At 72.2% G+C, this 57499-nt stretch carries 47 protein-coding genes (1 of these 47 cut by a window edge); 19 read left to right on the top strand and 28 right to left on the bottom strand.

The window, feature by feature from the left end; translation table 11 throughout:
- The 6 genes from ACFP1K_RS21545 to ACFP1K_RS21570 form a co-directional block, all read right to left on the bottom strand.
- The coding region (locus ACFP1K_RS21545; protein ID WP_380756094.1) for a cellulose binding domain-containing protein at positions 1-598 on the bottom strand (598 nt) is incomplete at its 3' end.
- A 638-nt stretch (positions 599-1236) separates the two neighbouring features.
- Positions 1237-2463 carry an RNA polymerase sigma factor gene (locus ACFP1K_RS21550; RefSeq protein ID WP_380756095.1) on the bottom strand — a complete coding sequence of 409 codons (1227 nt, stop codon included), beginning with the start codon at positions 2461-2463 and terminating at the stop codon, positions 1237-1239.
- A 4-nt stretch (positions 2464-2467) separates the two neighbouring features.
- The gene (locus tag ACFP1K_RS21555) at positions 2468-2803 is read right to left on the bottom strand and encodes a YciI family protein (RefSeq protein ID WP_380756097.1); all 336 of its coding nucleotides are present in this window, start codon (positions 2801-2803) and stop codon (positions 2468-2470) included.
- A gap of 88 nt (positions 2804-2891) precedes the next feature.
- On the bottom strand, positions 2892-3518 hold the full coding sequence (locus ACFP1K_RS21560) for a DUF2975 domain-containing protein (protein WP_380756100.1): 627 nt from the start codon (positions 3516-3518) through the stop codon (positions 2892-2894).
- Positions 3519-3603: 85 nt separating this feature from the next.
- Complete coding sequence (locus ACFP1K_RS21565) at positions 3604-5007, bottom strand: FG-GAP and VCBS repeat-containing protein (protein ID WP_380756101.1); 1404 nt, start codon at positions 5005-5007, stop codon at positions 3604-3606.
- A gap of 111 nt (positions 5008-5118) precedes the next feature.
- Positions 5119-6639 carry a M28 family metallopeptidase gene (locus tag ACFP1K_RS21570; RefSeq protein ID WP_380756103.1) on the bottom strand — a complete coding sequence of 507 codons (1521 nt, stop codon included), beginning with the start codon at positions 6637-6639 and terminating at the stop codon, positions 5119-5121.
- 508 nt (positions 6640-7147) lie between these two features.
- Here ACFP1K_RS21570 and ACFP1K_RS21575 point away from each other — a divergent pair.
- The 5 genes from ACFP1K_RS21575 (at position 7148) to ACFP1K_RS21595 (ending at position 15172) form a co-directional block, all read left to right on the top strand.
- On the top strand, positions 7148-8998 hold the full coding sequence (locus ACFP1K_RS21575) for a ricin-type beta-trefoil lectin domain protein (protein ID WP_380756105.1): 1851 nt from the start codon (positions 7148-7150) through the stop codon (positions 8996-8998).
- Positions 8999-9196: 198 nt separating this feature from the next.
- On the top strand, positions 9197-10588 hold the full coding sequence (locus ACFP1K_RS21580) for a ricin-type beta-trefoil lectin domain protein (RefSeq protein WP_380756107.1): 1392 nt from the start codon (positions 9197-9199) through the stop codon (positions 10586-10588).
- 21 nt (positions 10589-10609) lie between these two features.
- Positions 10610-12811: an RICIN domain-containing protein gene (locus ACFP1K_RS21585; RefSeq protein ID WP_380756109.1), complete on the top strand. Its 2202-nt coding sequence runs from the start codon at positions 10610-10612 to the stop codon at positions 12809-12811.
- A gap of 122 nt (positions 12812-12933) precedes the next feature.
- Positions 12934-14106 carry an ROK family protein gene (locus ACFP1K_RS21590; protein WP_380756111.1) on the top strand — a complete coding sequence of 391 codons (1173 nt, stop codon included), beginning with the start codon at positions 12934-12936 and terminating at the stop codon, positions 14104-14106.
- Positions 14107-14116: 10 nt separating this feature from the next.
- Entirely contained in the window at positions 14117-15172 is a 1056-nt protein-coding gene (locus ACFP1K_RS21595; protein WP_380756113.1) for a lytic transglycosylase domain-containing protein, read from the top strand.
- A 129-nt stretch (positions 15173-15301) separates the two neighbouring features.
- Here ACFP1K_RS21595 and ACFP1K_RS21600 read toward each other — a convergent pair whose 3' ends face one another.
- Positions 15302-15847, bottom strand: coding sequence for an SRPBCC family protein (locus ACFP1K_RS21600; RefSeq protein WP_380756115.1), 546 nt, complete (start codon positions 15845-15847; stop codon positions 15302-15304).
- Positions 15848-16171, bottom strand: a complete 324-nt coding sequence (locus ACFP1K_RS21605) for an ArsR/SmtB family transcription factor (protein ID WP_380756117.1) — start codon at positions 16169-16171, stop codon at positions 15848-15850.
- A 97-nt stretch (positions 16172-16268) separates the two neighbouring features.
- Here ACFP1K_RS21605 and ACFP1K_RS21610 point away from each other — a divergent pair, with 97 nt between their 5' ends.
- A complete protein-coding gene (locus tag ACFP1K_RS21610) occupies positions 16269-16721 on the top strand; it encodes a protein-tyrosine phosphatase family protein (protein ID WP_380756119.1) in 453 nt (150 codons plus the stop codon).
- A gap of 34 nt (positions 16722-16755) precedes the next feature.
- Here ACFP1K_RS21610 and ACFP1K_RS21615 read toward each other — a convergent pair whose 3' ends face one another.
- From ACFP1K_RS21615 to ACFP1K_RS21625, 3 genes are read right to left on the bottom strand one after another with little or no spacing between them, the layout of a single operon-like run.
- Positions 16756-18717 (bottom strand): hypothetical protein, encoded by a 1962-nt coding sequence (locus tag ACFP1K_RS21615; protein WP_380756121.1) that lies wholly within the window; start codon positions 18715-18717, stop codon positions 16756-16758.
- Positions 18714-19871 (bottom strand): acyl-CoA dehydrogenase family protein, encoded by a 1158-nt coding sequence (locus ACFP1K_RS21620; RefSeq protein ID WP_380756123.1) that lies wholly within the window; start codon positions 19869-19871, stop codon positions 18714-18716. The genes ACFP1K_RS21615 and ACFP1K_RS21620 overlap by 4 nt, the downstream gene beginning before the upstream one ends.
- 15 nt (positions 19872-19886) lie before the next feature.
- Positions 19887-21002: a M24 family metallopeptidase gene (locus ACFP1K_RS21625; protein WP_449329156.1), complete on the bottom strand. Its 1116-nt coding sequence runs from the start codon at positions 21000-21002 to the stop codon at positions 19887-19889.
- Positions 21003-21098: 96 nt separating this feature from the next.
- Here ACFP1K_RS21625 and ACFP1K_RS21630 point away from each other — a divergent pair, with 96 nt between their 5' ends.
- Positions 21099-22004, top strand: coding sequence for a 5'-3' exonuclease (locus ACFP1K_RS21630; RefSeq protein ID WP_380756125.1), 906 nt, complete (start codon positions 21099-21101; stop codon positions 22002-22004).
- Positions 22005-22024: 20 nt separating this feature from the next.
- Here the strand turns inward: ACFP1K_RS21630 and ACFP1K_RS21635 are convergent, their stop codons facing one another.
- Entirely contained in the window at positions 22025-22603 is a 579-nt protein-coding gene (locus ACFP1K_RS21635; protein ID WP_380756127.1) for a dihydrofolate reductase family protein, read from the bottom strand.
- A gap of 128 nt (positions 22604-22731) precedes the next feature.
- On the opposite strand from ACFP1K_RS21635, the gene ACFP1K_RS21640 reads away from it, so the two are divergent.
- Positions 22732-24177 carry an amidase gene (locus ACFP1K_RS21640; RefSeq protein ID WP_380756129.1) on the top strand — a complete coding sequence of 482 codons (1446 nt, stop codon included), beginning with the start codon at positions 22732-22734 and terminating at the stop codon, positions 24175-24177.
- A 12-nt stretch (positions 24178-24189) separates the two neighbouring features.
- Here ACFP1K_RS21640 and ACFP1K_RS21645 read toward each other — a convergent pair whose 3' ends face one another.
- The 7 genes from ACFP1K_RS21645 to ACFP1K_RS21675 form a co-directional block, all read right to left on the bottom strand.
- Entirely contained in the window at positions 24190-26934 is a 2745-nt protein-coding gene (locus ACFP1K_RS21645) for a DEAD/DEAH box helicase (RefSeq protein ID WP_380756131.1), read from the bottom strand.
- A 50-nt stretch (positions 26935-26984) separates the two neighbouring features.
- On the bottom strand, positions 26985-27872 hold the full coding sequence (locus tag ACFP1K_RS21650) for a diacylglycerol kinase (RefSeq protein ID WP_380756134.1): 888 nt from the start codon (positions 27870-27872) through the stop codon (positions 26985-26987).
- Between the two features lie 49 nt (positions 27873-27921).
- On the bottom strand, positions 27922-28785 hold the full coding sequence (gene tatC / locus ACFP1K_RS21655) for a twin-arginine translocase subunit TatC (protein WP_380756137.1): 864 nt from the start codon (positions 28783-28785) through the stop codon (positions 27922-27924).
- Between the two features lie 42 nt (positions 28786-28827).
- The gene (gene tatA, locus ACFP1K_RS21660) at positions 28828-29142 is read right to left on the bottom strand and encodes a Sec-independent protein translocase subunit TatA (protein WP_380756139.1); all 315 of its coding nucleotides are present in this window, start codon (positions 29140-29142) and stop codon (positions 28828-28830) included.
- A 64-nt stretch (positions 29143-29206) separates the two neighbouring features.
- The gene (locus ACFP1K_RS21665; RefSeq protein ID WP_380756141.1) at positions 29207-29395 is read right to left on the bottom strand and encodes a hypothetical protein; all 189 of its coding nucleotides are present in this window, start codon (positions 29393-29395) and stop codon (positions 29207-29209) included.
- A 33-nt stretch (positions 29396-29428) separates the two neighbouring features.
- Positions 29429-30385 (bottom strand): helix-turn-helix transcriptional regulator, encoded by a 957-nt coding sequence (locus tag ACFP1K_RS21670; RefSeq protein WP_380756143.1) that lies wholly within the window; start codon positions 30383-30385, stop codon positions 29429-29431.
- Between the two features lie 28 nt (positions 30386-30413).
- On the bottom strand, positions 30414-31358 hold the full coding sequence (locus tag ACFP1K_RS21675; protein WP_380756145.1) for a helix-turn-helix transcriptional regulator: 945 nt from the start codon (positions 31356-31358) through the stop codon (positions 30414-30416).
- A 39-nt stretch (positions 31359-31397) separates the two neighbouring features.
- Between ACFP1K_RS21675 and ACFP1K_RS21680 the strand changes: the two genes are divergently transcribed.
- Entirely contained in the window at positions 31398-32465 is a 1068-nt protein-coding gene (locus ACFP1K_RS21680) for a DUF3866 family protein (protein WP_380756147.1), read from the top strand.
- A gap of 1278 nt (positions 32466-33743) precedes the next feature.
- On the opposite strand, the gene ACFP1K_RS21685 is transcribed toward ACFP1K_RS21680, so the two are convergent.
- The 4 genes from ACFP1K_RS21685 to prcB all read right to left on the bottom strand — a co-directional run bounded on the left by ACFP1K_RS21685 (position 33744) and on the right by prcB (position 37987).
- Positions 33744-34688, bottom strand: a complete 945-nt coding sequence (locus tag ACFP1K_RS21685) for an FKBP-type peptidyl-prolyl cis-trans isomerase (RefSeq protein WP_380756149.1) — start codon at positions 34686-34688, stop codon at positions 33744-33746.
- A gap of 232 nt (positions 34689-34920) precedes the next feature.
- Entirely contained in the window at positions 34921-36279 is a 1359-nt protein-coding gene (gene pafA, locus ACFP1K_RS21690; protein ID WP_380756151.1) for a Pup--protein ligase, read from the bottom strand.
- Positions 36280-36340: 61 nt separating this feature from the next.
- Positions 36341-37141 carry a proteasome subunit alpha gene (prcA, locus tag ACFP1K_RS21695; RefSeq protein ID WP_380756245.1) on the bottom strand — a complete coding sequence of 267 codons (801 nt, stop codon included), beginning with the start codon at positions 37139-37141 and terminating at the stop codon, positions 36341-36343.
- Between the two features lie 39 nt (positions 37142-37180).
- Positions 37181-37987, bottom strand: a complete 807-nt coding sequence (gene prcB / locus ACFP1K_RS21700) for a proteasome subunit beta (protein WP_380756247.1) — start codon at positions 37985-37987, stop codon at positions 37181-37183.
- A gap of 254 nt (positions 37988-38241) precedes the next feature.
- Here prcB and ACFP1K_RS21705 point away from each other — a divergent pair, with 254 nt between their 5' ends.
- The 6 genes from ACFP1K_RS21705 to ACFP1K_RS21730 are packed head-to-tail and all read left to right on the top strand — an operon-like array spanning position 38242 to position 46623.
- Positions 38242-39615 (top strand): extracellular solute-binding protein, encoded by a 1374-nt coding sequence (locus ACFP1K_RS21705; RefSeq protein WP_380756153.1) that lies wholly within the window; start codon positions 38242-38244, stop codon positions 39613-39615.
- Complete coding sequence (locus tag ACFP1K_RS21710) at positions 39612-40514, top strand: carbohydrate ABC transporter permease (RefSeq protein WP_380756155.1); 903 nt, start codon at positions 39612-39614, stop codon at positions 40512-40514. Before ACFP1K_RS21705 ends, ACFP1K_RS21710 begins: the two co-directional genes overlap by 4 nt.
- Positions 40511-41368 carry a carbohydrate ABC transporter permease gene (locus ACFP1K_RS21715; protein WP_380756157.1) on the top strand — a complete coding sequence of 286 codons (858 nt, stop codon included), beginning with the start codon at positions 40511-40513 and terminating at the stop codon, positions 41366-41368. The genes ACFP1K_RS21710 and ACFP1K_RS21715 overlap by 4 nt, the downstream gene beginning before the upstream one ends.
- Positions 41365-42417 (top strand): ABC transporter ATP-binding protein, encoded by a 1053-nt coding sequence (locus ACFP1K_RS21720; protein ID WP_380756159.1) that lies wholly within the window; start codon positions 41365-41367, stop codon positions 42415-42417. Before ACFP1K_RS21715 ends, ACFP1K_RS21720 begins: the two co-directional genes overlap by 4 nt.
- Positions 42414-43649, top strand: coding sequence for a CehA/McbA family metallohydrolase (locus tag ACFP1K_RS21725; RefSeq protein ID WP_380756163.1), 1236 nt, complete (start codon positions 42414-42416; stop codon positions 43647-43649). The genes ACFP1K_RS21720 and ACFP1K_RS21725 overlap by 4 nt, the downstream gene beginning before the upstream one ends.
- Before the next feature lie 37 nt (positions 43650-43686).
- The gene (locus tag ACFP1K_RS21730; protein WP_380756166.1) at positions 43687-46623 is read left to right on the top strand and encodes a glycoside hydrolase family 38 N-terminal domain-containing protein; all 2937 of its coding nucleotides are present in this window, start codon (positions 43687-43689) and stop codon (positions 46621-46623) included.
- A 204-nt stretch (positions 46624-46827) separates the two neighbouring features.
- Here the strand turns inward: ACFP1K_RS21730 and ACFP1K_RS21735 are convergent, their stop codons facing one another.
- Positions 46828-47037: a ubiquitin-like protein Pup gene (locus tag ACFP1K_RS21735; RefSeq protein ID WP_380756168.1), complete on the bottom strand. Its 210-nt coding sequence runs from the start codon at positions 47035-47037 to the stop codon at positions 46828-46830.
- A gap of 255 nt (positions 47038-47292) precedes the next feature.
- Here ACFP1K_RS21735 and ACFP1K_RS21740 point away from each other — a divergent pair, with 255 nt between their 5' ends.
- A complete protein-coding gene (locus ACFP1K_RS21740) occupies positions 47293-47706 on the top strand; it encodes a hypothetical protein (protein ID WP_380756170.1) in 414 nt (137 codons plus the stop codon).
- A 124-nt stretch (positions 47707-47830) separates the two neighbouring features.
- A complete protein-coding gene (locus ACFP1K_RS21745; RefSeq protein ID WP_380756172.1) occupies positions 47831-48718 on the top strand; it encodes a serine/threonine-protein kinase in 888 nt (295 codons plus the stop codon).
- A gap of 59 nt (positions 48719-48777) precedes the next feature.
- Here ACFP1K_RS21745 and dop read toward each other — a convergent pair whose 3' ends face one another.
- The 3 genes from dop to ACFP1K_RS21760 all read right to left on the bottom strand — a co-directional run bounded on the left by dop (position 48778) and on the right by ACFP1K_RS21760 (position 53330).
- Positions 48778-50295: a depupylase/deamidase Dop gene (gene dop, locus ACFP1K_RS21750; protein WP_380756174.1), complete on the bottom strand. Its 1518-nt coding sequence runs from the start codon at positions 50293-50295 to the stop codon at positions 48778-48780.
- A 188-nt stretch (positions 50296-50483) separates the two neighbouring features.
- Entirely contained in the window at positions 50484-52247 is a 1764-nt protein-coding gene (gene arc / locus ACFP1K_RS21755; protein WP_380756177.1) for a proteasome ATPase, read from the bottom strand.
- A gap of 222 nt (positions 52248-52469) precedes the next feature.
- A complete protein-coding gene (locus ACFP1K_RS21760) occupies positions 52470-53330 on the bottom strand; it encodes a tRNA (adenine-N1)-methyltransferase (RefSeq protein ID WP_380756179.1) in 861 nt (286 codons plus the stop codon).
- A gap of 215 nt (positions 53331-53545) precedes the next feature.
- On the opposite strand from ACFP1K_RS21760, the gene ACFP1K_RS21765 reads away from it, so the two are divergent.
- On the top strand, positions 53546-54646 hold the full coding sequence (locus ACFP1K_RS21765; protein WP_380756182.1) for a GNAT family N-acetyltransferase: 1101 nt from the start codon (positions 53546-53548) through the stop codon (positions 54644-54646).
- A gap of 46 nt (positions 54647-54692) precedes the next feature.
- On the opposite strand, the gene ACFP1K_RS21770 is transcribed toward ACFP1K_RS21765, so the two are convergent.
- A complete protein-coding gene (locus tag ACFP1K_RS21770; RefSeq protein ID WP_380756184.1) occupies positions 54693-55673 on the bottom strand; it encodes a YbaK/EbsC family protein in 981 nt (326 codons plus the stop codon).
- A 194-nt stretch (positions 55674-55867) separates the two neighbouring features.
- Here ACFP1K_RS21770 and ACFP1K_RS21775 point away from each other — a divergent pair, with 194 nt between their 5' ends.
- A protein-coding gene (locus ACFP1K_RS21775) for a helix-turn-helix transcriptional regulator (RefSeq protein ID WP_380756186.1) crosses the window boundary here: on the top strand, positions 55868-57499 show its 5' portion. Its footprint extends 1038 nt past the window's final position; 1632 of the gene's 2670 nt are visible here — the first part of the coding sequence; its start codon is at positions 55868-55870; its stop codon lies beyond the right edge, outside the window.

Here is a 57499-nt window from a genome sequence, read left to right on the forward strand (position 1 = left end):
TCACCGTGGTCGCCGAGGCGTTACCACCACCGGTGGTCCCACCACCCTGCGTGGCCCACCCCACCAGCCCACCCGGAGGCGGACCCGTGGTCGGCGTCACCGTGGGGGTGACCGTCGGCGTGACGGTCGGCGTGACGGTCGGCGTGACCGTCGGCGTGCGGCTCGGCGAGGTGCTGGGCGAACCGGTGACCGATCCGGTGCAGGTCACCCCGTTGAGGGTGAAGGACGAGGGAACGGGGTTGGAACCGGTCCAGCTGCCGTTGAAGCCGATCGTCGTGCCGGCGTTGGTCGCCAGGTTGCCGTTGTAGGAGGCGTTGGCGGCGGTGACCGTGCTCCCGCTCTGCGAGTAGGTGGCGTTCCAGCCCTGGGTCACGGTCTGCCCGGCGCCGAAAGACCATCTGAGCTGCCAGGAGGTCAGCGGGTCACCCAGGTTGGTGATGTCGATGCTGGCGCCGAACCCGCCGCCCCACTGCGACGCCACGGTGTAGGTGACGCGGCAGCCGGCCGCGGCCGAGGCCTGCATCGTGATGAGCCCGGTCGTCATGCAGAGGGCTGCGGTGGCACCGCCGAGCAGCGCCAGGGACCTTCGTAAACGCATCGTCTGTTTCCTTGTCGGTGTCGGGCCGGAGGGTGCCGGGATCATGGACTGGCGCAGCTCACACCGCTTGGCGCCGTACGCCGTCGCCGTCGGCGGTGAACCCGAACCTCGTGGTGCCGCTCGCCGCGAGGGTGCCGTTGCGGGTCCTGCGGCATCGCGGACCAAGTGTGAGAAGCACCATTAAAGGTGTCAAGGATGTGAACCGTTTGTTTCGGCGGCCGGAGAGCCATTCCTCGTCACCGAGGTGACGGCCTGTCTTTCGGCGCCCGCGAGAAAATCCGAATGCGCTGTTCGGCGACGTCATTACGATTGTTCGCGCTCTCAGAGAGAGATCGATCCGGATACTCGATCCGCTTGAGGACGTTGAACGTTTCAGTGCTCTGACCGGATCATGGGCAGTACACACTCATCACCGATGGTCGGGAGCCGCGAGGTAGAGAATCCTCGTGTTAGCGGTCACATATCGCCTTGAAGGTCGCTTCAGTGCAATTGATCATCTGGCAATCCCGAGCGTCCGCGCTCCAGCGCGGAAAGGGATGGCTATCCGGCGGCGGTCCGCCTGCTCGAAATGTGCGATCGTGCGGCGGGAAAACCGCCGGCACCGCCTGACGCGGTGAGCTTCGCGGTTCTCCGATCGGCTACGCGAGCGGGTCGGCGGCGCGGTCGAGCAGGGCGCGGCGTACGGGGCCCGGGTCGGTGGCGGCGGCGGCCTGGCGGAACAGGTGGGCGGCGTGGGCGGGGTCGCCGCGGCGGGCGGTGAGGTCGGCCTCCACCGCGATGGCGAGGGGGTAGTCGTCCAGGGCGCCGCCGGAGCGGGCGAGGGCGAGCAGGGACAGGCCGGCGTCGGGGCCGTGCGCGTAGCCGTGGGCCACGGCGCGGTTCAGCTCGATCACCGGGGAGGGCTGGACGCGGGCCAGCCGGTCGTACCACCCGGCGATCGCCGGCCAGTCGGTGGCGCCGGCGGTGGGCGCGGTGGCGTGGCAGGCGGCGATCCGCGCCTGGAGCGCGTACGGGCCGTCGTCCCGCGCCTCGGCGAGGACGCGCAGGCCCTCGCCGATCGCGGCGTGGTCCCAGCGGCGCCGGTCCTGCTTGTCCAGGGCGACCAGGGCGCCGTGCGCGTCGCGCCGGGTGTCGCGGCGGGAGTGCTGGAACAGGAACAGCGCCAGCAGCGCGGACACCTCGCTCTGGCCCGGCATGAGCCGCCGCAGCAGCCGGGCCAGGCGGATCGCCTCGTCGGCGAACGCGGGTTCGCCGTCGGCGTTGTAGCCCTGGGTGAACAGCAGGTACAGCACCGCCAGGACACCGGGGAGCCGCTCGGTGAGCGCCGGGCCGGTCGGCACCCGGTAAGGGATGCCGGCCCCCGCGATCTTCGTCTTGGCCCGGGTCAGCCGCCGCGTCATGGCCGATTCGCCGACCAGGAAGGCCCGCGCGATGTCGGCGGTGGGCACCCTGCAGATCGTGCGCAGCGTCAGCGCCACCCGCGCGTCCAGGGGGAGCGCGGGGTGGCAGCAGGTGAAGATGAGCCGCAGCCGGTCGTCCACGACGTCTCCCTCCGCCGGGGCCGAGCCCGGATCGGCGATCGCGAGCGCCGCCAGCTCGCCCAGTTTGCGGCGTTCGACCGACGCGCGGCGCAGCACGTCGATCGCACGGTTGCGCGCCACCGTCATCAGCCAGCCGCCGGGGTTGCCCGGCACGCCCTCCTGCGGCCACCGCTGCAGGGCGGCCGTCAGCGCCTCCTGGGCGCAGTCCTCCGCGAGCGTCCAGTCGCCGGTGACACGGATCAGCGCGGCGACGATCCGCGGGTACGCGTCCACGCTCGCCGCCGCGACGGCGTCGGCCGTCGCGGCGGCGCGTGGATCGGTCACGCCGTCAGCCGGGCAGGTCGACCAGAGGGCGCAGTTCCAGGCGTCCCTCCCGTGACATCGGGTGGGCGCGGGCCACCTCGATGGCCTCGTCCAGATCGGCGCACTCCAGCAGGTCGTAGCCCAGGATCACTTCCTTGCTCTCCGTGAACGGCCCGTCCGACACCAGCAGCCGCCCGTTGCGCACCCGCACCGTCGTCGACACGGACGTGGGTGCCAGCACGCTGCCGTCGAGCCGGCGGCCGTTGGCGTTGTTCTCCGACACCCACCGCTCGATGTCGGGCTTGTCAGAGGTGTCGGTGTCGGGCTCGGTGTCGCTGCACACGAACATCATGTATTTCATCTTCGCTCCCGGTCTCGTGAACTCACCCAGATGACGAACGGGCTCCGCCGTTCCGGACACGAGTGCACCAGAAATCCGGAAGAGGCGCTCAGACGGTCCCCGCGGCGTCCCCGGCGAGCCGGCCGCCCTGGCGGAACGCCTCGGCCAGCACGAGCAGCAGCAGCGCCACCCCGACAGGGACGAACGGGATGGGCATCCCCACCAGGTGGGAGGGATCGAGACGCAGCCTGCCCAGCACCATCGACGCGGCGACGTGCGGCAGCGCCTCCCCCACGAGCCCCGCGAACGCCACCAGGGCCGCCAGCCCCGCGACCCGCCGCGGATTCCCGGCCTCGAACGGCTCTCCCCGCAGCACCGACGTCAGCAGCCCGTGCAGCAGCAGCGCCCCGAACCCGAGGCACAGCCCCGTGACCGCCGTGTCCCCACGGGACAACAACTGCTCGGGAATCGTCGAGTCCCACGCCTGGAGCTCCGCCGCGCCGGACCCGGGCCGCAGCAGGACGCCGTCCGGCAGCCTCACCGGCGGATCCGCGAGCTCGGGGCCGACGAACCCGCTCAGCGCGACCGGGACCGTCACGTACGCGGGCGCCTGTGTGGCGCCGTTGATCGCGTACGCGACCCCCCAACCCGCACCGACGATCCCGATCCACAACGTCACGGCGGCCAGCGGCCGGATGAGTCCCGGCCCGGCGTAACGGTGCCGTTCGGTTCGCATCACGCACTCCGGACCTGTCGATTTCGGCTCACGCCGAACCGTAACAACGAACACGAGCGCCGCACATGCGGCGACCGGACATACCTCAGAAACCTGTGGTGTCGAAGCGGACGCCGGGGCCGTCGGCCCGCCACATCCACCAGCGCTGCGGGTCGGGGCCGAAGATGTAGGACCAGCAGTTGAGCAGTACCTCGGCGCGGCCGTCGCGGTCGTAGTCGCCCGCGCGCACGGCCACCGGGAACTGGGGGAGTTTGCCGGGCGGGCAGGGGAGTTCGCCGAGGGTGCGGGTGGTGGACAGGCCGTGGGTGCGGACCTCGACGCGGTCGCCGGACTGGAGGACCAGGTCGTCGCGGCCGTCGCCGTCGACGTCTCCGGCGGTCAGTTTGCCGCGGATCCGGGGGACGCGCATCACCACGGGGGTCTCGGGTGCCCGGCCGTAGTGGACGGTGACGGCCCCCGTCTCGCCGAGCGTCTCGTAGCCGGGCTCGTCGTTGCGGCCGCCGTCGTCGCCGACCGCGACGTCCACGGTGCCGTCGCCGTCGAAGTCGCCGGTGGCGATGGCGTTCCCGGGGCCGAGCCGGTAGGTCCGCGCCGCCGGCGGGACCCGCGGCAGGATCACCGCGCCGGTCTGCTCACCGTCGTCGCCGTCGTGCACGACCAGCATGTTCCTGCGGCCCGGCGCCATCCGGTCCGCGACGACCCACCAGGTGCGCGGGCTCTGCCCGACGTACGTGTCGCGTGGCGCGCCTTCACGGCCGAACGGCCCGTGGAGCAGGACGTAGCCGCCGCCGTCCGAACCGGAAGCGCTCAGATCCGGGATGCCGAGAGCCAGGTCCGCGTGTCCGTCGCCGTCGAAGTCCCCGGCGGCGGGCCAGTCCGAGGTGACGCGCTCGGCGTCCGGCACCGGCACCACCGGTGACAGGCCGTCCTCGGCGGGCCCGAGCGGGCCGCCCCACAGGATGCGCAGCGCGGGCCAGTCGCCCTCGGTCCTGAGCAGGACCGGGATGTCGGCGAACCCGTCACCGTCCAGATCGGCGGTGTCGGGCCGCCGGGCGCGCCAGCTGCCGCCGGACGTCCACAGCACCCCGTCCCCGGCCTCGACGACGGTCCGCCGCTCGGGGTCCAGGCCACCCGCCGAACCGTAGAGCACGGTGAGGAACCTGTTCCTCTCGCGCCGCTCCGAGACGATCACCGCGTCGGCGTAGCCGTCCCCGTTGACGTCGTCGGTGAGCGTGCTCCCCGTGCCTCGCGGCACCTCCCGCGCCGGCACCGAGACCGACACCGGCGGCGACGGGGACGCGGGTGTGCCGGACGGCCCGGCAGGGGACGGCGAGGGGACGGCGGTGGACGGCCCGGCAGGGGACGGCGAGAGGGCGGCGGTGGACGGGCCCGCCTGTGGCGAGGGGGCCGGTGCGGGGCCGGGGCCGCACGCGCAAAGGGCGAGCACACCGGTCAGGGCCAATCCGGCGCGCAGGCGAGACGATCTCATGCGCCATGAGACGCGCGTACGGGAGCTTTTGTTCGCCCCCCCTCCCGCTGGGACGCCACGGCGGTCACGGCCGTAGACGGGTCGTGACCGCCGTGGGCGGATCTCAGGGGGTCAGCGGCGCGGCGAGACGTGGCCGTCCGTCGCGGGCTGGGCCCGCAGGGTGGAGAGGGCCGGGCGGGTGTCCGGGCCGGGGAGGTTGCCGCTGTAGGCGTAGACGACGGCGGCGGTGGCGATGGCGCCGGTGTTCAGGGCCAGGGCCTTGTCGTTGATGTTGGCGATGGTGTCGCAGGCCTGGTGGTAGCAGCCGTCGTACGGCTGGCCGGCGGTGCCGCCGAACTTGGCCGCCTCCGCGGCGGTCTTGATGCCCTCGGCGCCGGTGAACAGGCCGCCGGCGGGGACACCCACCGCGATGAAGGGACCGTAGTCGGAGCGGCCGCTGAAGTCGGTGCCGATGTGGGGCTGGCGCAGGACGTCGAAGTACTTCTCGAAGAGCTTCTCGATCTCGGCGGAGCCGTCGGGGCCCGCCGGTGCGCCGGTGACGTCGGAGTCGTCGCCGTCGTAGATCATCAGGGCGTAGTTGGGCGAGGCGATCATGTCGAAGTTGAGGTACAGCTTGATCTTGGCCAGGTCGGCCGGGGTCAGCGTGGCGACGTAGTGCTCCGAGCCGAGCAGGTTGAGCTCTTCGGCGCCCCAGAAGGAGAACCGCAGCTTGTTGCGGGTCGGCAGCGCGCCGAGCTTGAGCGCGACCTCCAGGATGCCCGCCGAGCCCGAGCCGTTGTCGTTGATGCCGGGGCCGGGCAGCACGCTGTCCAGGTGGGCGCCGAGCTGCACGACCTTGTTCGCGTCGCCCCAGCGGGAGTCGGCGATGACGTTGGACGTCTGGCGGATCTCGCTGATGGTGTCGGTCTTCAGGTGGATCACCGAGCCGGGCACCCCGGCCATCTCCTCGCCGACGGCGAAGCTGGTGCCGACCACCGGGATGGTGATGGTGGGCTCGCCGAGGGTGCCCTGCAGGGTGGCGGTGCGGCCGGGCTGGCCCTCGTTGAAGATGACCGCCCCGGCGGCACCCGCCTCCTGGGCGTTGCGCGCCTTGACCAGGAAGTCGCAGGTGCCGCGCTGCATCAGCGCGATTCCGCCGGCCGGGAACCCGGCGAAGTCGCTCGCGTCACACCCCGAGGTCGAGCTCGGCGTGGGACTGGGCGGCAGCACCAGGTCGATGTTGTACAGGGTGCCGGTGACGTCGCCCGATCCCGAGTACGTCATCGCGTCGAACTCGCCGATCGGGGTGCCCGACAGCGGGGTGGGGACGAAGACCCTCGGGCTCGGCGACACACGGTTCATCGCCGCGACGGACAGCTCCTCGAAATAGGCGAAGTCGAACGGCTGCACCGTCACCTTGTAACCGGCCTTGCGCAGCTTGCCCGCCACGTAGTCGGCCGAGGCGTCGAAGCCGGGGGTGCCCGAGGCGCGGGTGCCGCCGTTGGCATCGGCGATCTGCTGCAACTTGCGCAGGTGCTGCTTCACCCCTGGCGCGGAGATCGACTTGGCCAGCGCGGCCGGGTCGGGATCCGCACCGGCCGGGGCGGCCGGGCCTATCAGGGGAAGAACTAGGGCGACCGTCGCGGTGGCCATCACTGACCACCTGCGCGTGGTACGGCGCATCGGCTCTCCTTCGAAGTAGTCACTGACCGGTGAAGCTAGCCGCACTCTCCGCTCCCGTGAAGGGCCGAACCGCCGAATCACGCCCCTGACCTTACTCGAAAAGCAGAGCGCGGACGGGGAGTCAGGATTTGCGGGCGACCCCGCCGAGCGCGTCCACCTCGACCGGCGGGCCGAACGGGCTGGGCTCGGTTCTGCGGGTTGATGCCGGCGCTGTCGTTGAACGTGTGTCGATCTTGGCGGGGGTCGACGCGTCGATCACGGGGAGGCATGTCCAGCTTTGCGGCTTTGGTCCGTCAGCACAGTGGACCATGACCCACAACGAATGCCTTATTACACGCCGCGATTCAAGTAGTGAAGATAGGCCTCGGAAGGCGTTGCGCGTCGATTGCGCGCGTGTTACCACTGCCTCACGCCCATTGTGCGCGGCCGGGCAGGGCCGTACGGCAGGTTCCTCACTCATCCCCCGAGGGAGACCCGCATGTCCTTCCCGAGATTCCGGCTCGCCCTGCCCGCCGCCCTGCTGCTGGCGGGCTCCATGCTGGCCGTCGCCCAGGCCCCGGCCGCGCAGGCGGCTGGCGAACCCGTCAGCGTCTGGCTGACCACGACGTCCGACTCCGGCGGGCGCAACGTCACCCGCGGTCTGCAGCCGCAGGCACAGGTGGCGTTCGCGGCCACCAGCCCGGCGGCGAATCAGACGATCACCGTCAACGAGAACACCTCCTACCAGCAGTTCGAAGGCGGCGGCGCGTCGTTCACCGACACCGCCGCGTGGCTGATGAACAGCAGCGGCGCGCTGACCGCGAGCGCCCGCGAGACCGTCATGCGCAACCTGTTCGACCCGGTGAACGGCATCGGGCTGAGCTTCACGCGCAACCCGATGGGCTCCTCCGACCTGGCGCGCTTCAGCTACTCCTACGACGACACCTGCTGCGACCTGAACGGCTTCTCCATCGCGCACGACATGGCCGACGTGCTGCCGCTCACCAAGCGCGCCAAGCAGCTCAACCCGGCGCTGAAGGTCATGGCCTCGCCGTGGAGCGCGCCGTCCTGGATGAAGGACAACGACGCCTGGAGCCAGGGCTGGCTGGAGTCGCAGTACTACGGCATGTACGGCGAGTACTTCGCCCGGTACGTCCAGGCCTACCAGGCCCAGGGCGTGCCCATCGACTACGTCACCCCGCAGAACGAGCCGACCTGCTGCGCGGGGTACCCGTCGATGAACTGGAACACCGCGGGCCTGCAGTACTTCATCAAGAGCGCGCTGTGGCCGGCCTTCCGCGCGGCGGGCATCACCGGCACCAAGACCCTGGTGCTGGACTGGAACTGGGACGCCTACGACACCTGGGCCGCGCCGCTGCTCGCCGACACCGCCATCCGCAACGACCCGTTGTTCGGCGGCATCGCCTGGCACGGGTACGGCGGCAACGTCGCCACCCAGACCACCGTGCACAACCAGTACCCGAACGTCAACGCGTACATGACCGAGCACTCCGGCGGCACCTGGATCCCCGACCAGCACGCCGAGGACATGAACAACCTGATCGACTACACCCGCAACTGGGACCGCAGCTGGATCAAGTGGAGCCTCGCCGTCGACCAGAACCGCGGCCCGCACAACGGCGGCTGCGACGTCTGCTCGGGCCTGATCACCGTGCACAACGGCGACGCGCGCCACGGCCAGGTCGACTACACCATCGAGTACTACACCATGGGCCACCTGACCAAGTTCGTGAGGCCCGGCGCGTTCCGCATCGAGTCGAGCGCCAACTCCGCGGTCAAGAACGTGGCGTGGCGCAACCCCGACGGGTCCAAGGCGCTCATCGCGCACAACACGACCGGCGGCACCCAGACGCTCAAGGTCAACTGGGGCGCGCAGTCGTTCACGTACTCGCTGCCCGCGCGCACCTCGGCCACCTTCACCTGGTCGGGCAGCCAGTCGGGCGGCGGCGGTGGCGGCAAGGCCATCACCGGGTACGGCGGCAAGTGCGTGGACGTCGCGGGCGGTTCCAGCGCCAACGGCACGCAGGTGCAGCTGTGGACCTGCAACGGCAGCGCCGCGCAGCAGTGGACCGCGGGCACCGACGGCACCCTCCGCGCGCTCGGCAAATGCCTTGACGTCAACGCCGCCGGCAGCACGAACGGCACCAGGGTGCAGATCTACGACTGCAACGGCAGCGCCGCGCAGAGCTGGTCCCGTCCCGCCGACGGCACGTTCCGCGCGCTCGGCAAGTGCCTGGACGCCACCGGGCCGAGTTCGGCCGACGGCACGCCCCTGCAGATCTGGGACTGCTTCGCGAGCGCCAACCAGCGCTGGGCCCTCCAGCCCTGAATCGGCGCGACCGATCTCTTGACCACCGGTGGTCGGGCCGAGTTAAATTCAGGGCACCTAATAAAAAGGAAACTTTCCTATGAGTCGTGAGCCGGGGCTGCCCACCCGGCTCACGGCGGACGGAGGTGCCCTCCCCCCTTTTTCCTCCCCTTGGATGAAGTACCGAAGCTCCGACCTCGCAAGAAAGCGACACCCCCCATGAACGCTTCGCGTCACCCCGTCCTCCTCCGCGCCCGGCGCCCGCTGGCCAGGCTGATCCTCGGCGGCCTCGCCGGCGCCCTGGTCCTGGCCGCCACCGGCCTCACCCCCGCCTACGCCGCCACAGGCCAGATCACCGGCTACGGCGGCAAGTGCGTCGACGTCGCCGCCGCCAGCAGCGCCAACGGCACCCAGATCCAGCTGTACACCTGCAACGGCACCACCGCGCAGTCCTGGACCACCGGCACCGACGGCACCGTCCGCGCCCTCGGCAAGTGCCTGGACGTGGCCGCCGCCAGCAGCGCCAACGGCACCAAGGTCCAGCTCTACGACTGCAACGGCAGCGCCGCCCAGGTCTGGACCGCCCAGAGCGACGGCACCCTGCGCGCCCTCGGCAAGTGCCTGGACGCCACCGGCCCGAGCTCCGCCGACGGCACGCCCCTGCAGATCTGGGACTGCTTCGCGAGCGCCAACCAGCGCTGGACGCTGCCCACCGGCACCACCCCGCCGCCGACCGGCGGCAAGATGGCCGGCGCGCCGTACCTGTACATGGGCTGGGGCAGCCCGCCCAGCGCCACCTCGGTGATGAGCTCCACCGGCGTGCGGTCCTTCACCATGGCGTTCATCCTGTCCGGCGGCGGCTGCAACCCCATGTGGGACGGCGCGCGCCCGCTGTCCGGCGGCGTGGACGCGCAGACCATCTCGTCCATCAAGTCCGCGGGCGGCAGCGTCCAGGTCTCCTTCGGCGGCTGGTCCGGCAACAAGCTCGGCCCCAACTGCTCCACACCCCAGGCGTACGCCAACGCGGTGCAGCAGGTCATCAACGCGGTCGGCCCCGCCGTCGTCGACTTCGACATCGAGAACTCCGACGAGTTCACCAACTACACCGTGCAGGACCGCATCCTGAACGGCCTGAAGATCGTCAAGCAGAACAACCCGAACGTCAAGATCGCGGTCACCTTCGGCACCACCGCCGCCGGCCCCGACGGCGCCGGCACGCGGCTCATCAACCAGTCGCGGGCCCTGAACGTCCCGATCGACAACTACACGATCATGCCGTTCAACTTCGGCGGCGGCGCCAACATGTACCAGTCCACCGTCAACGCCTCCGAGGGCCTGAAGAACGCCCTGAAGAGCGCGTTCGGCTGGACCGACGCCCAGGCGTACGCCCGGATGGGCATCTCCGGCATGAACGGCCTGTCCGACCAGCGAGAGACCACCACCACCGGCACCTGGACGCAGATCCGCGACTGGGCCAAGGCCCGCGGCCTGACCCGCTTCGCCTTCTGGTCGGTCAACCGCGACCGCCCGTGCCCCGGCGGCCTCACGGAGACCTGCAGCGGCGTCGCGCAGAACAACTGGGACTTCACCCGCATCACGGCCGGCTTCTAAGCGGATCACGGGAGGACCCCGATGACCTCGCTGCGAAGACACCCGTTGCTCGCGGCCCTCACCGCGCTGTGCGCCGTCGCCCTGTGCCTGGTGGCCGCGCCCGGCGGGGCCAGGGCCGCAGCCCCGCCCACCGGCTGGACCACGGTGGTCAACGTCAACAGCGGCAAGTGCGTGGACGCGCGGGCCGCCGCGTCGGCCAACGGCACCGCCGTGCAGCAGTACGCCTGCAACGGCAGCACCGCGCAGCTGTGGCAGTTCCAGGCGACCAGCGGCGGCTACCACCGGGTCAACAGCAACCTCAACGCCGCGCAGACCTGGGACGTGAAGGACGTCTCCACCGCCGACGGCGGGCTCATCCAGCTGTGGGCCTACGGCGGCGGCAACAACCAGCAGTGGCAGGCGGTGGACGAGGGCGGCGGCAGCTACCACTTCGTCAACCGGGGCAGCGGCAAGTGCCTGGACGTGCCGGCGCGCTCCACCGCCGACAGCGTCCAGCTCCAGCAATACACCTGCAACGGCACGGCGGCGCAATTCTTCACCATGGGCACCACACCGAATCCCTCCCCCACCCCCACCGTGTCCCCCGGCACGCCGGACCTCGGGCCGAACGTCAGCGTGTTCGACCCGTCCATGCCGGCCTCCACCATCCAGAGCAGGCTGAACACCGTGTTCGGCCGGCAGCAGACCAACCAGTTCGGCGCCGACAGGTACGCCCTGGTGTTCAAGCCGGGCACCTACAACGTCGACGTCAACGTCGGCTTCTACACCCAGGTGCTGGGCCTCGGCCTGTCACCGGACAACGTCACCATCAGCGGCGCCGTGCACGCCGAGGCCGACTGGTTCCAGGGCAACGCCACCCAGAACTTCTGGCGCGGCGCGGAGAACCTGTCGGTCACCCCCGCCGGGGGCACCGACCGGTGGGCCGTGTCGCAGGCCGCGCCGTACCGCCGCATGCACGTGCGGGGCAACCTGCAGCTGGACGACGGCGGCTGGTCCAGCGGCGGCCTCATCGCCGACTCCAAGATCGACGGGCAGGTGCGGTCGGGCTCGCAGCAGCAGTGGCTCACCCGTAATTCCACGCTCGGCGGCTGGACCGGCTCCAACTGGAACATGGTGTTCGTCGGGACCGGCGGCGCGCCCGGCAACACCTTCCCGAGCCCGCCGTACACCAACGTCGCCACCGCGCCGGTGACCCGGGAGAAGCCGTTCCTGTACGTCGACCAGGCGGGCGCCTACCAGGTGTTCGTCCCGGCGCTGCGCACCAACTCCTCGGGCACCACCTGGGCGGGCGGCGCGCCGGCGGGGACGTCCGTCCCGATCGGCCAGTTCTTCATCGTCAAGCCCGGGAACACGGCCGCCGACGTCAACGCGGCGCTCGCCCAGGGCAGGCACCTGCTGTTCACCCCGGGCATCTACCACCTGAACGACACCATCAGGGTGGAGCGGGCCGGGACCGTGGTGCTGGGCCTCGGCCTCGCCACCCTGATCCCCGACAACGGCGTCATGGCCATGTCGGTCGCCGACGTCGACGGGGTGAAGATCGCCGGGCTGCTCATCGACGCCGGCACGGTCAACTCGCCGGTCCTGATGCGGGTCGGCCCGGCCGGCTCCACCCAGAGCCACGCGGCCGACCCGACCTCGCTGCACGACATGTACTTCCGGATCGGCGGGCCCGGGGTCGGCAAGGCCTCCCAGAGCCTGGTGGTCAACAGCGCCAACGTCATCGGCGACCACATGTGGCTGTGGCGGGCCGACCACGGCAGCGGGGTGGGCTGGAACAGCAACACCGCCGCCAACGGCCTGATCGTCAACGGCGCCGGCGTCAGCATGTACGGGCTGTTCGTCGAGCACTACCAGCAGTACCAGACCATCTGGAACGGCAACGGCGGGCGCACGTACTTCTACCAGAACGAGATGCCGTACGACCCGCCCAACCAGGCGGCGTGGACGAACGGCTCCACCCAGGGTTACGCCGCCTACAAGGTGGCGGACTCGGTGACCACGCACGAGGCGTACGGCCTCGGCAGCTACTGCTACTTCAACGTCAACCCCGGCGTGGTCGCGGCACGGGCGTACGAGGTGCCGAACACCTCCGGCGTGCGGTTCCGCAACATGGTCACGGTGTCGCTCGGCGGCACCGGCACCATCAGCCGCGTCATCAACAACACGGGAGGACCGTCCAACTCGGCGACCAACGTCGCCAACCTGGTGAACTACCCCTGATGAGACCGGGTGCGGCGCGCGGCCGGGCGGGCCGGGCGCCGCACCCCCGGTCCCCGGCGACCGCGCGTGATGACTTGTCTCACGCTCTGACCTAACATGGCCGCAGGCCGGGGAGGGCGATCATGGGCGGGCCGGAACGCAGAACGGTGCGCGACCTGCGGCGGGAGAACCGCGCGGTGCTGCTGCGCACCCTGTACTTCTCCGGGCCGACCAGCCGCCAGGAACTCAGCGCCCGCACCGGGCTGAGCGCGGCCTCGGTCAGCAACGTCACCGCCGACCTGATGGCGGAGAACGTCATCGTCGAGGCGGGGCAGGTCGACTCCGACGGCGGCCGCCCCCGGGTGCTGCTGCGGGTCGACCCCGGCTTCGGCCACGCCATCGGCGTGGACGTCGGCGAGACCCACGTGCGGGTGGAGCTGTTCGACCTGGCGATGACCGTGCTGGCCAAGGCCGAGTACACCCTGCGGCCCGACCGGCACCACGTGGACCTGGTGGTCCGGCACATCCTCGCGGGCATCGACGCGGTGCTGGCGTCCGGCGGCACCGCCCCCGGGCAGGTGCTGGGCGTCGGCATCGGCGTGCCCGGCATCGTGGAGAGCGGGCCGGAGGCGCTGGTGCACGCCCAGGCGTTCGGCTGGGACGCCGTGCCGCTCGCCGGCCGGCTGCGCGCGGGGACCTCCCTTCCGCTGCACGTCGACAACGGCGCCAAGACCATGGGGCAGGCCGAGCTGTGGTTCGGCTCCGGCCGGGGCGCGCGGCACGCCATCGTGGTGCTCGTCGGCTCCGGCGCGGGCGCCGCGGTCATCACCGACGGCCTCACCTACCGGGGCGCCAACAGCAGCGCCGGGGAGTGGGGCCACACCAAGATCGAGCTCGGCGGCCGGCTGTGCCGCTGCGGCGCGCGCGGCTGCCTGGAGGCGTACATCGGGGCCGAGGGCATCCTGGAGCGCGCCGGGCTCCCCGCCGAGCCGGAGGGCGAGCAGGCGGTGCTGGCCGAGCTGGTCAGGACCGGCGCCCCCGTCATCGAGGAGACCATCGGCTACCTGGGCGCGGGCCTCGCCAACCTGATCAACCTGTTCAACCCCGAGCGCATCGTCATCGGCGGCTGGGCCGGCCTGCTGCTCGCCCGCCACGAACTCGACCGCATCAAGAAGGCCGTCGAGGAGAACTCCCTCTCCCAGCCCTTCCAGACCGCCTCCATCGTCCTCGGCCGGCTGGGCCCCGACGCGGTGGCCCTCGGCGCCGCCACTCTGGTCGTCAAGGAGTTCCTGCTCGGCGGCGCCCGCCCCTTGTAGGTTGGCCTGCATGCAGGCACCCACCAAGCTCACCACCCGGCCCGCCCGACGCCCCACCGCGCCCCGCCGGAGCGGGGCCCCCGCGCGCGCCGGGATCCTGGTGCGGTTCGCCGTGACCGGTGGGCGGCGGCGGGGGCCGCTGGCGGCGGTGCTCGCGGCGGCCGTGATCGGGGCCTGCGGGTGCGCGGAGCCCGCCGCGCGGACGGGACCGCCCTCGCCCGCCGCGTCCTCCGCGCGGACCTCGGTGAGCGCGGCACCGCGGGCGAGCGCGGCGCCGGAGCGTGCCGACGGGCTGCCGGGCCCGGACCAGCGGGTGCCGCGCGATCCGGTGCGGCTGGCCGAGGCGCTCAACTCGACGACGCGGGCACTGAACGAGGCCGTGGACGCGTGGACCCGCGACGGTGACCCCGGTAGCGGACGGCCGCCGGAGGCGGTGGAGCTGCTGGCGCTGTACCAGCAGCGCATGTACCGCCTCGCCGCCCGCAACCGGCGCCTCGCCGACCAGGCCTTCGCCAAGCTCCCCAAGGCGCTCGCCGCGCAGGCCCGGGACAACACCCGGGCCATCCGCGAGCTGCTGGCCCTCGCCGTCCCCCTCAAGGGCAAGGCGACCTTCGTGGTACGCCCGCCGCTGCCCGCCGACGTCCTGCTCGGCCACTTCAAGCGGGCCGAGCGCCGGTTCGGCGTGGAGTGGGAGCTGCTGGCCGCCGTGATGTTCGTGGAGACCAAGTTCGGCCGCGTGAAGTCCAACAGCCACGCGGGCGCCCAGGGCCCCATGCAGTTCATGCCGGCCACCTGGCGGGCCTACGGCCTCGGCGGCGACGTCCGCGACGTCCGCGACGCCGTGATGGGCGCCGCCAACTACCTGCACGCCTCCGGCGCCCCCCGCGACCGCCGCCGCGCCCTGCACGCTTACAACCCGTCCAACGCGTACGTGGACGCCGTCTCCCTGCACGCCCGCCAGATCGAACGCGACCCGCGCAACTTCTACGCCTACTACAACTGGCAGGTCTACGTCATCACCACAACCGGCGAACGCCGCCTCTCCGGCCCAGGAGCAACCGGCTGACGCCCCCGGGCTGACGGCCCGGCTGACGACCCGGCTCAGCCCGGCTGACGACCCGGCTAACAGGCCGGCTGATGGCCAGCTAAAGACGGCCCAGCCGGCAAACCGCTACTCGTCCGGCTACTCGCCCGGCTACTCGCCGTGCTCGCCCTGTTCGCCGTGCTCGTCCTCTTCGCCGGGAATCGGTGCCCCCGAAGGCATCCCCGACGCGACGTATTCCTCGTAGACAGGCCGCCACGGCGTCGCCGACTCCGAGTGCGGCCCCGCCACCGGCTCCCCCGCCAGGTGCCCGCCCAGCTCGGCGAGGCAGACGGTCCACCCCGCGGCGTTGCGCGCCGCCGTGTCCCGGGCCTCCAGCACGTTGATCAGCGTGAACCGGCACCCGCCGTCCACCGCCTCGAGCTCGAAGCGCAACTCGTCGCCCGACCAGCTGAAGGCGAGCCTCCGAGGCGGCTCGAACTCCAGGACCTCCCCCGTCGTCCCCTCCATGTTCGGATCGCCGGAAAAGGTGATCTTCCCCCCCACGTAAGGCTCCAGCGCCACCGCCGAGGGAAACCAGTGCGCCAGCCCCTCCGGAGTCGCCACCGCCTCCCACACCCTCTCCACCGGATGCCCGTACGTACGCTCGAACCGCACCGCCGGCCGCCCGTGGTACTCGATATAGGTCCCGCGATCCATTCAGTCCTCCTCGGAAGTCCCGCTCATGTCGAGATGCCGCCCCAGCGCGTCCAGCCGCTCGTTCCACAACCGCCGATAAGGCGCCAGCCAAGCGTCCAGCTCCACCAACGGCCCCGGATCGAGCACATAGATCCTCCGCTGCGCCTCCCGCGTAACCCGCACAAACCCAGCGTCCCGCAACACCCGCAAATGCTTGGAGGTAGCAGGCTGACTCATCCCAAGCTCCCCCCCCAACTCCCCCACCCCCCGCGGCCCCTGCCGCAACAGCTCCAGCATCGCCCGCCGCTTACCGTCGACCAGCACAGCCCAGATCACATCGGACACCCTCACAGTATGCCTCACCAAGCATATACCTGACAAGGCATGTACACGAGAGACGCCATCGTCTGCAAAGATCCACCGCCCCCGGGAGAATGACCGCATGACAAGACTGACCGGCGCGCTGCGACTCCCCGACGGCACGTGGATACGCGGCCGCGGCCTGCGCGATCCCCTCCCCGCCGGCCCCACCCCCGCCTACGGCCTCTACCTGGGCTCCACCCGCCTCCGCCGCCGCCACCAGGCCACCCTCCAGTGGCCCTGCGACTGGATCCCCTGGCCCGACTTCCTGCTCCCCGCGGACCGCCACACCGCCGCCCGCGCCATCACCTCCCTGCACGACCGCGCCCGAGCGGGCACCTCCGCAGAGGTGGCCTGCGGCGGCGGCGTGGGCCGCACCGGCACCGTCCTGGCCTGCATGGTGACCCTCACGGGCCTGTCCCCGGACGAGGCCCTCGCCTGGGTGCGCGAACACCATCACCCGCGGGCGGTCGAGACCCCCTGGCAGCGGCGATGGATCGCGTGGTTCGCCGCGAACCCCACCGCCGAGCGGTGACCCTCACCCGTACGCCCGCACCGGCCGCCGGCCGTCACGCGCCGCCTCCGGACGGCGCGGTGGCGAAGCGGCCGTGTTCCAGGGCGTGGACGCGGTGGGAGGCGGCTTCGTAGCGGGTGGCCAGGGTGCCGATGTGGGCGTGGAGGCGGGTGGGGTCGGTCAGGGACTCGGAGAGGAGTCTTGCGCGGCCGGATTCCAGGGCGGTGGCGGCTTCTTGGGGGGCGGAGGCGTTTATCAGGGCGTGGGCGGCTTCGGCTGAGAGGTCTTTGCCGGTGTGCAGCCAGGTTTCGCGGGCGGTGCGGGTGTGCTGGCGGCGGAAGATCTGGTGGGTGGCTTCCAGGGCGATGCGGTAGGCCTGGGCCGCTTCGGGCCAGGAGGCGCGGGTGGCGGCCCAGGCGGCCCAGAGGCGGGAGGTTTCCAGGGCTATCTCCACCTGGCGGTCCAGGGCCTCCGCGCAGGCCTGGCGGTAGGACGCCACGCCTGCGGCCAGGTCGGTCCAGTGGCCGCCGGCGTCGTAGGAGCGGCTGTGGGCGAGGGCCAGGTTGGCGCGGACGGCGGGGCGGACGTGGCCGGTGGCGGGGGCGTTGCGTACGGCCTCGGTGAAGGCCCGGATGGCACCGTCCAGGGCGCCGGGGGCCGCCCGTTCGGGGGGGTTGCGGGCCAGGAGGGTGAGGCCGAGGCCGTTCCAGAGGAACGCGGCCTGGGGGGAGCGTGGGGGGCAGGCGGCCAGGGCCCGGGTGAAGGCGGACTCCGCCGACTCCAGGGCCTCCCAGCCGGCGCCCCCCTCGAAGCGGGTCAGGTGGGCGATGCCGAGGTTGCCCAGGCAGACGGGGAGGTACATCGACTCGGCGGGGAGGTCGGAGGCGGCGCGGCGCAGGAGGCGCACGGCGCGGTCCAGGGTGGCGCGGTCGCGGGTGCGGGCGTGGTGCAGCTGCAGGACGTGGCCCAGGGTGCCGCGGGCCATGGCGGCCTCGGGGGATCCCTCGGCGGCGGCCAGGCCGCGCTCGGCGGTGCCCTCGGCGGGGGCAAAGCCGCGCTCGGCGGTGCCCAGGGCGGCGGCAAGGCCGTGTTCGGCGGTTCGTACGGCGTTGTCCAGGTCGGCCAGGGCGCCGCTGCGCTCGTAGCGGGTGGTCAGGCAGTTGGCCAGGTTGCCGAGGAAGTGCGGGGTGGGGGTGTCGTCGGCGGCGACGGCGCGCCAGGAGGCCTCGATGGCCTCGTCCAGGAGGTCGGGGTCGCCGTCGAGTTCGTAGAGCATCCCGAGGTGCACGGCTAGGTCGTGCAGGATGATCGGCCGGCGGTCCGCCTGCGGGCCGAGCAGCCGGACCGCCGCGGCGACGGCGCCGACGGCCGCGCGCAGGTCGCCGGGGGCTCCGCGCCGCTCGTAGCGGATGCCGAGGACGTTGCCGAGCGCGGCCAGGTGGTCGGGGCGGTCAGGGGACTCCTCGGGGGTGGCGTCGGCGCAGGCCTGGAAGGCGGTGACGGACAGGTCGAGGGTGGCGTCGTCGGCGCGGACGTGGAAGCGTTCCATGGCCGCCAGGCCGAGCACGTACGTCATCGTGGCGCGCCCGGACGCGGGCGCCTCGGGGAACAGCGGGTGCCCGGTCAGCGCGGACAGCAGGGCGAACGCCCGGTCCCTGGCCGCGCCGTCGCCGCCCGCCTCCACGACCTCCCGGGCCTCCACCGCCGCCCGCCACGCGTCCCGCAGCCCCTCGGGCACGCCGTCGGTGAGCACCGCGGCGAACGCCGCGTCCACGCCGTCCCGCCGGACGGCGCGCAGCAGGTCGCGGTGGTAGACCAGCACCCGCACGGTGTGCGGGTCGTCCTCGGCGCCGATCCACTCCGCCAGCACCTCGTCGGCCGTGCCGGACAGCAACTCGGGGTGCCGCTCCACGATGCGGCGGGACTCGCCCCACGAGTCGGCGCCCGCGAACCGCCCGATCAGCTTGCGCAGGGCGGCGCGCCTGCGGCTCTCCCTGCGCGAGCCGCGCGGGGTCATGCCGTGGCGGGCTTGGTGAGGGCGCGGGAGATGACGAGGCGCTGGATCTGGTTGGTGCCCTCGACGATCTGGAGGACCTTGGCCTCGCGCATGAGGCGTTCGGCCGGGAAGTCCTCGACGTAGCCGTAGCCGCCGAGGACCTGGACGGCGTCGGTGGTGACCTTCATGGCGGCGTCGCTGGCGAACAGCTTGGCCATGGCGGCCTGGGTACCGTACGGGCGGCCGGCGTCGCGGAGGCGGGCGGCCTCCAGGTAGAGCGCGCGGGCGGCGGTGATCTGGGTGGCCATGTCGGCGAGCATGAAGCCGAGTCCCTGGAGGTCGGCGATGCGGGAGCCGAACTGGTGGCGCTCGCGGGCGTAGGAGACGGCGGTGTCCAGGGCGGCCTGCGCGACGCCGACGGCGCAGGCGGCGATGCCGAGGCGGCCGCCGTCCAGGGCCGCCATGGCGATGCGGAAGCCCTCGCCCTCGGCGCCGGTCAGGGCCTCGGCGGGGAGCCGCACGCCGTCCAGGCGGACCTGCGCGGTCGGGGAGGAGCGCATGCCCATCTTGCGCTCGGGACGCCCGAACGACAGTCCCTCTGCGGTCGCCGGGACGTGGAAGCAGGAGATGCCGCGGGCGCCGTCGCCGGAGGTGCGGGCCATCAGGGTGTAGAAGTCGGCCACGCCGCCGTGGGTGGTCCACGCCTTCACGCCGTCCACGGCCCAGCCGCCCTCGGGGTCCGGCACGGCCTTGGTGGTGAGCGCGGCGGCGTCGGAGCCGGACTGCGGCTCCGACAGGCAGTACGCGCCGAGCGTCTCGCCGCCGAGCATGCCGGGCAGCAGCTCGGCCCGCCGCTCCGCCGTGCCGTACGCGGCGATCGGGAAGCACGACAGGGTGTGCACCGACAGGCCCAGCCCGACGGCGAGGAACGCGCCGGCCAGCTCCTCCACCACCTGGAGGTACACCTCGTACGGCTGGGCCGCGCCGCCGTACTCCTCGGGGTAGGGCAGGCCGAGCAGCCCCGAGCGGCCGAGGGTGGTGAACACCTCGCGGGGGAACCGGCCCTCGGCCTCGTCGCCGGCGGCGCGCGGCGCCACCTCCTTGGCGATCAGGTCGCGGACCAGGTCGAGCAGGTCGTGCGCCTCGGGGGTGGGCAGCGTGCGGTCGACCGGCATGGGGGGCTCCTGGGGTCAGACCACGACGAGGTCGCGGGGGCGGTCGTTGAGGCGCTCGACACCGGTCTCGGTGCACACCACGATGTCCTCGATGCGGGCGCCGTGGCGGCCCGGGATGTACACGCCGGGCTCGACGGAGAAGGCGTAGCCGGGGACCAGCGGCTCGGTGTTGCCCGAGACGATGTAGGGGTCCTCGTGAGTCTCCAGGCCGATGCCGTGGCCGGTGCGGTGGATGAAGCGGTCGCCGTAGCCGGCGTCGGCGATGATCTCGCGGGCGGTGGTGTCGATCGACTCGCAGGACACCCCGGGGCGCACGGCCTCGCACGCGGCGTCCTGGGCGCGGCGCAGCACCTCGTAGTAGGCCGCGAAGTCGGCGGGCGGCTCGCCGACGCAGTAGGTGCGGGTGGAGTCGGAGCAGTAGCCGCTCGGCATGCGGCCGCCGATGTCCACCACCACCGGGTCGCCGGGCTGGATCACGCGGTCGGACAGCTCGTGGTGCGGGCTGGCGCCGTTCGGGCCCGAGCCCACGATGACGAAGTCGGCGGTGACGTGCCCGGCCGCGATGATCGCGGCGGCGATGTCCTTGCCGACCTCGCGCTCGGTGCGGCCCGCCTTGAGGAAGTACGGCACCTGAGCGTGCACGGAGTCGATGGCGGCGCCCGCCTCGCGCAGCGCGGCGACCTCGGCGGGGCTCTTGCTCTTGCGCAGCGTGCCGATCACCGGCCCGGCGAGGGCCTGGCGGGCGCCCGGCAGCGCGTCGCGGATGCGCAGCGAGTGCATCGCCCACATGCGGTCGGCGAGGCCGACGGTCTCCACCGCGCCGAGGCGGCGGGCCACCAGGGCGAAGGGGTCCTCGGTCTCCTCCCAGGGGACGAACTCCAGCCCGAGCCGGCCGGCCGGGGAGTGCTCGGCGGCGGGCAGCTCCAGCCGCGGCACCACCATGAACGGCTCCCCCTCGGCCCGCACGACCAGGCAGGTGAGCCGCTCCAGCGGGTGGGCGTCGTAGCCGGTGGCGTACCGGAGGTCCGGGCCGGGGGTGAGCAGCAGGGCGTCGATCCCGGCCGCGGCGGTCGCCTCACGCAGCGCCGCCACGCGGGTCGCCGGGAACAGATCAGAGGTCGTGATGGTCACACCGCCCAATGTATTGCACCCCGCCGGCCCCGGTTCAACCCGGTCCCGCGGGCCGCGAGTCGCCGATTGTCGGTGTGGGCTGCGAGGATGAGGCGCATGGCAGGGCTGATGCTTCTCGACACGCCGTCGTTGTACTTCCGGGCCTACTACGGCATCCCCGAGTCGATGCGCGCTCCGGACGGCATGCCGGTCAACGCCGTCCGCGGCCTGATCGACATGATCGGCACCCTGGTCCGGGCCCACTCCCCCGGCGAGCTGGTGGCGTGCATGGACGCCGACTGGCGCCCCGCCTTCCGGGTGGAGGCGATCCCGAGCTACAAGCTGCACCGGGTGGCGCAAGGCGACGAGGAACAGGTCCCCGACACCCTGGCCCCCCAGGTCCCGGTGATCGAGCAGGTCCTGGACGCCCTGGGCGTGGCCCGCATCGGCGTGCCCGGGTACGAGGCCGACGACGTCATCGGCACCTGCGCGGCCCGCGCCACCGGCGCGGTGGACATCGTCACCGGCGACCGGGACCTGTTCCAGCTGGTGGACGACGTGAAACCGTGCCGCGTCCTTTACACGATAAAGGGGATTCGTAATCTCCAGGTGATCGACGAGGCGGCGGTCGCCGCCAAGTACGGCATCCCCGGCCGCGCCTACGCCGACTTCGCCACCCTGCGCGGCGACCCCAGCGACGGCCTCCCCGGCGTCCCCGGGGTGGGCGACAAGACGGCCGCCGCCCTGATCACCCGCTTCGGCTCCCTGACCGCCCTCCTGCGGGCCCTCGACGACGGCGTGACGGACGGCTTCCCGGCCGGAAGCCGCGCCCGCCTCACCGCCGCCCGCGACTACCTGTCCGTGGCGCCCGCCGTCGTCAAGGTCGCCCACGACGCCCCGCTCCCCGACGTCGACCTCACCGTCCCGGTCAAACCCCGCGACCCGGCCGCCCTGGTGGCCCTCGCCGACCGCTACGGCCTGGACGGGCCGCTGAACCGCCTGCTGGCCACGCTGTCCGCGTAGCCGGCACCGGTCGTGAGCTCCTAGCGGCGGACCCGGAAGGCCAGGTGCATCACCCGGTCGCCCTGGATCACCGTGTGCGGGTCCTCCAGCAGGTGCTGGCCGTCGACCGACCCGAAGTACCTCTTGCCCGAGCCGAAGACCACGGGCACCACATCCATCGCCACCTCGTCCACCAGGCCGAGGGCGAGTGCCTGCCCGCCGACGTCGCCCGCCGCCACGGCGACGGTGCGGTCCCCCGCGAGCTCCTTGGCCTTGGCGACCGCCTGTGCCACGTCGGCGACGAAGTGGTACGACGCCTCGGGGTGCCACCCGTCGGGCTTGGGACGGTGCGACACCACGACCACGTGGTCGCCCGCCGGGGGCGAGCCCTCCCAGCCGTTGGTCATGTCGAACAGGTGGCGCCCGATCACCATGGAGCCGATGGCCGCCCATATCGGCCGGACGTACTCGGCCGAGACCCGCGAGACCTTCATCGAGGCGCCGTCGACGAGCTCGGTTTCGCCGTTTCCGTACCAGTCGAACAGCGGGCCGACCTGATCGTCCGCGTCGGCGATGAACCCGTCCACCGACACCACGTTGTGCATCACCACGGTGCTCATGACAACTCCTCGTCGAGTCTTCCGCCTGCTCCTTCGCCGGGTGGCTGAGGCCGGCGGAAAGAACAAGACTGATGATTTCCCGTCCATGCTCCTAGATTCCTCGGCACGGCGAGCGCGAGGAGGGCGAGATGGCGGAGCTCTGGGAGATGGGCGCCAGGGAGCTGGCGGGGATGGTCGGGGAGCGGCGGGTGTCGTGCCGGGAGGTCGTGGAGGCGCATCTGGGGCGGATCGAGGAGGTCGGGGGGCAGGTCAACGCGGTCACGGTGGTGCTCGGGGACGCGGCGCTGGGGGCGGCGGACGAGACCGACCGGGCGCTGCGGCGGGGGGAGGCGGCGGGGGCGCTGGCGGGGGTGCCGATGACGGTGAAGGAGAACATCGACGTGGCGGGGTCGGCGACGACGTTCGGGATCGAGGCGCTGCGGGACGCGGTGGCCGTCCGGGACGCGCCGCACATCGCGCAGCTGCGGGCCGCCGGGGCGATCCCGATCGGGCGGGGGAACATGCCGGAGTTCGGGATGCGCTGGCACACCGACAACGCGCTCCGGGGCGCCACCCGCAACCCGTGGTCGGCGGGGCACACGCCGGGCGGGTCCAGCGGCGGCGACGCGGTGGCCGTCGCGACGGGGATGGCGGCGCTCGGCATGGGGAACGACGGGGCGGGGTCGCTGCGGTGGCCGGCCCGGTGCTGCGGGGTCGCGGCGCTGAAGCCCTCACTCGGCCGGGTGGCCCAGGCGGGGCCCGGCTCGCGGCGGCCGATGCCGTTCGCGTTCCAGCTGCTCGGCGTGCACGGCGTGATCGCGCGACGGGTGGAGGACCTGCGGCTGGCGTTCGCCCACATGTGCGGCGGGCCCGGGGACGCCGACCCCTGGTACGCGCCGGTGCCTCTGCGGGGGCCCGGCCCGGCCGCTCCCCTACGGGTAGCCGTGATCGGGTCCGGCCCGGGGGACGGGGATGAGTCGGGCGCGGTGCGGCGGGCGGCCGGGCTGCTCGCCGGGGCCGGATATCTCGTGGAGGAGCGCACGCCGCCCGCGCTGGTCCGGGCGGCCGAGCTGCACACCCAGATCATGTCCGCCTACGGGCGGGTGCACGAGGAGCAGCCGCCGGTCGAGACGGTCGCGTCCGAGGGGTTCGTCCGTTTCTGGGCGGCCTTCGAGGAGACCTGGAACCGTGCGGCGGGCGAGCGCGCCTTCGACCCGATGATGGAACGCGCCGCCCTGGTCGCCGCCTGGGCCGAGTGGATGACCCACACGCCTCTGCTGCTCGCCCCCGTCTGCGCCCTCCCGCCGTTCCGGGTCGGCACCGACCTGGACCCCGGGTGGCTCTCCGGCTGGCCCGCCGCCCTGCGCGCAACGGTGGCCGTGAACCTCCTCGGCCTCCCCGCCGTCACCGTCCCCACCGGCACGTCCGGAGGCCTCCCCCAGGCCGTCCAGATCATCGCCCCCCGCTTCCGCGAGGACCTCTGCCTGGACGCCGCCTCCGCCGTCGAGACCGGCACCCCGTCCCTCACTCCCCTGACCCCGCTCCTCGCCTCCCGCGACCACGCCGGTGACGGCCGGCCGCCGGGGACGCGGTAAGGAGGGTGGGGGTCAGCCGACGGAGGAGTAGGCGACCACGCCGCGGCGGAGGGAGTCCACGGCCTTGGTGGCGTTGTGGCGGACCTTGGAGCCCTGGGGAGATGCCTTGGCGAGCTGGTCCAGGAGGTCCAGGAGTTGCTTGGTCCAGCGGACGAAGTCGCCGGCGGCCAGGTCGTTCTCGGTGAGGACGGCGTCGAGGTTGTGGCCCCGGGCCCAGCGGTAGGTGGCCCAGGCGAAGCCCAGGTCGGGTTCGCGGACGAACGAGAGGGCGTGGTCGCGCTCGATGTTCTCCAGGTCGGCGAAGATGCGGACCATGGCGGCCAGGGCGTCCTTGGTGCGGCCGACGGGGATCTTGGGCTGGCGGGCGTCGTCGGCCTGGCGGGACTCGTAGACCAGGGACGAGACGCACGCCGCCAGCTCGGCGGGGTCGAGGTCGTCCAGGACGCCGCCGCGCAGGCACTCGGCGGTGAGCAGGTCGAGCTCGGTGTACAGCTGGGCGAGGCGGCGGCCCTGCGGGGTGACGGTCTCGCCGTCGAGGTAGCCGAGCTCGTCCAGCACGCCGCAGACCCGGTCGAAGGTGCGGGCGATGACGTGGGAGCGGCTCTCCATGCGGCGGCGCAGGCCCTCGGTCTCGCGCAGCAGCTTGTAGTACCGCTCGGCCCAGCGGGCGTGGTCCTCGCGCTCGTCGCAGCCGTGGCACGGGTGGGCGCGCAGCTCGCGGCGGAGCTCGGCGATCTGCCACTCGGGGCTGCCGGGGGTGGCGCCGGGGGTGTTCTCGGCGTCGTGGTCGCGGACCCGCGCGGGGCGGCCGAGGTCCCGGTCGCCGATCTTGGCGTGCAGGGTGGCCACGAGGTTGGCGCGGTCCTTGGGGGCGCGGGGGTTGAACCCCTTGGGGATGCGCAGGCGCTCCAGCGGCTCCACCGGCACCGGGAAGTCGGCCGCCGACAGCCGCTTGACCTGCTTGCCGATGGTCAGCACCAGCGGCGAGGGCCCCTCGGTGCGCATGGTGAGCCCCGGGTCCAGGATCACCGCCAGCCCGGCCCGCCGCCCGCCGGGCACGCGGATCACGTCGCCGGGCCGCAGCGCCTCCAGCGACCGCATCGCCTGGGCGCGCCGCGCCGTGCCGCGCTGCCGCGACAGCTCGGACTCGCGGTCGGAAAGCTCCCTGCGCAGCCGGGCGTACTCCTGGAAGTCGCCGAGGTGGCAGGTCATCGCCTCGGCGTACCCGTCCAGCGCCTCCTCGGCCCGCCTCACCTGCTTGGCGATGCCGACCACCGCCCGGTCGGCCTGGAACTGGGCGAACGACGCCTCCAGCAGCGTGCGGGCCCGTTCCCGCCCCACCTGGCCGACGAGGTTGACCGCCATGTTGTACGACGGCCGGAAGCTGGAGCGCAGCGGGTAGGTGCGGGTGCTGGCCAGGCCGGCGACCGCGACGGGGTCGGTGCCCGGCTGCCAGAGCACCACCGCGTGCCCCTCGACGTCGATGCCGCGCCGCCCGGCCCGCCCGGTGAGCTGGGTGTACTCCCCCGGGGTCAGGTCGGCGTGGGTCTCGCCGTTCCACTTGTCGAGCTTCTCGATCACCACCGACCGGGCGGGCATGTTGATGCCGAGCGCCAGGGTCTCGGTGGCGAACACGGCCTTGACCAGGCCGCGGGTGAACAGCTCCTCGACGACCTCCTTGAACGCGGGCAGCATGCCGGCGTGGTGGGCCGCGAGGCCCCGCTCCAGGCAGTCGCGCCACTCGAGGTAGCCGAGCACCGCGAGGTCCTCGTCGGGCAGGTGGGCGGTGCGCTCGTCGACGATCTGGCGGATCTCGTGGCGCTCGCTGTCGGTGGTGAGCCGGATCCCGGCGTGCAGGCACTGCATGACGGCGGCGTCGCACCCGGCGCGGGAGAAGATGAAGGTGATCGCGGGCAGCAGCCCCTCGGCGTCCAGCCGCTCGATCGTGTCCGAACGGCCCGTGACCGACGCGGACCGGCGGGGCCGGGAGTAGCCGCGCCGCCCGCGGGCCTGCGCCAGGCGCTGCTCGTCGCGGGAGATGCGCATCAGGCCGGGGTTGATCCGCGGCCGGTTGTCCTCGTCCACGAACAGGTCGTACAGCTGGTCGCCGACGATCATGTGCTGCCACAGCGGGACCGGCCGGTGCTCGTCGACGATGACCGTGGTGTCGCCGCGTACCTCGCCCAGCCACTCGCCGAACTCCTCGGCGTTGCTGACCGTGGCGGACAGGGCGACCACGCGCACCGACTCGGGCAGGTGGATGATCACCTCTTCCCAGACGGCGCCGCGGAACCGGTCGGCGAGGTAGTGGACCTCGTCCATGACCACGTGGCTGAGCCCGGCGAGGGTCGAGGACCCCGCGTAGAGCATGTTGCGCAGCACCTCGGTGGTCATGACGACGATGGGCGCCTCGCCGTTGACGCTGTTGTCCCCGGTGAGCAGCCCGACCTTGGCGGCGCCGTAGCGGCGCACCAGGTCGTTGTACTTCTGGTTGGACAACGCCTTGATCGGGGTGGTGTAGAAGCACTTGCTGCCCTGCTCAAGGGCCAGGTGGACGGCGAACTCGCCGACGACCGTCTTGCCCGAGCCGGTGGGGGCCGCCACCAGCACGCCGTCACCCGCTTCGAGCGCCTGGCAGGCGTCGGTCTGGAACTCGTCCAGGTCGAAGTCGTACAGCTTGCGGAAGGACGTGAGCGCTGGCCCGCTGCCGGCGTGCTTCTCCCGGAAGGCGGCGTAGCGTTCCGCAGGCGTCGTCATGCGCTTCAGCCTACCGACAACAGCATTCGAGTCCGTTCGGCCCGCGACGATCAGGACCCGCCCGGGGCCAGCACACGCAGCGCTCCCGGGTGGACGGCGCAGGTCAGCGGCAGCGGCCCGAGGCGCTCGCCGTCGGCGTACGCGACCACGCCGGGCGCCTCCAGGGTGACCTCCTTGCCGCGCAGCGTGACGATCGCCGGGTGGCCGAGGTGGCTGCCGCGGTACACCCGGGGGAAGAGCCGCAGGAACGCGGACGTCGGCATGTCCCCGACCATCATCACGTCCAGCAGCCCGTCGTCGGGCTCGGCGTGCGGGCAGACCCGCATCCCGGCGCCGTAGGAGCGGGTGTTGGCGACGGCCACCAGCATGGCGTCCCGCTCGATCACCTCGCCGTCGACGGTGAGGCGGAACGGCACGGGGGAGAACGAGCGCAGCTCCTGCACCATGGCGAGGAGGTACTTGGCCGTCCCGGAGGGGCGGGTCATCTGGTTGGCCCGCTCGTTGACCCTGGAGTCGAAGCCGCAGGCCATCACCCCGGCGAACCACTCCTCCCCGCCGACCCTGACGGCGTCCACGACGCGGGTCGCGCCGGCGACGACGATGCCGGCGGCGGCCAGCGGGTCCTTCTTCGGGATGCCGAGGGCGTCGGCGATGTCGTTGCCGGTGCCGGCCGGGATGATGCCGAGCGGCACGTCGGTGCCCGCCACGGCCTGCAGGGCGAGGTGGACCAGGCCGTCGCCGCCGAACGCGACCAGCGCCTCGGGGCCCTCGGCCACGGCCAGGCACGCGCGTGCCAGCGCGTCCTCGGCGGTGGTGCCCATGATCACCGACACCGGCAGCTCGCCCTCACGCAGGCGGCGCACCACCGGGTCGAGCATGCGCAGGGTGCGGCCACCGTTCGCCGCGGGATTCACCAGAACGACCAGCTCACCTGCCACAGCCGGAACATATCCAGCCAAGCCCGGCAAATCCAGGGTTACGGCGGGGTCAGTCGGTGCCGGCGGTGGTCGTGCCGTCCAGTTCTTCGTCCAGCGCGCGCTGCCGCTCGGCCTCCAGGCGGTCCGCCTTGCGGTCGTGGGCGAACATGATGGCCTCGGCGATCAGGAACATGCCGACCATGGGCAACGCCAGGGCGAGCATGGTCACGGGGTCCTGGCTGGGCGTGGCCACCGCGGCGAACACGAACATCAGGAAGATCACCAGACGCTGGTGTTTCTTCACCAGGCTGAACCGCAGCACCCCGATGAGGTTGAGGAAGACCAGCAGCAGCGGCAGCTCGAACGACAACCCGAAGATCACGAGCATCGCCATCAGGAAGCCGACGTACTGGTCCATGCTGATCAGCGGGATGACGTTGCCGGGCGCGAAGCCGAGCAGCAGCGACAGGCCCTTGTCCATCGTGAGGTACGCCAGGGCCGCGCCCGCGACGAACAGCGGCACCGCCAGCGCGACGAAGCTCAGGGAGTAACGCCGCTCGTTGCGGTAGAGGCCCGGGGTCACGAAGGCCCACAGCTGGTACAGCCAGATCGGCGCCGAGACCACCGCGCCGAACATCAGGGCCACCTGGAGGTTCACCATGAACCCCTCGAAGACACCCTGGACGACCAGGGTGCACTCCCCCGGCTTCAGCTTGCGGGCCTCGGGCAGCCGGCAGTAGGGGCCGGTCATGAAGGTCCACAGGCGGTCGAAGAACGTGAACCCCACCACGGTGCCGAGGACGAGGCCGAGGACGGCCTTGGCCAGCCGGTTGCGCAGCTCGCGCAGGTGCTCCATCAGGGGCATGCGCCCGTCGACGTCGGGAGCAGCGGCCTGGCCGTCATCGGCCGGGCGTGACCGTTTCAGCAGTGCCATGTTGGCGTCCTGATCTCGCGAGCGGTCGGGGTGGGGGGAGGATCAGGCCGTGCCCTGGTCCTTGGGCGCCTGGGCCGGGGCGGTGGCGCGCAGGCGGGCGTTCTCCTCCTCGAGCGTGCGCAGGCGGTCCTCGACGGAGGGGCCGGCGGGCGGCAGGGAGGGCTGCTGGACGGTGACCGGGGCGGGCGCCGGAGCGGGCGCGGCGGCGTCCTCGTCGTTCAGCTTGGTCGTCTCCTTCTTGAACAGCCGGAGCGACTGGCCGAGCGCCTTGGCGGTGTCGGGCAGCTTCTTGGCGCCGAACAGGAGGATGAGGACCAGCAGAATGAGGATCCATTCCATGGGACCAAGACTGGGCATGACACTTCCTTATGCCGGGCGATCTGCGTCTCAGCACGATCGTACGCTGCCGTGACGACTTCCTTCACCCCTCCTGGCTTCTGGAACCGCCGCCGGCCGCGCGCAGACGTGCCCGTGCAGGCTCAAGACGCGAGGTGGCCCGCTCGATTTCATCCGTGAGCCGCCGGGCCGACACCAGCAGCCGTGCGGTCAGCACCACCAGCGGCACCACCCCGGCGACACCGAGCGCCACCGCGCCGTAGATCCACGTCATGACCCGGCACTGTACCGAACGGAGCCCTCGCGGTCAGCCGACGGACTCGTAGTGGGAGAGGGCGGCCTTGGCCTGCTCGCGGACCCGGGCGGCCAGGGACGCCGGGGAGACGACCCGGCCGCCGTCGCCCAGGCGCAGCGCCAGCCGTACCAGCCAGCCCTGGTCGCGGGCGCGCAGGGTGACGCGCAGGCGGCCCTCGCCGAGCTCGGCGATCTCTTCACAGGGGTAGTACTCGGCGACCCAGCGGCCCACGGCGGTCAGCTCGAGCTCCACCAGCTCGTCGGTGGGCGAGGGACGGAAGACGCCGTCGGTGACGTCGATCGGCTCGGCCTCCGCCGGGGGGTCGGCCGCGACCTCCAGCATCGTGACGCCGATCATGCGGTCCAGCCGGAACAACCGCATGCCGTCGGCGCGGTAGCACCAGCCCTCGAGGTAGGAGCGGCCGTCCACCATCACCAGGCGGGTGGGGTCGACCTCGCGCGGGGTGATCTCGTCGCGCCCCGGCACGTAGTAGCGCAGGGACACGCGGCGGCCCTTGCGCAGGGCGTCGGTGACGGTGGCGATGCCGTCCGGCGCGGCGTCCAGCTCGAACGCGACCTGGCTGCTCACCGCCGCCGCGCCCTCCCCCGCCGCCCGCTCCAGCTTGGCGATGACCCGGGCAAGTGCGTCGCCCTCGGCGAACTCGGGGCGCTCGGCGAGCATGCGCAGCGCCACCAGCAGGGCGCTTGCCTCGTCGACGCCGAGGCGCAGCGGCCGGGCGATCGTCTCGGCGTTGTCGATGAGGATCTCGCCGCCGTCCCAGGAGACGTCGATGAGGTCGCCGGGGGTGTGGCCGGGCAGCCCGCACATCCACACCAGCTGGAGATCGTCCACCAGCTGCTTCTCGGTCAGGCCGAACAGCTTGGCCACCTCGGGGACCTGGGCCCCCGGGTGCGACATCAGATAGGGCACCAGCGCCAGCAGGCGCGGCAGCCGGTCGGCGGTGCTCATGCCCGCGTCCCCCCTCGCCGTCGGGCGGTCACGCCATGGCTCCCTTCAGGCGGCGGATCACGGCGTCGCGCGCGTCCGGGGGGTCGAGGACCTCGGCGTCGGCGGCGAAGCCGACCACCGAGCCCGCCAGCCACTCGGGGTCGGAGAAGACCAGCGAGACCAGGTCCCAGCCGTCCTTCCCCGGGGCGACGTCGCCCGCCTGGCGCAGCCACTGGCAGGTGCCCTCGCGGACCCGCAGGGTGGCGACCCGCTCGGGCAGGAGGCTGTCGCGGTAGCCGACCATGGAGCGGATGTCCACGCCGTCCGGCACGATCACCGCGCCGGGGCGGCCCGCCGGGGCGACCGGGCCGCAGATGCGGCTCAGCCGGAACACCCTCGGGGCGTCGCGCTCGTGGTCGTGGCCGACGACGTACCACCGGCCGCGGCGGCTGACCACGCCCCACGGCTCCACAGTGCGGGTCAGCACGACCTCGCTGCCCGCGGTGCGGTAGTCGAACCGGACGGCCCGCCGGTCGCGCACCGCCTCCCACAGGGCCGGGAAGGCGGGGTCACGGGTGTCGACCCGCAACTCCAGCGGGCCCGCGGCGTCCTCGTCGGTCTGCACGCCGCCCGCCCGCAGCTTCAGCAGCGCCCCGCTCGCGGCCTCGGCCAGGGTGGCGCGCTGCCACACCTGGGCGGCCAGGCCGAGCACGGCGGCCTCGTCCGCCTCCAGGGTGATCTCCGGCAGCTCGTACGACTGGCGCACGATGCGGTAGCCGGGCTCGTCCTCCCAGGGGTCGCGGTGCACCTCGATCGGGATGCCGATCTCGCGCAGCTCGGTCTTGTCGCGCTCGAACATGCGCTGGAAGGCCTCGTCGTTGCCGGAGTCGTAGCCCGGGACGGCGTGGCGGATCTGCTCGGCGCTGAGCGGGCGCCGGGTGGCGAGCAGACAGATGACGAGGTTCAGCAGCCGCTCGGTCTTCCGGCGGGACATCGGGCCTCCTTTCCCGGGGAAAACGCTACCCTTTCCGGCGTGATCAGATGGCGCAAGGGCGAGGTGGTCGCGGTCCGGCGCGAGTGGCCGGGCGCGATGGAACTTGACGTGGCACTGCCCGAGGGTGACTGCCGGGCGCTGGCCTACCCCCCTCTGGTGGGCCGCCCGGAGCCCGGCGACACGGTGCTGCTGAACACGACCGCGCTCGCGATGGGCCTTGGTACGGGAGGGTACGCCATGGTCGTGGCGATTCCCGACCGTTTGCCGGAAGATCCATCCGGCCCCGGGCACCTGGTCAAGGCGCGGTACACCCCGCTGCAGGCGACCGTGCTCGGTGCGGACGAGCAGGGTTCGCCGTATCACGAGGTCCTGCGGGACGCCGATTCCCTGGACGGCATGCCGGTGGTGGTGGCCGACCTGCACTCCGCGCTGCCCGCCGTGCTGTGCGGCTTGTTCGAGGCCAGGCCCGGGGTGCGGGTGGCGTACGTGATGTCCGACGGCGGCGCGCTGCCCGCGTGGTTCTCCATGGCCGCCGCCCGGCTACGGGAGATCGGCTGGCTGTGCGGCGTCGTGAGCACCGGCCAGGCGTTCGGCGGCGACGTCGAGGCCGTGACCCTGCACACGGGCCTCCTGGCCGCCCGGCACGTCCTGGACGCCGAGGTCGCCGTCGTCGCCCAGGGCCCGGGAAACCTAGGGACCGGCACCCGATGGGGCTTCTCCGGCGTCTCCGCCGGTGAGGCCATCAACGCGACCGCCGCCCTCAACGGCCGCCCCGTCGCGTCCCTAAGGGTCAGCGAAGGCGACACCCGAGACCGCCACCTCGGCGTCTCCCACCACTCCCTGACCGCCTACGGCCGTGTAGCCCTGGCCCGAGCCCAAGTGATCGTCCCCGACCTGCCCGGCCCCTTCGGCGAACGCGTCACCACCGCGGCCGCTCCTCTGGCCACCCGCCACGAGTTGATACGCGTCCCCATCACCGGCCTGCACAAGGCCCTGGAGAAGTCCCCCGTCCGCCTCTCCACCATGGGCCGAGGCCTGACAGAGGACCCCGCGTCCTTCCTCGCCGCCGCAGCGGCAGGCCGCCACGTCGCATCCCTGCTCACCTGACCGAATCACCGACCGGCCAACCACCGCCACACACAGCTTGCCCACCGGACGGCGGCGCCTCGTCGGGGTTCGCTCACCGGTGCCGAGTCGGCGGGACGTGGTACGGCGAGCCGATTATCGGGCTGTGCCGTACTTCCGTCGGCGTCCAGCTGCCGCTGCCGGCTGTGACTTCGATCGGCGCCGCGACGGCGGGACGTGGCACGGCGAACCCGGCGCCGCCGTACTGCGCCCGGCCCGGCGTGTCTTCTGGCTGGCCGGTTCCATGTAGGTGTTTGGTGTGACTGGTCGTGAATGGACGGAAAACCCCTACACGGTTGGGGTGATCTTGGCCCACCCCTTGTCGTTCACCAGCTTGGCCACCACCGCCCGCCCAAACCCGCGCCCCCTCCGCCCGCGCACACGCCGCAACCCGTGACGAGCGCGTTTCCGGCCCCGAGGCGGCGGGACGCGTGCCGCCCGCCCAAACCCGCACTACTCCGCCCGCGCACACGCGGCACCCGTGACGAGCGCTCCGCGGCGCCGAGGCGGCGGGACGCGTGCCGCTCGCCCAACCCCGCGCTCCTCCGCCCGCACACATGCGGCCCCGTGACGAGCGCTCCGCGGCGCCGAGGCGGCGGGACGCGTGCCGCTCGCCCAACCCCGCGCTCCTCCGCCCGCGCACATGCGGCCCCGTGACGAGCGCTCTGCGGCGCCGAGGCGGCGGGACGTGGTACGGCGAAGCCGATGAGGGCTGCGACGTACTCCCGTCGGCGTCCAGATGTCCACCGCTGCCGGCTGTGTCTTCGATTCCGGCGCCGCTACGAAGCCCCCCGCCGCCTCGTCGGGTTTCGTCTGATCGGCGCCGAGACGGCGGGAAGTGGTACGGCGAACACGGCGCCGCCGTACGGCGGGACACCCGACCCACCGGAACGCATCGCGGCGGAGAACCGTGAGCCCGGCAGGCTCGGGGGTGCGGGGGTGTCCCCCGCTCGAACACAGCCCTTGCGGCATCCGCGCGGAGCGCGTCCTTCGTAAGGACCATTCCCTGGCGCCGCACACACCGCGGGTTGTCCGCCGTTGTACGGCGCCGAATTCGCCGTACCACGTCCCACCGTACCGGCGCCGCTAAAAGAGCAGCCTGGACCGGTCGGGGGGGCGGCGGGCAGGGCGGGGGCCGTGCGGGGCTGGTACAGGGCAGGGGCGGCGAGCAGGGCGGGGGCGGTACGGAATGGCGGCAGGCGCGACGTGGGGCCGGTCGGATGGGGGGCGGGCCGGCCGAACGGCGGGGTGGGGCTGGGGTTAGTAGACGCCGAGGATGTCGATTACGAAGACGAGGGTGTCGGTGCCCTTGATTTTGTCGCCGGAGCCGTTTTTGCCGTAGCCGAGGGCCGGGGGGATGGTGACGAGGATGCGGCTGCCTACGGGGGCGCCTACCAGGGTCTGGTCCCAGCCCTTGATGACCTTGCCGGTGCCGATGGGGAACATCACCGGCTCGCCGCGTTCCCAGGAGCTGTCGAACTGGACGTCGCTGCCCCAGATCTTGCCGGTGTACTGGACGAGGATGGTCTGGCCGGCCTTCACGACGGGGCCGGTGCCCTTGATGACCGTTTTGTTGATCAGGTCCTTGGGGGCGGGGAGGCTGGTCTTGGTGGTGAGGGTGGGGGCCTTGTCGCCGCCGGGGTTCTCCAGTTTCACGCCGGTCACCTTGGGGTCGGCGGCCTCGCCCTGGGCGGCCTTGGCGGTGGAGACGCTCATGACGTCGACGACGAAGACGCTGGCGGCGGAGGTGTCGGCGCCCTGGGACTGGGCCTGCTGGGCCTGCTGGGGCGTGAGGCTGTCCTTGGCGACGACCACGAGGAAGCGGCCGCCGGGCTTGGCGTCCTGGAACGCCTTGTGGATGACCGAGGGGAGCTTCTGGTCGACCTTGATCAGCTGCGGGGCGCCGTCGTCGTAGGTCGAGCCGGACGTGGCGTTCTTCTTGCCGTCCCAGTTGTACGCCGTGAGGTTGGTGATCACCAGGTCGCCGTCCTTGACCTGGTCGCCATCGCCCTCTTTGATCGCCTCGGAGGAGGACGTGACGGGCGGCTTGCCGGTGGGGAACGTCACCTGCGGTTTCTTGCCGAAGTCACCGGCCACCTTGACGCCGGACACCGGGGTGGTCGGCTTGGCCGCTGTGCCGCCACCGGAGCCGCATGCGGCGGCGAAAAGCAACGGCACTGCGGCGAGAACGGCCAGACGGCGCATGGGTATCCCTCGGGAAGACGTCACGTTCGCGTAACACTACCCGAATGCCATGACCGCCAAGACCATCGGCGCGGGTGAGCTTGCCGAAGCCTGACCCCGCCTTGCCCTCACCACACCGCCCTATCGCCAAAGGCCGCGCGGCGAGCACGAAACCGCAGGTCAGAGCCCCAAGTCGACCCTGGGCGCCCGGTGGTGGAAAGCTGAAAGTTTCACCATCGGGCGCCAGGACGGATCACATGCCGGCGATCAGCTTGTCCACCCTTTCGTCCACGCTGCGGAAGGGGTCCTTGCAGAGCACGGTGCGCTGCGCCTGGTCGTTCAGCTTCAGGTGGACCCAGTCGACGGTGAAGTCGCGCCGCTTCTCCTGCGCCTTGCGGATGAACTCGCCGCGCAGCCGGGCCCTGGTGGTCTGCGGCGGCACGGACTTGGCCTCGAAGATCTTCAGGTCGGACGCCACCCGCTCCACGGCGCCGCGCCGCTGCAGCAGGTAGAACAGCCCCCGCTTGCGGTGGACGTCGTGGTAGGCGAGGTCGAGCTGGGCCACCCGGGGCGAGGACAGCGGCAGGTCGTACTTGTCGCGGTAGCGCTCGATCAGCTGGTACTTGGTGACCCAGTCGATCTCCCGCGCGACGAGGTCGAGGTCGCCGGTCTCCACCGCGCGCAGCGTGCGCTCCCACAGCTCCAGCACCCGGCGGGTGATGGCGTCGCCGCCGCGCCGGTCGACGAAGTCGCGGGCCTTGGAGAGGTATTCCTGCTGGATCTCCAGCGAGGACGCCTCGCGGCCGTTGGCCAGGCGGACCCGCCGGCGGCCGGTCATGTCGTGCGAGACCTCGCGGATCGCCCGGATGGGATTCTCCAGGCTGAGGTCGCGCATCACCGTGCCGGCCTCGACCATGCGCAGCACGAGGTCGGTGGCGCCGACCTTGAGCAGCATGGTGGACTCGCTCATGTTGGAGTCGCCGACGATGACGTGCAGGCGGCGGAACCGCTCGGCGTCGGCGTGCGGCTCGTCGCGGGTGTTGATGATCGGCCGGGACCGGGTGGTGGCGCTGGAGACGCCCTCCCAGATGTGCTCGGCGCGCTGGGAAACGCAGTAGACCGCGCCGCGCGGCGTCTGAAGGACCTTGCCGGCCCCGCAGATGATCTGCCGCGTCACCAGGAACGGGATGAGGACGTCGGCGAGCCGCCCGAACTCCCCGTGCCGGCCCACCAGATAGTTCTCGTGACAGCCGTAGGAGTTGCCTGCCGAGTCGGTGTTGTTCTTGAAGAGGTAGATGTCTCCGGCTATGCCTTCCTCACGCAGCCGCTTCTCGGCGTCCACGAGGAGACCCTCCAGGATGCGCTCACCCGCCTTGTCGTGGGTGACGAGCTCCACGACGTTGTCACACTCGGGGGTGGCGTACTCAGGATGGCTGCCCACGTCGAGATACAGCCGGGCGCCGTTGCGGAGAAAGACGTTGCTCGATCGGCCCCAGGACACGACTCTGCGGAACAGGTACCGCGCCACCTCGTCGGGTGACAGCCTTCGCTGACCCCGGAACGTGCAGGTGACGCCGTACTCGTTCTCCAAGCCGAATATGCGACGATCCATCACATCACACTATGCCCCCGCGACGCCGGACGGGAGAGATCTTCCCCGGGTTTACGGCTGGTCACTCTCCGGAGCCGGTGTCGATGTCCCCGTCGGGCGGCGCGGTCGCCGGCCCGTCGCCGGGCCGCTCGCCGTCGGACAGGGCGGTCCCGCCGGGCTCCTCGTCGTCCGCGGCGGACGGGGCGCCGCCCAGCAGGCGCTCCAGGCGCGGGCCGGCCAGCCGCTGGAACTTGCGGTGCTCGCGGGTGCGGTCCAGCACGGCGACCTCCAGCTGCGACACCGGCGGGCGCTCGCCGCCGGCCTCGGTGAGCGCGGCGAGCGCGGCGTCCAGGGCCTCCTGCAGCGGCATGCCGGCGCGGAACCGGTCCTTCAGCCGCCCGGCGACCGTGTCGGCCACGCCGCCCATCACCACGAAGCCGTGCTCGTCGGTGACCGAGCCGTCGAAGGTCAGGCGGTAGATCTGGTCGTCGGCGTCGGACTCGCCCACCTCGGCGACCACGAGCTCGACCTCGTACGGCTTGCGGGACTCGGTGAACACCATGCCGAGGGACTGGGCGTAGAGGTTGGCCAGGCCGCGGGCGGTGACGTCGCTGCGGTCGTAGGTGTAGCCGTTGATGTCGGCGTAGCGGATGCCGCCCAGCCGCAGCGCCTCGAACTCGTTGTACTTGCCGACCGCGGCGAAGCCGATGCGGTCGTAGATCTCACTGATCTTGTGCAGGGCCCGCGACGCGTTGGGGGCGACGAACAGAATGCCGTTCTCGTACTGCAGCACCACGACGCTGCGGCCGCGCGCGATGCCCTTCCGCGCGAAATCGGCCTTGTCCCGCATCTCCTGCTCTGGGGACACATATCCAAAGGGCATGGACACCGGTGGTGATCCTCTCGTGGCCGTGGGTTGTGATTAGCGCAGCGGGGCGGTGGGGCCGTCCGGGTCGCCCATCCGGGCGTCGAGCACCTGACGCACGTAGCCCTCGACCTCGGTGTCGGGCAGGCGGCGGAACCCCTCGTCGTCGATCGTGGCGACGACCGGCCAGATCTTGCGGGTGACGTCGGGCCCGCCGGTGGCCGAATCGTCGTCGGCGGCGTCGTACAGCGACTGGACGCAGGCCAGCACGACGTCCTCGGCGGAGGCGTCGTCGCGGTAGAGCTTCTTCAGGGCGCCGCGGGCGAAGATCGAACCCGAGCCGATGGACGCGAACCGCTTCTGCTCGTAGGGCCCGCCGCCGACGTCGTAGGAGAAGATGCGCCCGGCGCCGCCCTCGGGGTCGTAGGCGACGAACAGCGGAACCACGACGATGCCCTGCATCGCCAGCGGGAGGTTGCCGCGGATCATGGTGGCCAGGCGGTTGGCCTTGCCCTCCACCGAGAGGGTGCGGCCCTCGCGCTTCTCGTAGTGCTCCAGCTCCACGCAGTAGAGCCGGGCCATCTCGATGCCGGTGCTGGCGGTGCCCGCGATGCCCATGCAGGAGAACTCGTCGGTCCGGAAGACCTTGTCCATGTCCTTCTGGGAGATGTAGTTGCCCGCGGTGGCCCGCCGGTCGCCCGCCATGACGACCCCGCCGCGGTATGTCGCCGCGACGATCGTGGTCGCGTGCGGGATCAGGTCTCCGATCGAACCCGCCCCCTCGAACCTGGCCGGCAGCAGGCCAGGAGCGTAGGACTGGACGAACTCGGTGAACGACGTCGATCCAGTGTCCAGGAACAACATGTGGTCCGACCGGTCCCGCTGTGCTGACACGCGGCTCCCTCCCAAACGCCTCTTCGGACTCCTACGCCCCGACCCTACTCGTGGTGCTGTGGTGTCTGCACTTCCCACGATCAGCTCAGCGCGAACCACTTTCGCCCATCCCGTCTCATGTCTCCCAGAAAGCATCTTTACGGCGGAGACGGGGCGTGCAATTGTCGAGTTGTCGTGACATGAACACAGGTATGCCCTCCAACGTCCCCCCAAGGAGGTCGTCCATGAAGCCGGCGCGAACCCTCGTCCTACTCACCGCGACCGCTCTGTCACTCGCCGCCTGCGGCTCCGGAGGATCCTCCGCCCCCGGCGAGACCACCTTGACCATCACCGCCAACGCCATCTCCGGCGGCAAGAACTCCGCGACCGCCGACTGGACGAAGAACTGGCTGATCCCGGAGTTCGAGAAGGCCCAGAAGGCCAAGGGCAAGATCGTCCACGTGCTCTTCCAGCCCAACGGCGTGGACGACGAGCAGTACAAGACCAAGATCGCCCTGGACCTGAAGTCGGGGGCCGGGGCCGACGTCATCGACCTGGACGGCATCTGGGTCGGCGAGTTCGCCCAGGCGGGGTACGTCAAACCTTTGGCGGAGACCGCGGGCGCGCAGGTCGACCAGTGGGAGGGCTGGAGCCAGATCCCCGAGGCCGTGCAGGGGCTCGGCATCTTCGAGGGCAAGAAGTACGGCCTGCCGCAGGGCACCGACGGCCGGGTGCTCTACTACAACAAGACCCTGTTCACCAAGGCCGGCCTGCCCGCCGACTGGCAGCCCACGAGCTGGCAGGACATCCTGGACGCGGGCGCGGCGCTGAAGAAGGCCGGGGTGCCGACGCCGCTGCAGATCAACGCGGGCACCGCGATGGGCGAGGCCACCACCATGCAGGGCGTGCTGCCGCTGCTGGCGGGCACCGGCCTCGGCGTGTACGACGGCGGCAAGTGGACCGGCGCGGCGCAGGGCCTGAAGGACGTGCTCGGGTTCTACCGCCAGATCTACGGTGGCGGGCTCGGCGACCCCAGGCTCCAGCAGGAGGCCCAGGGCCGCGACAAGTCGTTCGAGCAGTTCGCCGAGGGCAAGATCGGCGTCCTGGCCGAGGGCGACTACTTCTGGCGCTCGGTGATCGAGCCCAAGGCCGGGGTGGCGCCCATGGAGAGGCGCGACGCCGAGGTGGGGTACGCCCTCATCCCGGCCAAGCAGCCCGGCGCGGGCGTACGCGGCCAGGACTTCGTCAGCATGTCCGGCGGCGCGGTCCGCGTGCTCAACCCCCGCTCGCCCAACGCGGCGCTGGCGTGGGAGCTGCTGGCGTTCATGCACTCGGCGCAGGCGACCGAGCAGGGCCTGGCCGGCGAGGCCAGGATCACCTCGCGCACCGACGTCAACGACAAGGTGCTGAGCAGCGACCCGATGCTGGGGTTCGTGGCGCAGAAGGTGCTGCCGATCACCGCCTACCGGCCGGGGCTCGCCGTGTACCCGCAGGTGTCGGTCGCGCTGCAGGAGGCCACCGCGGACATCGTCTCCGGCAAGTCCGTCGACGAGGCCGCCGCCGCGTACCAGAAGAAGCTGGAAGGCCTGGTGGGCGGCGCCGCCAACATCGCCCAATGACGGCCGCGACCCACCGTGACACCGACGCGGCGGGCCTCGGCCGGCCGAGGGCGGTCGGGTTCGTCCTGCCCGCCCTCGTGCTGATCGGCGTCTTCCTGATCTTCCCGGCGCTGTGGACCATCTATCTCGGCCTCACCGACTTCCGGCTCACCGGCCTCGCCGCCGCCGACCCCAAGGTGGTGGGGCTGGAGAACTACACCACCGCCCTCGGCGACGAGCGGTTCCACACCTCGCTGTGGCTCACCGTGCAGTTCGTCCTCGGCTCGGCGATCATCGGGCAGGCGTGCCTGGGGTTCGCCATCGCGTGGGCGCTGCGGGACCGGACGGGGCCGGTCAGGCGCGTCGTGGAGGGCCTGGTGCTGCTGGCGTGGATCATGCCCTCGTCGGTTGTGGCGTTCCTGTGGATCGCCCTGCTCGACCGGGACGCGGGCACGCTGAACGCGCTGCTGCACACCCCGGGGTTCGCCTGGCTGCTCGACCACCCGATGTTGTCGATCATCGTGTTCAACGTCTGGCGCGGCACCGCGTTCTCGATGATGCTGTACGGCGCGGCGCTGGAGAACGTGCCGCCGTCCCACCTGGAGACCGCCCGCCTGGCCGGGGCCTCCACGTTCCAGCAGCTGCGCGACGTGGTGTTCCCCAGGATCCGCGGGCACGTGCTGACCAACCTGCTGCTGATCAGCCTGTGGACGTTCAACGACTTCACGAGCTTCCAGATCACCGCGGGCGGGCCGGAGGGACGGTCGGAGATCCTGCCCGTCTACATCTACAACGTGGCGCTCACCGGCGGGCGGCTCGGCTTCGGGGCGGCGGTGTCGTTCCTGGTGCTGCTGATCAACCTGGTGCTGGCGCTGGCCTACCTGCGGCTGCTGCGGGAGCGAAGGACGGTGACGCCGTGACCGTGGTGGACCGCCCGGCCGCCCCCGCCGCCGACAGGGCGCGGCACGCCGCGGCGGCCCTCGGGCGGGCCACGTTCCTCGCCCTGGTCGCCGGGTTCTTCGCGCTGCCGCTGCTGTGGCTGGCCGCCGCGCCGTTCGACGCCCACCCCACCATCACCACGTCGGTGCCGGAGTTCACCCTCGGCAACTTCCGCGCGCTGCTCGACAACCCCTACGTGCTCAGCTCGCTCGGCAACTCGGTGCTCCAGGCGGCAGCCAGCGCGGCCCTGGTGGTGGTGCTGGCGGCGCTGGCGGCCTACGCGCTGTCGCGGGTGCGGGTGCCGGGGCGGGACGCGCTGCTGTACGTGCTGCTCCTGCTGTCCTCGGTGGTCACCGGGACGGCGGCGATGGTGCCGATCTTCGAGCTGGCGACCCGGCTCAACCTGATCGACACCCACCTCGGCGTGGTGCTCACCCTGTCCGGCGGGCTGCTGCCCGCGGCGATCTTCATCCTCAAGGACTTCATGGACGGCACCCCCACCTCGTACGAGGAGTCGGCCCGGGTGTTCGGCGCGTCCCCCCTGCAGATCCTGCGGCACATCGTGGTGCCGATCATCCGGCCGGGCCTCGCCACCATCGGCGTGTGGTCGGTCGCCAGTGTGTGGGGCAGCTTCCTGACGCCGTTCATCCTGCTGCGCGACCCGGCCAAGGCGCCCGGCGCGGTGATCCTCTACACGCTGTACACCGAGGGCGGCCAGCCCCGCCTGGACCTCATCTCCACCTTCTCGCTGCTCTACTCCCTCCCGGTGGTCCTCATGTACATCTTCGTCAGCCGCAGGTACGGCTTCCGCTTCCACGGGGGGATCAAGCGGTGATCTCCCTGCACGGCCTCACCAAGGAGTTCCCCGGCGGGGTCCGGGCGGTCGACGCGCTGGACCTGGAGATCGCCGACGGCGAGTTCTTCGCGCTGCTCGGGCCCTCTGGATGCGGCAAGACGACATTGCTGCGCACCGTCGCGGGCCTGGAGACGGCGACGTCCGGGCGGATCGTCATCGGGTCGGCGGACGTGACCGCGCTGCCGCCCGGCCGCAGGGACGTGGCCATGGTGTTCCAGGACTACGCCCTGTTCCCGCACATGGACGTCACCGCCAACATCGCCTACCCGCTGCGCGTCAAGAAGGTGGGGCGGGCCGAGCGGGAGGCCAAGGCCGCCGAGACGGCCGCCCGGCTCGGGCTGGCGGAGCTGCTGGCCCGCCGCCCCGGGCAGCTGTCCGGGGGCCAGCAGCAGCGGGTCGCGCTCGCCCGGGCCATCGCCTGCCACCCGGCGGCGTTCCTGTTCGACGAGCCGCTGTCCAACCTGGACGCCCGGATGCGGCTGGAGGCGCGGACGTTCCTCAAGCGGCTGCAACGGGAGCTGGCCGTCACCACGGTGTTCGTCACCCACGACCAGGGCGAGGCGCTGGCCATGGCCGACCGGATCGCGGTCATGTCGGCCGGGCGGATCAGGCAGGTCGGCACGCCCTCGGAGGTGTTCCAGCGCCCCGCCGACACCTTCGTGGCGTCCTTCATCGGCTCCACCCCGATGAATCTGCTGCCCGGCGTGGTCAAGGACGGCACGGTGCGGGTCGCCGGGGCGGTGCTGCCCGCTCCCCCGTCCCTGGCCGACGGCGAGGAGGTCGTGTACGGGCTGCGGCCGGAGTACATGGACCTGTCGGCGACCGCCCGCGAGGACGGCTTCGCGGGGCGGGTCTCGGTGGTGGAGAACCTGGGCACGTCCTTCCTGGTGACCGTGGAGGACGACGACCACCTGGTCCAGGCCGTGGTCCCCGAGGACGCCGAGCCCTCCCCCGGCGACGCGGCCTGGGCGGTGCCCCGCCACGCGCGTGCGCTGTTCTACCGCGACGGCCGCCTGGTGGGCGGATGACCCCGGTGCGCCTGCGCGGGCGGTGGACCATCGAGGACCGGCTGGCGCGGCAGGTGCACGAGGTGGCGGTGGAGCCGCCCGCGGGGACCCGGGCGCTGACCGTGGAGCTGTCCTACGACCGGGCGGCCGGGGTGCTGGACCTCGGGTGCGCCGGGCCGGGCGGGTTCCGCGGGTGGTCGGGCGGGGCCCGCGCCGCGTACACGATCGCGCCGGGGTGGGCGACGCCCGGGTACCTGCCCGGGGAGATCGAGCCCGGCGTGTGGCGAGTGCTCACCGGGCTGTACCGGGTGCCGCTGGAGGGGCTGGCGTACGAGATCACCGTGACGCCGCACGCCGCTCCCCCGCCGCCGCCCGCGCCGGTGGACCCGCCGCCCCCCGGGCCGCGTCCCGAGCCGGCCGCCGCGCGCCGGGGGCTGCCGGGGCTGGACGGCATGCGGTGGCGGGCCGGGGAGCTGCACGCGCACACCGTGCACTCCGACGGCGCGCTCACCGTGCCGGGGCTGGCGGCGCTCGCCCGGGACCAGGGCCTGGACTTCCTCGCCGTCACCGATCACAACACCGTCAGCCACCACGCCGAGCTGCCCGGCGTGTCGGCGGCCACCGGCGTCACCCTGATCCCCGGGCAGGAGGTGACCACCGACCTCGGGCACGCCAACGCGTTCGGCGCCGTCGGGTGGGTCGACTTCCGCGAGCCCGCCGACGCGTGGGTGCGGGACGTGGCCGCCCGGGGCGGCGTGCTGTCGGTCAACCATCCCCTCGGCGCCGACTGCGCGTGGCGGCACCCGCTGGCCGAGCGGCCCGGCGTCGCCGAGGTCTGGCACTCGGGCTGGTGGGACCGCACCTGGGGGGCGCCGCTGTCCTGGGCGCAGGCCTGGCGGGACGACCTGGTGGTGGTCGGCGGCGGCGACTACCACGGCCCGGACGGCGGGCACCCGCCCGGCGCCCCGGCGACCTGGGTGCTGTCGGCCGCTCCCGGGGGATCCGGCGACCCCGGCGGGGAGGGCGTGCTGGACGGCGTCCGGGCCGGGCGCACCGCCGTGTCGGCCGGGCCCGGGGGGCCGCTGCTGCTGCGGCACGGCGACGAGTTCCTGGCGGTGGACGCCGACGGGCTGATCCTGTGGGGTCCCGACCGCCGCCAGGTGATCCGCGGCGACCGCGTCGCCGTGCCCGCCGCACCGGGTCACCACCGCCTGGAGACCACCCGCAACGAGGTCATGGCCCTGTGCACCTGACCGTCCGTCCCCGTGCCGTCGACTGGAGGCAACCGCGTTGAGTGAGATCGTCGTCGTGCCGCACACGCACTGGGACCGCGAGTGGTACCTGCCGTTCCAGCGGTTCCGGATGGGGCTGGTGCGGATGCTGGACGAGGTGCTGGACACCATGGCGGCCGACCCCGCGTACCGGTTCACCATGGACGGGCAGCTGGCCGCCGTCGAGGACTACCTGGAGATCCGCCCCGAGCGGCGCGCGGACATCGCCCGGTTCGTGGGCGAGGGACGGTTCGCCGCGGGCCCGTGGGTCATCCTGTCCGACGAGTTCCTCTGCTCGGGCGAGACGCTGATGCGCAACCTGGAGTACGGCCTGCGGGGCGCGCGTGCGCTCGGCGGGGCGATGGAGGTCGGCTACCTGCCCGACCAGTTCGGGCACTGCGCGCAGATGCCGCAGATCCTCGCGCTGGCCGGCCTGAAGGTCGCCTGCCTGTGGCGCGGCGTCCCCGCCTCGGTCCTGCGCGACACGTTCGCCTGGAAAGGCGCCGACGGCACCGTCATCCCCACCCGGTACCTCCCCGGCGGCTACGGCAACGCCGTGGCCCTGTTCAACGGCCCCTCCGAGGCCCTCCCCGACCGCGTCGCCGCCTTCACCGCGACCATGCGCCCCTGGCGCCCCGAGGGCCCCCTGCTGGCGATGTACGGCGCCGACCACTCCGCCCCCTCCGCCGGCATCACCGCCGCCGGCCTCCGCCTGGCCACCCTCGGCGAGTTCCTCACCGCCGAGCCCCCGCCGGACGGCCTCACCGTGGTGGAAGGGGAACTGCGCTCGCACGCCCGCGCGAACATCCTGCCCGGCGTGATCTCCGCGCGCGTCGCCCTCAAGCACGCGATGGGCCGCGCCGAGCGCACGCTCATCCGGTACGCCGAGCCGCTCGCGGCCCTGTGGGCGGCCGGCGACGGGCCCGCGGCGCGCGGGAACGGCGCGGACGGGGCCGCGGGGCGCGGGAACGGCGTGGACGGGGCCGCGGGGCGGATGATCGAGCTGGCGTGGCGGGGGGTGATCGCGTGCAGCGGGCACGACTCGATCACCGGGTGCGGGGCGGACGAGACCGCGCAGCAGGTGGCGGCGCGGATCGCGGAGGCCGAGCAGATCGGGCAGGCCGTGGTGGACATGGTGAGCGCCACGCTGGCCGCCGCGGCCGGCAGGGACCGGCTCGTGGTCGTCAACCCCTCGCCGTACCCGCGGACCGCGCTGGTGCTGGCCGACCTGCCCGAGGCGCGCTCCCACCTGGTGGGGCACGACGGCGTGGCCGTGCCGTCCCAGCCGCTCACCCGCGCTCCCACGCTGCTGGACGAGTCGGTGCTGGACGACCTCACCCGGCTGCTCGGGCGCGTGCACGAGCGTGAGCTGTTCGGCCACGAGATCGTGTCCTGGTCGGCCGGCGGCGACCTGTTCACCGTCGTGGTCAGCCGCCACGCCACCACCGGCTACCAGTACGCCGACCTGAAGGCCGCCATCCTGGCCGCCGCGGCCGCCCGCCCCGGCCCCTGGCGCGTCCGCACCGTCGCCGAGCCGGTCGTCACCGTCGCCGCCCGCGTCCAGGTCCCCGCCCTCGGCCGCACCGTCCTCGCCTCGGTCCCCCCTCCGGGCGCCGGCGGCCCGTGGTCGCGCCGCGTCGCGGACGGGGTCCCGCCGGTGCGGGTGGAGGGCGGCGCGCTGGACAACGGGCTGCTGCGGGTGGAGGTCCAGGCGGACGGGAGCCTGACGATGGAGACGGCCTCCGGGGTGCGGGCGCAGGGGGTGGGGCGGATCGTGGACGGCGGGGACGTGGGCGACACCTACAACCACGCGCCGCCCGCCGAGGATCGCACCGTCGAGGTGCCGTCGTCGGTCACGGTCACGCAGGTGGCCGGCGGGCCGCTGGTGGCGGTGCTGGAGGTGGTGCGGGCGTACGACTGGCCGGTGCGGGCCGGGGGCGGCGCCAGGGCCACCGAGACGGCCGAGGCGGTGGTGACGACCCGGGTGGAGCTGCGCGCCGGGGAGCCGTACGCGCGGCTGGCGGTCACCGTGGACAACCCCTGCCGCGACCATCGGGTGCGCTGGCACGCCGGTCTCCCCCGCGAGGCGCCGGAGTCGTTCGCCGAGGGACAGTACGCGGTGGTGCGACGCGGTACGGCCCCCGAGGGCGGCGGCGGCGAGGAGCCGCTCCCCACGTTCCCCGCCGAGGGCTTCGCCGCCGCCGGAGGCCTGGCGGTCCTGCTCGGCCACGTCACGGAGTACGAACTGCTCCCCCCACCGCCCGGCACCGGAGTACCGGTGCCCCCACCTTCCGGTCCCTTCACCGGAGAACGGGTGCCCTCACCGTCCGGCGCCACCGCCGGGGAACCGGTGGCTCCGTCCGACGGCCCCGCCGGGGAACCGGTGGCCCTGCCGGCCGACGGCCCCGCGGGGGAACCGGTGGCCCTGCTGGCCGACGGCCCCACGGGAGAACTCGCGCTGACCCTGCTGCGGGCGGTGGGGTATCTGTCCCGCAACGACAACCCCCTGCGGGACGAACCGGCCGGGCCGCAGATCGCCACGCCCGACGCTCAGTGTCCCGGGCCGCTCAGCACACGTTTCGCCGTGGCCCTGTACGAGGACACCTGGGACGCCGCTGCCCTGCCTCGTCTGGCCGAGGACTACCGCCTGGATCTCATGGCGGTGCCCGGCTCCGCCCCCGCGGCCCCGCACACCCCGCTCCCGCCCCCGGAGGCCCGTCTGGAGGTGACCGGCGCGGGTGTCATGCTCGGCGCGCTGCGCCGGCGCGAGGGTCACCTGGAACTACGCCTGACGGCCGAATCCCCCATCCCCACCGAAGCCGTGATAACCGGCGGCTTCACCACCGCACACCTGGCGACACCCCTAGGCCGCCGCACTCACCCCCTGACCCCCGTCGACGGCACCGTCCGCCTGCCCCTCCGGCCCTTCGAGATAGCCACCCTGCACCTGTCCTGACCCGCCGGCGCGCACTCACCGTGTGAGGGGACCCGCGTCCGGCGGCCGCCGTACGGGGTCCCCGTGGGGGAGGCCGTCTCGTCCGGGGTGCCGGTGCGGCGGGCTCCCGGGGAGATCGGACGGGCTCCGGCCCGTCGGGGGGCGACGTCGCACCCCTACGGGCCGGCGCGCGTCGCCCGGGGCGCCGTGGTCGGGACCCGCCCCTTACTCGCCGCCCTTCTGCACGTAGCTGCGCACGAACTCCTCAGCGTTCTCCTCGAGGACCTCGTCGATCTCGTCGAGGATGTTGTCGACGTCGTCCGTCAGCTTGTCCTGACGCTCCTGGACGTCGGAACCGCCCTGCGCCTCGGCCTCTTCGACCTCGCTGTCCTGCCGGCTGGTGTGCTTCTGGCCGCCGGTGTCCTTCGTCGCCATGTGGTACCTCCGCTTGGGGGACGCATCTGACTCATATCTTCCCCGAACCGGACGACAATTCGCGCGGATCGTCCGGTGATCTACGCGAGCCGGCCAGAAGAGGCTCTCCTGCCAGACAACCTCCCCGCCGAGTCCCCCTGCAAATCAGGCTAAATGGCTTCATTTCCGACAACCGGTCGGCACCCCTATCCCATCCACTGGACAGTACGGCTATCCAATGATTGGATAGGGCCACTCTCCAATGAAGGGTAGGCCATGTCCCCCGCGTCTCTCGGCACCGCAGGGGTGCTGCTCGTCACCGTCCCCACCATCGCGATCGGCGGCGCGTCGCTGCTGACGTTCATCGGCCGGCGCACGCCCGGCTACCTCGACAACCCGGTCCGGCGCGGGCTGTGGCGGGCCGGTCACGCCCACGCGGGCGTGCTCGTGCTGTTCGCCCTCGTGGCACTGACCTACGTCGACCAGGCGGGACTCGCCGGCGGGACCGCCGCGCTGGTGCGCGGGCTGTTCGTCGCCGCGCCGATCCTGATGCCGCTGGGCTTCTTCCTGTCGGTGGTCCGGCCGGGCGACACCAGGCCGAGCAAGCTCATCTGGCTGACCGCGGCGGGCGGCCTCTGCCTGGCCGCCGGTACGCTGATCCTCGGCATCGGCCTGATCCAAGTGGCATAAATCAGATCGTTATACCGGACCATGTGGCATTCTGTGGTGATCCGCCCATAGGCATCCTGCTCCACGGGGAAAAATGGAGCGGTCATGGGGGCAGGGGCACGATGCCGACATGTGAACGGGTGAAATGAGAGCGGACCACGCACAACTGCTCGGCGATCGCTATCGGCTGATCTCGCCGCTGGGGCAGGGTGGCATGGGGATCGTCTGGCGCGCGCACGACAAGCGCCTGGCCCGTGACGTCGCGATCAAGGAGCTGCGACCGGCCCGCCGCGACGACGAGCGCGACGTGCGCACCGCCCGCCGCCACGCGCTGCGCGAGGCCCGCTCGGCCGCCCGGCTCAGCCACCCGGCCATCGTCACCGTGCACGACCTGCTGGAGGAGGACGGCAGGCTGTGGATCGTCATGGAGCTGGTGGAGGCGCTGACCCTGCAGGCCACCGCCTGGCACCTCGGCCGCCTGCCCGTGCACTGGACGGCGTGGATCGGGTTCCACCTGCTCAGCGGCCTGCGCCACGCCCACGCGGCCGGCGTGCTGCACCGCGACATCAAGCCGGGCAACGTGCTGCTGACCGGCGACCGCGTGGTGCTCAGCGACTTCGGCATCGCGGTGCTCCAGGGCGACGAGCAGGGCACGCACACCAACACCATGCCCATCGTCGGCTCGCCCGGGTACATCGCCCCCGAGCGCCTGCACGGCCGTCCCGCCACCCCGGCGGCCGACCTGTGGTCGTTCGGCGCCACCCTCTACTTCTCGGTGGAGGGCAGGCCCCCGGCCGTGGAGGACGGCGACGTGCTGGCGGCCCGCAAGCCGGGCAACGCCCCCTCCCCCCGCCGGGCCGGCGCGCTGCGCCTGCTCATCGAGGGCCTGCTGCGGCCCGACCCGGCCGAGCGGCTCACCAGCGACCAGGCGGCCATGCTGTTGTCGGAGATCCTGCGCAAGGAGGGCATCGCCGTCCCGCCCATGCGCCTGACCGGCAGCGGCCTGTTCCCGCCCGGCGCCTTTACAATGTAGATCAGAGAGACGCGCGCACCGGCCGGCGCGGCCTCAAGAGCCCCCGCAGCCCCGTGCCGCTAGCGCTCGCCGGTGAGGGCGGCCACCAGGTCGGCGGCGGTGCGGCAGCGGTCGAGCAGTTCGCCGACGTGGGCCTTGGTGCCGCGCAGCGGCTCCAAGGTGGGCACGCGCTGCAGCGACTCGCGGCCGGGGATGTCGAAGATCACCGAGTCCCAGGAGGCGGCGGCCACCGACTCGCTGTACTGCCGCAGGCACCGGCCGCGGAAGTAGGCCCGGGTGTCGTTGGGCGGCAGCTCGATGGCGCGCTGCACGTCCTCCTCCGACACCAGCCGCTGCATGCGCTCGCGGGCCACCAGGCGGTTGTACAGACCGCGGTCGGGGCGGATGTCGGAGTACTGGAGGTCCACCAGCTGGAGCCTCGGGTGCGACCAGGCGAGGCCGTCCCGGGTGCGGTAGCCCTCCAGCAGCTCCAGCTTGGCCACCCAGTCGAGCTCCCTGGACAGCTGCATGGGGTCCTCGGCGAGACGGGTGAGCACCGACTCCCAGCGGTTCAGCACGTCCTTGGTCATGTCGTCGACGGCGCTGCCGAAGCGGTCCTCGACGTACTTGCGGGCCTGCTCCAGGTATTCCATCTGGAGCTGCACGGCCGTCATGCGGCGCCCGTCCCGCAGCGTGACCTCGTGCTTGCAGGTGGGGTCGTGCGAGACGGCCCGCAGCGCGGCCACCGGGCTCTCCACCGACAGGTCGACGGTGAGGAAGCCGTCCTCGATCATGGCGAGCACCAGGGCGGTGGAGCCGAGCTTGAGGTAGGTGGAGATCTCCGACATGTTGGCGTCGCCGATGATGACGTGCAGGCGGCGGTACTTCTCGGGGTCGGCGTGCGGCTCGTCGCGGGTGTTGATGATCGGCCGCTTCAGCGTGGTCTCCAGCCCCACCTCGACCTCGAAGAAGTCGGCCCGCTGGCTGATCTGGAAGCCCTCGCCCCGGGAGTCCTGCCCGATGCCGACCCGGCCCGCGCCGCACACCACCTGGCGGGACACGAAGAACGGGGTCAGGTGGCGCACGATGTCGGCGAAAGGGGTGGCGCGCCGCATCAGGTAGTTCTCGTGGCAGCCGTAGGAGGCGCCCTTGTTGTCGGTGTTGTTCTTGTACAGCTGGATGGGAGCGTTCCCCGGCATGGCGGAGGCGCGCACCGCCGCGTCGTGCATCACCCGCTCGCCGGCCTTGTCCCAGATGACCGCGGCGCGGGGGTTGGTGCACTCGGGGGTGGAGTACTCGGGGTGGGCGTGGTCGACGTACAGCCGCGCGCCGTTGGTGAGGATGACGTTGGCCAGCCCGAGGTCCTCGTCGGTGAGCTGGGTCGGGTCGGCGATCTCACGGGCCAGGTCGAAGCCCCGGGCGTCCCGGAGCGGATTCTCCTCCTCGAAGTCCCATCGGGCACGGCGCGCCCGCGCGGCCGAGGCCGCCAGGTAGGCGTTGACCACCTGTGAGGAGGTCACCATCGCGTTCGCGCCCGGCTGCCCGGGTACGGAGATCCCGTACTCGGTCTCGATGCCCATCACCCGCCGTACCGTCACGCTCTCAGCCCTTCATCAGTGCTCTGTCGCACCCGGACCCCGCGGTCGCGCCGGTCCGTCACCACCGAGCCTAGACCGTCGTGCGGACGGTGGGTTCCGCCGGTCCGCGCGCCCCGCACGCGAACGACGGCGCGGCTCCGGGAGGAACCACGCCGTCGCACGCACGTCGTCGCGATCAGTAGCCGCGATCAGAGGTACTGGCCGGTGTTGGCGACCGTGTCGATGGATCGCCCGGCTTCTGTGCCCTGCTTGCCCGACACCAGGGTGCGGATGTACACGATCCGCTCGCCCTTCTTGCCGGAGATGCGGGCCCAGTCGTCGGGGTTCGTGGTGTTGGGCAGGTCTTCGTTCTCGCTGAACTCGTCGACGCACGCGGCGAGGAGGTGTGCGATGCGAAGGCCCTTCTGCCCGGTCTCCAGGAACGCCTTGATGGCCATCTTCTTGCCCCGGTCGACGATGTTCTGGATCATCGCACCGGAGTTGAAGTCCTTGAAGTAGAGGACCTCCTTGTCGCCGTTGGCGTAGGTCACCTCGAGGAAGCGGTTCTCCTCGCTCTCGGTGTACATGCGCTCGACGACACGCTGGATCATGCCGGCCACGGTGGCCTCACGCGAGGAGCTGTGCTCGCTGAGGTCTTCCGCGTGGAGCGGCAGCTCGGTGGTGATGTACTTCGAGAAGATGTCCTTGGCCGCCTCGGCGTCCGGCCGCTCGATCTTGATCTTGACGTCCAGGCGGCCGGGCCGCAGGATCGCCGGGTCGATCATGTCCTCGCGGTTGGAGGCGCCGATGACGATGACGTTCTCCAGGCCCTCCACGCCGTCGATCTCCGACAGCAACTGGGGAACGATGGTGTTCTCGACGTCGGATGAGACGCCCGAGCCACGGGTACGGAAGATCGAGTCCATCTCGTCGAAGAACACGATCACCGGGGTGCCCTCGGAGGCCTTCTCCCTGGCGCGCTGGAAGACCAGGCGGATGTGCCGCTCGGTCTCGCCGACGTACTTGTTGAGGAGCTCCGGGCCCTTGATGTTCAGGAAGAAGCTCTTGCCGGACTGTCCGGTCTTCTCGGCCACCTGCTTGGCCAGGGAGTTGGCCACGGCCTTGGCGATGAGCGTCTTGCCACAGCCGGGCGGGCCGTACAACAGGACACCCTTCGGCGGGCGCAGCTTGTGCTCACGGAACAGGTCGGCGTGCAGGTAGGGAAGCTCGATCGCGTCCCTGATCTGCTCGATCTGCCGTGAGAGCCCGCCGATCTCCTCGTACGAGATGTCGGGGACCTCTTCGAGCACCAGCTCCTCGACCTCGGACTTCGGGATGCGTTCGTACACGTATCCCGACCGGGGCTCAAGCAACAGCGAGTCGCCCGCTCTAATGGGCTGGTCAAGAAGCGACTCGGCAAGACGGACCACACGTTCCTCGTCGGCGTGCGAGATGACCAGCGCGCGCAGACCGTCCTCAAGGAGCTCCTTGAGCATCACGATCTCGCCGACCGTCTCGTAGCCGAGCGACTCGACCACGTTCAGCGCCTCGTTGAGCATGACCTCCTGGCCGCGCTTCAACGTGGTGACATCCACCGCCGGGCTGACGTTCACCCGGAGCTTGCGGCCCCCGGTGAACACCTCCACGGTCCCGTCGTCGCGCGCCTCGAGGAAGACGCCGAAACCGGACGGTGGCTGCGCCAGCCGGTCGACCTCCTCCTTCAACGCGACGATCTGGTCCCTGGCCTCCTTCAACGTGGCCACAAGCCGTTCGTTCTGGCCCGTGACGGCGGCCAGATTGGCTTGCAGTTCGTGGAGACGTTCCTCCAGGACCCTGGCCTGCCGGGGAGACTCCGCCAGCTTGCGGCGCAACGCGGTGATCTCCTCCTGGAGGAAGGAGACCTGAGTTGTGAGGTCCGCGACCTCTCGTTCGCGCTGGGCGGCCCGAGCCTCAGCGTCATCGCGAGCTGCCACAGTCACCTCCTTCCCAGTCGAGGGCGACTACTCAAGACCCTACCTATCTCGGGGGCATCCGTAACCTGGCCGGGGAGTGTTCGTGTCATTACATCCAGTGTTCAGCATTTAATGCGTTATTGGTTCTTCGTTGCTAGTAAGCAGATACCCATGCGGATCTGTTCCCACGGCACGAGATCGCACATGGTTGATTCCAAAATGGACACGACAGGTTACGGGAACTCAACTGCCTGACTCCTCCCCGTACGCACCCTTCGCCGGTCGCCGGCGCCTCGGCGGGGGCGTGACGCCGTCCGCCATGCGACGTGACGTGACGAGGAAGCCCGTGTGGCCCACCATGCGATGGTCGGGCCGGACGGCGAGTCCCTCGACATGCCAGTCGCGGACCAAGGTTTCCCACGAATGTGGCTCGGTGAAACTTCCGTGATCCCGGAGGGTCTCCACCGTACGCGACAACTGGGTGGTCGTGGCGACATAACAGCAGATCACCCCGCCTGGAGTGAGTGCCTTCGCCGCCGCGTCGACACACTCCCACGGGGCGAGCATGTCGAGCACCACGCGGTCGACGTCGGTCTCGTCGAGCGAGGCGACGAGGTCGCCGACCACCAGGCGCCACTGCGGCATGGGCCCACCGTAGAACTTCTCGACGTTCTTCCGGGCGACCTCGGCGAAGTCCTCCCGCCGCTCGTACGAGGTCACCTGACCCTGTTCCCCCACCGCGCGCAGCAGGAAACATGTGAGCGCCCCCGACCCCACCCCGGCCTCCACCACCCGGGCACCGGGGAACACGTCGGCCATCCCCACGATCTGCGCCGCGTCCTTGGGGTACACCACCGCCGCGCCGCGCGGCATGGACACCGCGTAGTCGTTCAGCAGATGCCGGAAGGCGAGGTACGAGGTACCGCCCGAGGAGCGCACCACCGAGCCCTCCGGTGCCCCGATCAGGTCGTCGTGCGGGATGGACCCCTTGTGCGTGTGGAACACGCCCCCTTCCCGCAACGTCACGGTGTGACGTTTGTCCTTGGGGTCGGTGAGCTGAACCTGATCCCCGGGCCGGAACGGCCCGTGCCTGCGGAAACCCATGCGGAAAGGCTATATGCGCCGGGGACTCCCCTGTGTCGCCCGTCCCCGAGGGCCCGCGCGACCGGCCCGCGTCACCTCGGGGACCCCGCCTGCGTCCCGGGGCACCTCGGGGACCCCGCCTCCGTCCCGGGGCACCGCGCCCGGGAACCGCCCTGGCGTCCTCCCTGGGGGGAATATGACTCGCCAGGCGGGGCCGTTGCTGGTAGCTCTTAAGCGTGTTTCCCCAAGAAGTCATCCCCGCCGGCCGGGTGGTGCTGCGCCCGCTGACCGACGCCGACGCCGACGCCATCGCGCGCGGGTGCGCCGACCCGGAGATCGCCCGTTTCGTGCCCGGGATGCCCGTGCCGTACACCGGCGCCGAGGCGCGGGCCTTCCTCGCCGGGGTGCCCGGGCAGTGGGAGCGCGGCGGGCTGTGCCTGGCCGTCGCCGGCAAGGCGGACGGCGAGTGGCTCGGCACGGTGTCCCTCAAGCCGCCCGGTCCGCGCGGGGCCGTCGAGATCGGTTACCTGGTGGCGCCGTGGGCGCGGGGGCGCGGGGCGGCCGCCGCGGCGGTCCGGGCGCTGACCGAGTGGGCGTTCGAACGGGGGGTGTACCGCGTCGAGCTGGTCACCGACCTGGACAACACCGGGAGCCAGCGGGTGGCGATGTCGGCGGGGTTCCGGCGCGAGGGCGTGCAGCGCGGCGCCGCGCCCGCGCGGGACGGCCGGTACGACGACCTGACGGCCTTCGCGCGGCTGGCGAGCGACTCCGGGGAGCGGCAGGAGTCCTACCTGCCCGGGCTGCCCGGCGGCTTCCTGTCCGACGGCGTGGTGCGGCTGGCCCCTCTGGTCCTCGCCGACGTCGACGACTACCAGGCCCTGGCGTGCGACCCCGACGTGCTGAAGTACAGCGTCCCGGGCGAGCCCCCCGACCGCGAGGACAGCGTGCGGCGCTGCCGGTACACCCCCACGTGGTGGCTGTCCGGCGAACGGGCCGAGCTGAGCATCCGCGACGAGGCCACCGGTGGCTTCGCCGGCCACGTCCAGCTCATGAACGTCAATCCCGCCCTCGGTCAGGCCATGATCGGCTACAGCCTGGTGTCCGCCTACCGAGGCCGCGGCATCATGACCCGCGCCGTCGACCTGCTCGCCGACTGGTGCTTCACCGCCACCGCCATCCACCGCCTCATCGCCGGCACCGCCGTGGACAACCTCGCCTCCCAGCACGTCCTCACCCGCGCCGGCTTCACCCGCGAAGCCCTTCTCAAGTCCCTGCTGCCCGCCCCCGACGGCACCCGCCACGACGACTACCAGTGGGTCCGCCTCCGCCCCACCTGACGCCGGGAGCGAGCACCCCGTCTCCGCCGTGTCCCGGCGCGTGCCGTCACCCGGTGATGGGGGCGGTGCGGGCGTTCAGGACGCGGAGGAGGTCGGTGGGGGACAGTTCGAGCTCCAGGCCGTGACGGCCGCTGGCCGTGTAGACGGTGGGGTGGCGCGTGAGGCCGGGGGCGACGATGACGGGGATCTTCAGGGGGAGGCCCAGGGGGCTGATGGTGTCGGCGCCCAGGCGGGTGAGGTCGGCGGGCGGGGCCACGCGGGCCTGGCGGCCGCCGGCCGCGACCGCCAGAGCCGGCAGGTCGATCGGTTCGCCGACGGGGGCCAGGGCGAGGACGACGTTGCCGTCGACGTAGGTGAGGACCGCTTTGACCAGGCGATCCGGGGGGACGCCCAGTTCGGCGGCGATCTGTTTCCGGGATTTTCCGTGCGCCGGGTCATGAGAGTAGATATGTGGATTAAAGGGGATTCGTCGGCGTCGGAGGGTCTTCACGGCCAGCGGATCGGGGAGCCGGGGTCGCGGGGTCGCGGGAAAAGGGGCCCCGGCGGCGGCGCGGCGTTTTCTCAGGTCATGATATTTAGGCGTATAAACGTACAAATAGTCGAGTAATGCCTCGGCGAGGACGACCGCGTCGGCCGCGTCCTCGGCGTCCACGCGGCCCAGGCGGATGTGGGCGGCCTGGTTGCCGATCACCCGCAGTTCCTCGGCCCAGACCAGCAGCCTGCCCTCGATCAGGCCGCGCCGCCGCAGCTCGCGCAGGGCGGCGGACAGCGGGGACGCCGTCACGCCGTGGTCGGCGCAGACGCCTTCCAGCAGGCGCCGCACCGTGACCATCGCCGACGAGTGGGCCCCCGCCCGCAGGCACGCCTTGGCCTCCACCAGCTCCGCGCGCAGGTGCGCGGGCAGCTCACCGGCCTCGGGACGCCCGGCATCGGGCCACAGGACCCGGGCCCGCCGGGGCGGGCCGTCCCCCGTGTCGTCCTCGAATCCACCGAACTGTTCCTCCGGCGCCAGTAAAAGGACGTGCATGCAGACCTGGCACACCGATAATGAATACGGGGCGAGCGAAGGAGGCAGAAAGGCGCGATGCGGGCCATCCGGCTCGCACGCCAGGGTGCCACGTTCACAACGCGGGCATTCCACCAGAAATCTGGCTCCCCAGCGCTCCACAAGCGGACCATAGACGATCCGCGGCAAGCCGGACAAGAACGCGGGAGGCGGCCATGGCGATCTGGCCGTTCGCGGGCCGCCAGGAGGAGCTGGCCGGGCTGGTGCGCCTGGCACACGACGGCACGGCGCGCGGCGTCGTCATCGCCGGGCCCGCCGGGGTGGGCAAGAGCAGGCTGGCGGCCGAGGTGCTGCGCACGTTCCACTCCCCCGCCCACGTCGTCATCCCGATCAGGGCGACCCGCGCGGCGGGCGGCATCCCGTACGGCGCCCTGGCCGGGCTGCTGCCGCATCAGGCCCCGCCGGGCCTGCTCAACCCCCTGCGCTGGGCCGCCGACGCGGTCCGCGCGCACGCCGGAAACCGCATGCCCGTGCTCGCGGTGGACGACGCCCACCTGCTGGACGGCGCGTCGGCCGCCGCCGTCCACCACCTGGTCGTCGCGGACGGCGCGCTGATCGTGGCCACCCTGCGCACCGGCGAACCGGTGCCGGACGGCGTGACCGCGCTGTGGCGGGACGGGCGCGCGGCCCGCGCCGACATCGGGCCGCTGGACCCGGACGACATCGCCACCGTTCTCGCCGCCGCGCTCGGCGGGCGGCCCGACGACGCCACCGTCCGGCGGCTCGCCACCGCGTCCGAGGGCAACGCGCTGTTGCTGCACGAGCTGGTCGGCGCGGCCCGCGACTCCGGCAGGCTGCGGCCGGTGCGCGGCATGTGGCAGCTCACCGGCGAGCCGCCGCTGGCGCCCCGGCTGACCGAGCTGGTGGGCGAGAGGGTCGGCGGGTTGTCGCCCGAGGCGGGCGCCGTGCTGGAGCTGACCGCGTTCGCCGAGCCGATCGGCCTCGGCACCCTGCTCGCCCTGTGCCCGCCCGAGGCGGTGGAGGAGGCCGAGGAGCGGGGGCTGGTGCGCCTGTCGCCGGACGGGCGGCGCATGACCGTCCGTCTCGGGCACCCCATGTACGGCGAGGTGGCGAGGAACGCCTGCCCGCCGCTGCGCCGCCGCAACCGCTACGCCGCCCTCGCCGCCGACCTGGAGCGCAGCGGGGCGCGCCGCCGGGACGATCCGTTACGCCTGACCGTGTGGCGCCTGGAGAGCGGCGCGAACGCCTCCCCCGGCCCGCTCATGTCGGCCTGCGGGCTGGCCTGGTCCGCGCACGACTACCCCCTCGCCATCCGCCTCGGCCGCGCCGCCCTGGCCGCCGGCGGCGGTGTGGACGCCGCCGTACTGCTGGCCACCGTCCTCGACTACGCCCAGTACCCCGACGAGGCCCACGCCGTCCTCGCCGAGGCCGAGGCCGCCACCGCGGCCCCCCGCGGCACCCGCCCGGGTGGGAACGGTCCCACCGGGAACGGCGCCGCGGCGGACGAGCGGGCCGGGGCGATGACGCGGCTGGCGCTGGCGCGGGCGAGCAACCTGGCGTGGGGGATGAACCGCCTGCAGGACGCGCTGGACCTGCTGGACCGGACCGAGGCGGCGCTGGCCGACCCGGCGTCGCGGCGGCAGATCGCGATGCGCAGGCTCGACCTCACCGCGGGGGCGGCCAAGCCGCGGGCGGCGCTGGACCTCGGCACGGCGCTGCTGAGGGACCTGCCCGCCGGGCCGGGGCGCACGCAGACCCTCAAGGCGCAGGCGCTCGCGCTGTGCTACGCCGGGCGGACCGGTGAGGCGGTCGCCGTGGCCCGCGAG

Origin of the sequence: Sphaerisporangium aureirubrum (genome assembly GCF_042658925.1) — a bacterium.
Classification (GTDB): Bacteria; Actinomycetota; Actinomycetes; order Streptosporangiales; family Streptosporangiaceae; genus Sphaerisporangium; species Sphaerisporangium aureirubrum.

Bases quoted from the DNA above. Each gene is read 5' to 3' on its own strand.
- tatC (WP_380756137.1), bottom strand. From the start codon at position 28,785: ATGGCACTGCTGAAACGGTCACGCCCGGCCGATGACGGCCAGGCCGCT.
- ACFP1K_RS21760 (WP_380756179.1), bottom strand. From the start codon at position 53,330: ATGGGTTTCCGCAGGCACGGGCCGTTCCGGCCCGGGGATCAGGTTCAG.
- ACFP1K_RS21585 (WP_380756109.1), top strand. From the start codon at position 10,610: ATGACCTCGCTGCGAAGACACCCGTTGCTCGCGGCCCTCACCGCGCTG.
- ACFP1K_RS21645 (WP_380756131.1), bottom strand. From the start codon at position 26,934: ATGACGACGCCTGCGGAACGCTACGCCGCCTTCCGGGAGAAGCACGCC.
- prcA (WP_380756245.1), bottom strand. From the start codon at position 37,141: ATGCCCTTTGGATATGTGTCCCCAGAGCAGGAGATGCGGGACAAGGCC.
- pafA (WP_380756151.1), bottom strand. From the start codon at position 36,279: ATGGATCGTCGCATATTCGGCTTGGAGAACGAGTACGGCGTCACCTGC.
- ACFP1K_RS21725 (WP_380756163.1), top strand. From the start codon at position 42,414: ATGACCCCGGTGCGCCTGCGCGGGCGGTGGACCATCGAGGACCGGCTG.
- ACFP1K_RS21570 (WP_380756103.1), bottom strand. From the start codon at position 6,639: ATGGCCACCGCGACGGTCGCCCTAGTTCTTCCCCTGATAGGCCCGGCC.
- ACFP1K_RS21710 (WP_380756155.1), top strand. From the start codon at position 39,612: ATGACGGCCGCGACCCACCGTGACACCGACGCGGCGGGCCTCGGCCGG.
- ACFP1K_RS21615 (WP_380756121.1), bottom strand. From the start codon at position 18,717: ATGACCCCGCGCGGCTCGCGCAGGGAGAGCCGCAGGCGCGCCGCCCTG.
- ACFP1K_RS21685 (WP_380756149.1), bottom strand. From the start codon at position 34,688: ATGCGCCGTCTGGCCGTTCTCGCCGCAGTGCCGTTGCTTTTCGCCGCC.
- ACFP1K_RS21770 (WP_380756184.1), bottom strand. From the start codon at position 55,673: ATGCACGTCCTTTTACTGGCGCCGGAGGAACAGTTCGGTGGATTCGAG.
- ACFP1K_RS21735 (WP_380756168.1), bottom strand. From the start codon at position 47,037: ATGGCGACGAAGGACACCGGCGGCCAGAAGCACACCAGCCGGCAGGAC.
- ACFP1K_RS21635 (WP_380756127.1), bottom strand. From the start codon at position 22,603: ATGAGCACCGTGGTGATGCACAACGTGGTGTCGGTGGACGGGTTCATC.
- ACFP1K_RS21595 (WP_380756113.1), top strand. From the start codon at position 14,117: ATGCAGGCACCCACCAAGCTCACCACCCGGCCCGCCCGACGCCCCACC.
- ACFP1K_RS21560 (WP_380756100.1), bottom strand. From the start codon at position 3,518: ATGCGAACCGAACGGCACCGTTACGCCGGGCCGGGACTCATCCGGCCG.
- ACFP1K_RS21640 (WP_380756129.1), top strand. From the start codon at position 22,732: ATGGCGGAGCTCTGGGAGATGGGCGCCAGGGAGCTGGCGGGGATGGTC.
- ACFP1K_RS21620 (WP_380756123.1), bottom strand. From the start codon at position 19,871: ATGCCGGTCGACCGCACGCTGCCCACCCCCGAGGCGCACGACCTGCTC.
- ACFP1K_RS21670 (WP_380756143.1), bottom strand. From the start codon at position 30,385: ATGAGCACCGCCGACCGGCTGCCGCGCCTGCTGGCGCTGGTGCCCTAT.
- ACFP1K_RS21610 (WP_380756119.1), top strand. From the start codon at position 16,269: ATGACAAGACTGACCGGCGCGCTGCGACTCCCCGACGGCACGTGGATA.
- ACFP1K_RS21665 (WP_380756141.1), bottom strand. From the start codon at position 29,395: ATGACGTGGATCTACGGCGCGGTGGCGCTCGGTGTCGCCGGGGTGGTG.
- ACFP1K_RS21630 (WP_380756125.1), top strand. From the start codon at position 21,099: ATGGCAGGGCTGATGCTTCTCGACACGCCGTCGTTGTACTTCCGGGCC.
- ACFP1K_RS21740 (WP_380756170.1), top strand. From the start codon at position 47,293: ATGTCCCCCGCGTCTCTCGGCACCGCAGGGGTGCTGCTCGTCACCGTC.
- ACFP1K_RS21590 (WP_380756111.1), top strand. From the start codon at position 12,934: ATGGGCGGGCCGGAACGCAGAACGGTGCGCGACCTGCGGCGGGAGAAC.
- ACFP1K_RS21705 (WP_380756153.1), top strand. From the start codon at position 38,242: ATGAAGCCGGCGCGAACCCTCGTCCTACTCACCGCGACCGCTCTGTCA.
- ACFP1K_RS21745 (WP_380756172.1), top strand. From the start codon at position 47,831: ATGAGAGCGGACCACGCACAACTGCTCGGCGATCGCTATCGGCTGATC.
- ACFP1K_RS21555 (WP_380756097.1), bottom strand. From the start codon at position 2,803: ATGAAATACATGATGTTCGTGTGCAGCGACACCGAGCCCGACACCGAC.
- ACFP1K_RS21575 (WP_380756105.1), top strand. From the start codon at position 7,148: ATGTCCTTCCCGAGATTCCGGCTCGCCCTGCCCGCCGCCCTGCTGCTG.
- prcB (WP_380756247.1), bottom strand. From the start codon at position 37,987: ATGTTGTTCCTGGACACTGGATCGACGTCGTTCACCGAGTTCGTCCAG.
- ACFP1K_RS21675 (WP_380756145.1), bottom strand. From the start codon at position 31,358: ATGTCCCGCCGGAAGACCGAGCGGCTGCTGAACCTCGTCATCTGTCTG.
- tatA (WP_380756139.1), bottom strand. From the start codon at position 29,142: ATGCCCAGTCTTGGTCCCATGGAATGGATCCTCATTCTGCTGGTCCTC.
- ACFP1K_RS21565 (WP_380756101.1), bottom strand. From the start codon at position 5,007: ATGAGATCGTCTCGCCTGCGCGCCGGATTGGCCCTGACCGGTGTGCTC.
- ACFP1K_RS21600 (WP_380756115.1), bottom strand. From the start codon at position 15,847: ATGGATCGCGGGACCTATATCGAGTACCACGGGCGGCCGGCGGTGCGG.
- ACFP1K_RS21580 (WP_380756107.1), top strand. From the start codon at position 9,197: ATGAACGCTTCGCGTCACCCCGTCCTCCTCCGCGCCCGGCGCCCGCTG.